At 62.7% G+C, this 55259-nt stretch carries 59 protein-coding genes (1 of these 59 running past the window's edge); 13 read left to right on the forward strand and 46 right to left on the reverse strand.

The features are described from left to right. Positions 1-305 (reverse strand): helix-turn-helix domain-containing protein (locus tag AB5Y89_RS14265; protein ID WP_368224014.1); only part of this gene is annotated, 305 nt, incomplete at its 3' end. 260 nt (positions 306-565) lie between these two features. On the opposite strand from AB5Y89_RS14265, the gene AB5Y89_RS14270 reads away from it, so the two are divergent. Further along, positions 566-1156 carry a site-specific integrase gene (locus AB5Y89_RS14270; RefSeq protein WP_368224015.1) on the forward strand — a complete coding sequence of 197 codons (591 nt, stop codon included), beginning with the start codon at positions 566-568 and terminating at the stop codon, positions 1154-1156. Positions 1157-1494: 338 nt separating this feature from the next. Here the strand turns inward: AB5Y89_RS14270 and exuR are convergent, their stop codons facing one another. The 4 genes from exuR to AB5Y89_RS14290 form a co-directional block, all read right to left on the reverse strand. Further along, positions 1495-2274: a transcriptional regulator ExuR gene (exuR, locus tag AB5Y89_RS14275; RefSeq protein WP_368224016.1), complete on the reverse strand. Its 780-nt coding sequence runs from the start codon at positions 2272-2274 to the stop codon at positions 1495-1497. A 130-nt stretch (positions 2275-2404) separates the two neighbouring features. Next, positions 2405-3706 (reverse strand): TRAP transporter large permease, encoded by a 1302-nt coding sequence (locus tag AB5Y89_RS14280; protein WP_043154537.1) that lies wholly within the window; start codon positions 3704-3706, stop codon positions 2405-2407. After that, a complete protein-coding gene (locus AB5Y89_RS14285; RefSeq protein WP_043154535.1) occupies positions 3706-4227 on the reverse strand; it encodes a TRAP transporter small permease in 522 nt (173 codons plus the stop codon). The genes AB5Y89_RS14280 and AB5Y89_RS14285 overlap by 1 nt, the downstream gene beginning before the upstream one ends. Before the next feature lie 44 nt (positions 4228-4271). After that, positions 4272-5261 (reverse strand): TRAP transporter substrate-binding protein, encoded by a 990-nt coding sequence (locus tag AB5Y89_RS14290; RefSeq protein ID WP_045525242.1) that lies wholly within the window; start codon positions 5259-5261, stop codon positions 4272-4274. Positions 5262-5697: 436 nt separating this feature from the next. On the opposite strand from AB5Y89_RS14290, the gene uxaC reads away from it, so the two are divergent. The 6 genes from uxaC to AB5Y89_RS14320 all read left to right on the forward strand — a co-directional run bounded on the left by uxaC (position 5698) and on the right by AB5Y89_RS14320 (position 12320). Beyond that, entirely contained in the window at positions 5698-7110 is a 1413-nt protein-coding gene (uxaC, locus tag AB5Y89_RS14295; RefSeq protein ID WP_319859383.1) for a glucuronate isomerase, read from the forward strand. Between the two features lie 122 nt (positions 7111-7232). Then, positions 7233-8696: a tagaturonate reductase gene (locus AB5Y89_RS14300; RefSeq protein ID WP_368224017.1), complete on the forward strand. Its 1464-nt coding sequence runs from the start codon at positions 7233-7235 to the stop codon at positions 8694-8696. A gap of 9 nt (positions 8697-8705) precedes the next feature. Further along, entirely contained in the window at positions 8706-10193 is a 1488-nt protein-coding gene (locus AB5Y89_RS14305; protein WP_202043999.1) for a UxaA family hydrolase, read from the forward strand. After that, the gene (locus AB5Y89_RS14310) at positions 10190-10738 is read left to right on the forward strand and encodes a YgjV family protein (protein WP_049637252.1); all 549 of its coding nucleotides are present in this window, start codon (positions 10190-10192) and stop codon (positions 10736-10738) included. The genes AB5Y89_RS14305 and AB5Y89_RS14310 overlap by 4 nt, the downstream gene beginning before the upstream one ends. A gap of 21 nt (positions 10739-10759) precedes the next feature. Beyond that, positions 10760-11707 carry a sugar kinase gene (locus tag AB5Y89_RS14315; protein ID WP_368224019.1) on the forward strand — a complete coding sequence of 316 codons (948 nt, stop codon included), beginning with the start codon at positions 10760-10762 and terminating at the stop codon, positions 11705-11707. Continuing rightward, entirely contained in the window at positions 11700-12320 is a 621-nt protein-coding gene (locus AB5Y89_RS14320) for a bifunctional 4-hydroxy-2-oxoglutarate aldolase/2-dehydro-3-deoxy-phosphogluconate aldolase (protein WP_128296023.1), read from the forward strand. Before AB5Y89_RS14315 ends, AB5Y89_RS14320 begins: the two co-directional genes overlap by 8 nt. A gap of 128 nt (positions 12321-12448) precedes the next feature. Here the strand turns inward: AB5Y89_RS14320 and AB5Y89_RS14325 are convergent, their stop codons facing one another. After that, on the reverse strand, positions 12449-12889 hold the full coding sequence (locus AB5Y89_RS14325) for a GNAT family N-acetyltransferase (protein ID WP_041212649.1): 441 nt from the start codon (positions 12887-12889) through the stop codon (positions 12449-12451). A gap of 182 nt (positions 12890-13071) precedes the next feature. Between AB5Y89_RS14325 and AB5Y89_RS14330 the strand changes: the two genes are divergently transcribed. Then, the gene (locus AB5Y89_RS14330) at positions 13072-13572 is read left to right on the forward strand and encodes an SRPBCC domain-containing protein (RefSeq protein ID WP_010673967.1); all 501 of its coding nucleotides are present in this window, start codon (positions 13072-13074) and stop codon (positions 13570-13572) included. A gap of 72 nt (positions 13573-13644) precedes the next feature. Here the strand turns inward: AB5Y89_RS14330 and AB5Y89_RS14335 are convergent, their stop codons facing one another. Together AB5Y89_RS14335 and AB5Y89_RS14340 are read right to left on the reverse strand one after the other, a co-directional pair. Then, positions 13645-14151 (reverse strand): GNAT family N-acetyltransferase, encoded by a 507-nt coding sequence (locus tag AB5Y89_RS14335; RefSeq protein ID WP_010673966.1) that lies wholly within the window; start codon positions 14149-14151, stop codon positions 13645-13647. A 152-nt stretch (positions 14152-14303) separates the two neighbouring features. Next, the gene (locus tag AB5Y89_RS14340) at positions 14304-15494 is read right to left on the reverse strand and encodes a GNAT family N-acetyltransferase (protein WP_368224020.1); all 1191 of its coding nucleotides are present in this window, start codon (positions 15492-15494) and stop codon (positions 14304-14306) included. A gap of 261 nt (positions 15495-15755) precedes the next feature. Here AB5Y89_RS14340 and AB5Y89_RS14345 point away from each other — a divergent pair, with 261 nt between their 5' ends. From AB5Y89_RS14345 to AB5Y89_RS14355, 3 genes are read left to right on the forward strand one after another with little or no spacing between them, the layout of a single operon-like run. Beyond that, complete coding sequence (locus AB5Y89_RS14345) at positions 15756-16574, forward strand: DUF3100 domain-containing protein (protein ID WP_010673963.1); 819 nt, start codon at positions 15756-15758, stop codon at positions 16572-16574. Further along, on the forward strand, positions 16571-17020 hold the full coding sequence (locus AB5Y89_RS14350; protein WP_010673962.1) for a hypothetical protein: 450 nt from the start codon (positions 16571-16573) through the stop codon (positions 17018-17020). The genes AB5Y89_RS14345 and AB5Y89_RS14350 overlap by 4 nt, the downstream gene beginning before the upstream one ends. Further along, on the forward strand, positions 17020-18201 hold the full coding sequence (locus AB5Y89_RS14355) for a M20 family metallopeptidase (protein ID WP_368224021.1): 1182 nt from the start codon (positions 17020-17022) through the stop codon (positions 18199-18201). Before AB5Y89_RS14350 ends, AB5Y89_RS14355 begins: the two co-directional genes overlap by 1 nt. Positions 18202-18529: 328 nt before the next feature. Here AB5Y89_RS14355 and AB5Y89_RS14360 read toward each other — a convergent pair whose 3' ends face one another. The 4 genes from AB5Y89_RS14360 to AB5Y89_RS14375 all read right to left on the reverse strand — a co-directional run bounded on the left by AB5Y89_RS14360 (position 18530) and on the right by AB5Y89_RS14375 (position 22572). Next, the gene (locus AB5Y89_RS14360) at positions 18530-19489 is read right to left on the reverse strand and encodes a LysR substrate-binding domain-containing protein (protein ID WP_319908191.1); all 960 of its coding nucleotides are present in this window, start codon (positions 19487-19489) and stop codon (positions 18530-18532) included. Next, complete coding sequence (pdxH, locus tag AB5Y89_RS14365) at positions 19489-20127, reverse strand: pyridoxamine 5'-phosphate oxidase (RefSeq protein ID WP_128313476.1); 639 nt, start codon at positions 20125-20127, stop codon at positions 19489-19491. Before pdxH ends, AB5Y89_RS14360 begins: the two co-directional genes overlap by 1 nt. Before the next feature lie 157 nt (positions 20128-20284). Next, positions 20285-20608, reverse strand: a complete 324-nt coding sequence (locus AB5Y89_RS14370) for a hypothetical protein (RefSeq protein WP_316286465.1) — start codon at positions 20606-20608, stop codon at positions 20285-20287. After that, positions 20605-22572: a reprolysin-like metallopeptidase gene (locus tag AB5Y89_RS14375; RefSeq protein WP_368224022.1), complete on the reverse strand. Its 1968-nt coding sequence runs from the start codon at positions 22570-22572 to the stop codon at positions 20605-20607. The genes AB5Y89_RS14370 and AB5Y89_RS14375 overlap by 4 nt, the downstream gene beginning before the upstream one ends. Before the next feature lie 211 nt (positions 22573-22783). Between AB5Y89_RS14375 and AB5Y89_RS14380 the strand changes: the two genes are divergently transcribed. Next, positions 22784-23995: an RsmB/NOP family class I SAM-dependent RNA methyltransferase gene (locus tag AB5Y89_RS14380; RefSeq protein ID WP_010673956.1), complete on the forward strand. Its 1212-nt coding sequence runs from the start codon at positions 22784-22786 to the stop codon at positions 23993-23995. Between the two features lie 67 nt (positions 23996-24062). On the opposite strand, the gene AB5Y89_RS14385 is transcribed toward AB5Y89_RS14380, so the two are convergent. Further along, complete coding sequence (locus AB5Y89_RS14385; RefSeq protein WP_010673955.1) at positions 24063-24407, reverse strand: Grx4 family monothiol glutaredoxin; 345 nt, start codon at positions 24405-24407, stop codon at positions 24063-24065. Positions 24408-24694: 287 nt separating this feature from the next. Between AB5Y89_RS14385 and sodB the strand changes: the two genes are divergently transcribed. Beyond that, the gene (gene sodB / locus AB5Y89_RS14390) at positions 24695-25279 is read left to right on the forward strand and encodes a superoxide dismutase [Fe] (protein WP_010673954.1); all 585 of its coding nucleotides are present in this window, start codon (positions 24695-24697) and stop codon (positions 25277-25279) included. A gap of 109 nt (positions 25280-25388) precedes the next feature. On the opposite strand, the gene AB5Y89_RS14395 is transcribed toward sodB, so the two are convergent. From AB5Y89_RS14395 to AB5Y89_RS14555, 33 genes are all read right to left on the reverse strand, one after another. Beyond that, positions 25389-26201, reverse strand: coding sequence for a VacJ family lipoprotein (locus AB5Y89_RS14395; RefSeq protein WP_029314176.1), 813 nt, complete (start codon positions 26199-26201; stop codon positions 25389-25391). A gap of 78 nt (positions 26202-26279) precedes the next feature. After that, positions 26280-27542 carry a c-type cytochrome biogenesis protein CcmI gene (gene ccmI, locus AB5Y89_RS14400; RefSeq protein ID WP_261999029.1) on the reverse strand — a complete coding sequence of 421 codons (1263 nt, stop codon included), beginning with the start codon at positions 27540-27542 and terminating at the stop codon, positions 26280-26282. Further along, positions 27539-28021, reverse strand: a complete 483-nt coding sequence (locus AB5Y89_RS14405; RefSeq protein WP_261999030.1) for a cytochrome c-type biogenesis protein — start codon at positions 28019-28021, stop codon at positions 27539-27541. Before AB5Y89_RS14405 ends, ccmI begins: the two co-directional genes overlap by 4 nt. Positions 28022-28031: 10 nt before the next feature. After that, entirely contained in the window at positions 28032-28562 is a 531-nt protein-coding gene (locus AB5Y89_RS14410; protein ID WP_041215578.1) for a DsbE family thiol:disulfide interchange protein, read from the reverse strand. Then, positions 28559-30514 (reverse strand): heme lyase CcmF/NrfE family subunit, encoded by a 1956-nt coding sequence (locus tag AB5Y89_RS14415; RefSeq protein WP_261999032.1) that lies wholly within the window; start codon positions 30512-30514, stop codon positions 28559-28561. Before AB5Y89_RS14415 ends, AB5Y89_RS14410 begins: the two co-directional genes overlap by 4 nt. Positions 30515-30593: 79 nt before the next feature. After that, positions 30594-31085 carry a cytochrome c maturation protein CcmE gene (gene ccmE, locus AB5Y89_RS14420; RefSeq protein ID WP_103243523.1) on the reverse strand — a complete coding sequence of 164 codons (492 nt, stop codon included), beginning with the start codon at positions 31083-31085 and terminating at the stop codon, positions 30594-30596. After that, a complete protein-coding gene (gene ccmD / locus AB5Y89_RS14425; RefSeq protein ID WP_039039901.1) occupies positions 31082-31288 on the reverse strand; it encodes a heme exporter protein CcmD in 207 nt (68 codons plus the stop codon). The genes ccmE and ccmD overlap by 4 nt, the downstream gene beginning before the upstream one ends. A gap of 2 nt (positions 31289-31290) precedes the next feature. Further along, positions 31291-32031, reverse strand: coding sequence for a heme ABC transporter permease (locus AB5Y89_RS14430; RefSeq protein WP_010673946.1), 741 nt, complete (start codon positions 32029-32031; stop codon positions 31291-31293). Between the two features lie 166 nt (positions 32032-32197). Then, the gene (gene ccmB / locus AB5Y89_RS14435) at positions 32198-32866 is read right to left on the reverse strand and encodes a heme exporter protein CcmB (protein ID WP_010673945.1); all 669 of its coding nucleotides are present in this window, start codon (positions 32864-32866) and stop codon (positions 32198-32200) included. A gap of 3 nt (positions 32867-32869) precedes the next feature. Then, a complete protein-coding gene (gene ccmA, locus AB5Y89_RS14440) occupies positions 32870-33505 on the reverse strand; it encodes a cytochrome c biogenesis heme-transporting ATPase CcmA (protein WP_010673944.1) in 636 nt (211 codons plus the stop codon). A 218-nt stretch (positions 33506-33723) separates the two neighbouring features. Beyond that, positions 33724-34110 (reverse strand): DUF2802 domain-containing protein, encoded by a 387-nt coding sequence (locus tag AB5Y89_RS14445; protein WP_010673943.1) that lies wholly within the window; start codon positions 34108-34110, stop codon positions 33724-33726. 71 nt (positions 34111-34181) lie between these two features. Next, positions 34182-34670, reverse strand: coding sequence for a chemotaxis protein CheW (locus tag AB5Y89_RS14450; protein WP_010673942.1), 489 nt, complete (start codon positions 34668-34670; stop codon positions 34182-34184). A 69-nt stretch (positions 34671-34739) separates the two neighbouring features. Beyond that, on the reverse strand, positions 34740-35603 hold the full coding sequence (locus tag AB5Y89_RS14455) for a chemotaxis protein CheW (protein ID WP_368224023.1): 864 nt from the start codon (positions 35601-35603) through the stop codon (positions 34740-34742). Next, entirely contained in the window at positions 35600-36394 is a 795-nt protein-coding gene (locus AB5Y89_RS14460) for a ParA family protein (RefSeq protein ID WP_010673940.1), read from the reverse strand. Before AB5Y89_RS14460 ends, AB5Y89_RS14455 begins: the two co-directional genes overlap by 4 nt. 4 nt (positions 36395-36398) lie before the next feature. Continuing rightward, positions 36399-37307, reverse strand: coding sequence for an OmpA family protein (locus AB5Y89_RS14465; RefSeq protein ID WP_216987585.1), 909 nt, complete (start codon positions 37305-37307; stop codon positions 36399-36401). A 2-nt stretch (positions 37308-37309) separates the two neighbouring features. Beyond that, positions 37310-38047 (reverse strand): flagellar motor protein, encoded by a 738-nt coding sequence (locus tag AB5Y89_RS14470; protein WP_042016381.1) that lies wholly within the window; start codon positions 38045-38047, stop codon positions 37310-37312. Positions 38048-38049: 2 nt separating this feature from the next. After that, complete coding sequence (locus tag AB5Y89_RS14475; protein ID WP_104452533.1) at positions 38050-39165, reverse strand: chemotaxis response regulator protein-glutamate methylesterase; 1116 nt, start codon at positions 39163-39165, stop codon at positions 38050-38052. A gap of 31 nt (positions 39166-39196) precedes the next feature. Then, entirely contained in the window at positions 39197-41347 is a 2151-nt protein-coding gene (locus AB5Y89_RS14480) for a chemotaxis protein CheA (RefSeq protein ID WP_368224024.1), read from the reverse strand. An 11-nt stretch (positions 41348-41358) separates the two neighbouring features. After that, complete coding sequence (locus AB5Y89_RS14485) at positions 41359-42099, reverse strand: protein phosphatase CheZ (protein ID WP_041212633.1); 741 nt, start codon at positions 42097-42099, stop codon at positions 41359-41361. A gap of 12 nt (positions 42100-42111) precedes the next feature. Continuing rightward, the gene (gene cheY / locus AB5Y89_RS14490; RefSeq protein ID WP_010673934.1) at positions 42112-42495 is read right to left on the reverse strand and encodes a chemotaxis response regulator CheY; all 384 of its coding nucleotides are present in this window, start codon (positions 42493-42495) and stop codon (positions 42112-42114) included. 110 nt (positions 42496-42605) lie between these two features. Continuing rightward, positions 42606-43325 carry an RNA polymerase sigma factor FliA gene (locus AB5Y89_RS14495; RefSeq protein ID WP_041212632.1) on the reverse strand — a complete coding sequence of 240 codons (720 nt, stop codon included), beginning with the start codon at positions 43323-43325 and terminating at the stop codon, positions 42606-42608. Then, positions 43318-44193: a MinD/ParA family protein gene (locus AB5Y89_RS14500; protein WP_041212631.1), complete on the reverse strand. Its 876-nt coding sequence runs from the start codon at positions 44191-44193 to the stop codon at positions 43318-43320. The genes AB5Y89_RS14495 and AB5Y89_RS14500 overlap by 8 nt, the downstream gene beginning before the upstream one ends. A gap of 1 nt (position 44194) precedes the next feature. Beyond that, a complete protein-coding gene (flhF, locus tag AB5Y89_RS14505) occupies positions 44195-45694 on the reverse strand; it encodes a flagellar biosynthesis protein FlhF (RefSeq protein ID WP_368224025.1) in 1500 nt (499 codons plus the stop codon). A gap of 16 nt (positions 45695-45710) precedes the next feature. Continuing rightward, positions 45711-47813: a flagellar biosynthesis protein FlhA gene (gene flhA, locus AB5Y89_RS14510; protein WP_010673930.1), complete on the reverse strand. Its 2103-nt coding sequence runs from the start codon at positions 47811-47813 to the stop codon at positions 45711-45713. Positions 47814-48082: 269 nt separating this feature from the next. Continuing rightward, a complete protein-coding gene (gene flhB / locus AB5Y89_RS14515) occupies positions 48083-49213 on the reverse strand; it encodes a flagellar biosynthesis protein FlhB (RefSeq protein WP_041212629.1) in 1131 nt (376 codons plus the stop codon). Positions 49214-49287: 74 nt separating this feature from the next. Beyond that, positions 49288-50085, reverse strand: coding sequence for a flagellar biosynthetic protein FliR (gene fliR / locus AB5Y89_RS14520; RefSeq protein WP_010673928.1), 798 nt, complete (start codon positions 50083-50085; stop codon positions 49288-49290). A 91-nt stretch (positions 50086-50176) separates the two neighbouring features. Next, positions 50177-50446 carry a flagellar biosynthesis protein FliQ gene (gene fliQ, locus AB5Y89_RS14525; protein WP_010673927.1) on the reverse strand — a complete coding sequence of 90 codons (270 nt, stop codon included), beginning with the start codon at positions 50444-50446 and terminating at the stop codon, positions 50177-50179. A gap of 123 nt (positions 50447-50569) precedes the next feature. After that, a complete protein-coding gene (gene fliP / locus AB5Y89_RS14530; protein WP_010673926.1) occupies positions 50570-51328 on the reverse strand; it encodes a flagellar type III secretion system pore protein FliP in 759 nt (252 codons plus the stop codon). Then, positions 51315-51698 carry a flagellar biosynthetic protein FliO gene (fliO, locus tag AB5Y89_RS14535; protein ID WP_010673925.1) on the reverse strand — a complete coding sequence of 128 codons (384 nt, stop codon included), beginning with the start codon at positions 51696-51698 and terminating at the stop codon, positions 51315-51317. The genes fliP and fliO overlap by 14 nt, the downstream gene beginning before the upstream one ends. Then, positions 51695-52090 (reverse strand): flagellar motor switch protein FliN, encoded by a 396-nt coding sequence (gene fliN / locus AB5Y89_RS14540; RefSeq protein ID WP_010673924.1) that lies wholly within the window; start codon positions 52088-52090, stop codon positions 51695-51697. Before fliN ends, fliO begins: the two co-directional genes overlap by 4 nt. 41 nt (positions 52091-52131) lie before the next feature. Then, positions 52132-53205: a flagellar motor switch protein FliM gene (gene fliM / locus AB5Y89_RS14545; RefSeq protein WP_010673923.1), complete on the reverse strand. Its 1074-nt coding sequence runs from the start codon at positions 53203-53205 to the stop codon at positions 52132-52134. A 10-nt stretch (positions 53206-53215) separates the two neighbouring features. Further along, positions 53216-53722: a flagellar basal body-associated protein FliL gene (fliL, locus tag AB5Y89_RS14550; protein WP_010673922.1), complete on the reverse strand. Its 507-nt coding sequence runs from the start codon at positions 53720-53722 to the stop codon at positions 53216-53218. A 57-nt stretch (positions 53723-53779) separates the two neighbouring features. Then, positions 53780-55259, reverse strand: the 3' portion of a protein-coding gene (locus tag AB5Y89_RS14555) for a flagellar hook-length control protein FliK (RefSeq protein WP_368224026.1). The gene runs 434 nt beyond the window's last position; 1480 of the gene's 1914 nt are visible here — the last part of the coding sequence; its start codon lies off the right edge, out of view; its stop codon occupies positions 53780-53782.

Below are 55259 nucleotides of genomic sequence, written 5' to 3' on the forward strand. Positions count from 1 at the left end.
ACATTGATGCCTTGCAGAGCCAGTTCTTGGGCGACCCGCAGCGGGCCATGAGTTGGTCTGGTGAGGGAGTAATCGAGGATGGCCTGTTCAATCTCGGGAGCGACCCGATTGGGATGAGCCCCTTTACACCCGGGCAATTTGTCGAGCAATCCCTCGGCGCCATAGGTCTGGTAGTTACGGCGAATTTCGTAGAACTGCTGACGGCTGTAGCCGATGAGCGTGCAGGCTTTGCTGACATTATTGAGCTCTTTGGCGAGCTCTAGCAGGCTGAGTTTGCGACGTGCTACTTTCTCGTTGGTGGTCATACGGTGACTCCGGATAACACGGTAGGGGTACCGTTTTGTTATCCGGTTTGAAGCCGTATGACCACTCCCTTTTGTGGGCAACTGTCAGGTGAATACCATCTCCATACACCGCCAAGACGGCCCGCAACCGGCTGTCGTTTCTGCGCAGCGCCATCGATGAGGCGGTCACGGATGGCCTGCTGACCTCCAACCCGGTATCTCTGGTCACCGTCTCCCGATATTTGGACGGGAGTTCAACTCCTGAACGGGGAGCCAAGGACGTGGATCCGTTCACCCCGGAGGAGGTGGCCGCCATCATATCGACAGCCAACGGTATCAACGAGCAATGGGCCAACCTGTTTGCCTTCGCTTTCGCTACCGGCATGCGGCCATCGGAGATCTGCGCACTGAGCTGGTCATCCATCGACTGGATTGGCGGCACTGTGCAGGTATCGAGCGCCAAGGTGGTCGGTATCATCAAGACAACTAAGACCAGAGCCGGCACTCGAGCCATTGAGCTGACCGGCGATGCGCTGGCAGCACTGGCCAGCCAGAAGCGGTTTACCTTCATGCGGGGAGACTATGTATTTGATGACCCCAAACTCGGCCAACCATGGGCCGGTGCGGATGCCATCAGAAAAAAAGCCTGGCTCTATACCCTCAAGCGATCCGGCGTCCGCTATCGCCACCTCTACCAAACCCGCCACACCTTCGCCACGGCCAACATCAGCCGCGGCTGCAACCTGTTTTGGCTCGCCAGCCAGATGGGACATAAAGGACCGGAGATGCTGTTTCGGCACTACGGATCCTACCTTTCCGAGTACGATGGCCAGACCTCAAAAGCGCCAATCCTGATCCAAAATCCAGCCTAGAAATAAAAAAGCCTTATAGTTCAATTGGTAAAGCTGCTCAGTCTGGGGGTTCAAATCCCCCCAGCCCAAACGTTTGGAAAGGGCCACTTCGCAAGAAGTGGCCCTTTTTGTATCCTTTTTCTGGCTTTCAGAGGATGTAACCGCCCCAAGAGCACAGACCTGAGGCCAAAGGCTCTGCGGGGGGGGCTGCATTTGACATGGGCCAGCTCCAGGTGGCGTCGCCAGCAAAAACCGGCGAGTGGAACGGCAATTTGCCCGGGAGCTCTGGGCTACGCCATCAGCCCAGCGCCTCCATGGGGTTGAAACAGCCTCGAGGATTCGCCCCCGAGAACCTTCCACTAGCCGTTGGCAGTGAAATGCTGGGTCAGATGAACGACGGGATTTTCGGAGAAGAGGTAGCGGTCATCCTCCATTTCGTCATCGAATATGGTGGCCTGGAAGAGCATCTGCTTGGTGTTCTCCAGGTGCTGCCACATGGCCAGCTTGGCCGCCTGCGGATCCTTGCGCATCAGGGCCTTGAGGATCTGGTCGTGATCGTCGCACCAGCTGGAGATAGCCTTGTCGTCGATATGCTCGTGGAGCTTGCGCCAGTAGGGGTTGCGCTCGCGATGCAGCCAGAGCTGCTCGGTCAGGATCACCAGCACGGAGTTCTGGGTCGCCTTGGCCACCTGGATATGGAACTGCTTGTCCCACTCCGAATCGCGGGCACGATCCTCCTTGCGGGCCAGGGCCTGGATCTTCAGCAGCTCCATGATGTCCTGCTTGGTCACCTGGGTCGCGGCAAACTCGGCGATATTGCTCTCCAGCAGTTGCCTGGCTTGCAGCAGCTCGAAGGGGCCCGCCGTCAACAGGGCGTCATCCAGGGTGGGAGTCGCTTCAGCATACTGGCTCTCCCGGGCGATCACGTGGATCCCGGACCCTTTCTGCACCGCCACCAGCCCTTCCACTTCCAGCATGATGATGGCTTCGCGCACCACGGTGCGACTCACGTCCATCTCCTCGGCAATCAGCCGCTCGGCCGGCAGACGCTCGCCAACTTGATAACGCTGGCTGGCAATGCGTTGTTTCAGCTCGGCGGCGACTTTCTGATAGAGACGCTTTGATTCAACCAAGTCCATATTCATCTCACTCACACCCCAGCCTCATACTATTCAAGTGCCGGGACTGTCACCCGGATACGGTAACTTGTTATACCAATTTACATGAAAATGAACAAGTGAGCCCTGGGCTCACTTGTTCTCTCATGACTCAGTGCATGCCAAACAGTCCCGGCAGGAAGAGACTGAGTGACGGTATGTAGGTCACCGCCATCAGGCTCAGCAGCAAGACGAAGAAGAAGGGCAGCATGGGCCGGATCAGGGCCTGCAGCTTGACCCCCGAGACCGAACACCCCACAAACAACGCACTGCCCACCGGCGGTGTACAGAGCCCGATGCAGAGGTTGAAGATCATCATGATGCCGAAGTGGACCGGATCCATGCCGAGCTCGGTGACGATGGGCAGGAAGATCGGGGTGAAGATCAGCACCGCCGGGGTCATGTCCATGAAGACGCCCACGATGAGCAGGATCACGTTGATGATGAGCAGGATGACCAGAGGGTTATCGGAGACATTCATCAAGGCGTCACTGATGGTGTAGGGGATATCCGCATTGGTCATGGCCCAGGACATGCCCACCGAGATGCCGATCAGCAGCAGCACGATGGCGGTGGTGATGACCGAGTCCAGCATGATGGCCGGCAGATCCTTGAACTTCACTTCGCGGTAGATGAGCACCGAGAGTACGAAGGTGTAGACCACGGCGATGGCGGAGGCTTCGGTGGCGGTGAAGATGCCCCCCAGGATCCCGCCCATGACCACCACCACCAGCAGCAGGCTGGGGATGGCATCCCAAAAGGCGCGCATCACCATGGCAAAGGAGGGTCGCTCCGCAACCGGGTAGCCACGGCGCTTGGCGATGATGGCTCCCACGGCCATGATGCTGAGCCCCATCAGGATGCCGGGGACGTAACCGGCCATGAACAGGGTGGCCACCGAGATGCCGCCGGCGGTCAGGGCATAGATGATGAGCACGTTGGAGGGCGGGATCAGCAGACCCGTGATGCAGGAGGTCACGTTGATGGCCGCCGAATAGGCCGGATCATAGCCGGACTTCTTCTGCATGGGGGCCATGGTGCCACCCACCGCGGCCGCGGCTGCCACCGCCGACCCCGAGATGGAGCCGAACAGCATGTTGGCCATGACATTCACGTGGCCGAGCGAGCCCGGCATGCGGCCCACCAGCACCTGGGAGAAGTTGATGAGCCGCTGGGCGATGCCGCCGCAGTTCATCAGGGTCCCCGCCAGGATGAAGAAGGGGATCGCCAGCAGGGAGAAGCTGTCGAGGCCGGTGGCCATCTTCTGGCCGACCACCGCAAGGATGGTTTCCATCGGCAGCATCATCATGCCGGAGGCCAGGGTCGCCAGGCCGATGGAGAAAGAGATGGGCACGCCCGCGAACACCAACACGAAGAAGGAGCCGAACATGACCAGGGCTATGGTCCAATCCATCAGATGTTCTCCTCTGAGGGGGCAAGATCGGGGGTGGGCGCCAGACTGTCGAGCAGGGTCTCCAGCATGAAGAGCACACAATAATAACTGATGATGAGGCCGCTCAGGGGCAGCACGGCGTAGACATAGGCCATCGGCAACTGCATGGCCGGGGAGACCTGGCCGGTGCTGTAGACCTTGGTCACCAGGGTCAGGCCGCCCCACACCATGGCGCCGCTGGAAAACAGCAGCACGCAGAGATCCACGAACAGCTGGTTGGCGAGCTTGCGCCCTCCCTTGAGGTCGGAAACGAACAGGTCGATGCTGAGGTGGCGACGCTTGCCGGTGGCGTAGGCCGCTCCCAGCAATCCCACCCAGATCATGCTGAAGCGGGCTATCTCGTCGGTCATGGTGCTCGGCTGTGCCAGCACGTAGCGACTGAACACCTGCCAGACCACGCAGACTACCAGCATGGCCATCACGGCGACGGTAAACCCGGCGAGCAACCTGTCGATGGGTTGCTTGAACTTTTCAAGACGCATTGCGGTTCTCCCGGGAGGGCGATCTCGTCGCCCTCCCCTCATGATTACTGACCGGCTTCATTCTCGATCTTGGTGAGCCACTCACCGCGTACCGGATCCTTGCGGAAATCGTCATACAGGGGGGCCAGCGCAGTGCGGAAAGCCTCCTTGTCGACCTGGATGAAGGTGGCCCCCGCGTCGGTCGCCTGCTTGCGAGATGCCGCGACCTCCTTGTCCCACAGCTCCTGTTCGTAGGTTTCCGAGTGCTTGGCGGCAGTGGTGAGGATGGCCTTCTGTTCGTCGGAAAGCTTGTCCAGCACCTTGCTCGAGATCACCAGGAAATCGGGCACAGAAGTGTGCTGATCTTCGGCGTAGAACTTGGCCACCTCGACATGACGAGTCTGCACGTAGGAGGGCTCGTTGTTCTCGGCGCCGTCGATGACCCCTTGCTGCAGTGCGGTGTAGACCTCACCGAAGGGGATCGGGGCCGGGGCCGCACCCAGCAGTTCGATCAGCTTGATGGTGGTGGGGGTGGCGACCACCCGGATCTTCATCCCCTTCATGTCGGCCGGGGTGTGAATAGGCTTGTTGGCGTAGAAGCTGCGGGTCCCCGCCACGTAGGCGGCGATGGAGACGAAGCCCTTGTCACGGGTCTGGGCCATCATGGATTCGCCCACGGGGCCGTAAATGACCTTGTTGAAGTGGGCCTGATCCTTGAACAGGTAAGGCAGGCTGAAGATGGAGAAGGCGGGCGAGAAGGGTTCCATCTCGCTGGCACTGGCCTTGGTCATGTCCAGGGCGCCGTTTTGCAGCAACTCCAGGGTCTCACGGGGACCGCCCATCTGGCCACCCGGGTAGATGCGCAGCTTCATCTTGCCGTCGGAGGCGGTGCTGATCTCCTTGGCCATCTGGGCCAACGCCTGGTGTACCACATGGTTGGTGTCCAGGTTATGGGCCAGCTTCAGCGTCACTCTCTCCATGGCATGGGAAGAGAAGGCTGTCAGGGCCAGGGGGGCGGCCATCAGGATGGCGGCGGCGATGGTTTTCATTTTCATTGGAGCGGGACCTCAAGTGTGTGCGTTTATCTGCTAGACCTCTTCCCTGAGGAGTCAGTCTTAATGTCCTACATCTTTGTGATGCACACTGTAATTGGTAGAATATCTATGAATGTTGAGAACCATCACAAAAACGGCATACCCCCACAAATGGGCTGTGATAAACCCAACGCAGGTCACATTTTCCCGATCCACAAGAGTAAAAAGGTGTCATACAAACCTCTCATCCAGCCTCTTCATCCTCTTTCCCGCTCTTTCTCACCCTGTTAGGCACCATTGAAGGCCCTCTTTGAGACTCAAAATGGTTTAATTCGACGATTTTGTGAGCCGACCGGTGTTTTTTCAATATGGTGACTGGACGAGATGTCTGGCAATGAGAATAATTGGTCCAACAACTATCTTCACTTCACCGAGCACTCTCGTAGGGAGCAAGCGAATGACCGCCTTCATGACCGATGACTTTCTGCTGGATACCGAATTCTCGCGCCAGCTTTATCACGGCTTCGCCGCCGGACAGCCCATCTTCGACTATCACTGCCACCTGCCGCCCCAGCTGATTGCCGAGGATCACCGCTTCGCCAACCTGTATGAGATCTGGCTCAAGGGGGATCACTACAAGTGGCGCGCCATGCGCTCAAACGGAGTGGATGAACGCTTCTGCACCGGGGATGCCGACGACTACGCCAAGTTCGAGGCCTGGGCCCGCACCGTGCCCCACACCATCGGCAACCCCCTCTATCACTGGACCCATCTCGAGCTCAAGCGGCCCTTTGGCATCACGGGCCAGCTGCTGGGGCCGCAGACCGCACAGGCCATCTGGCACCAGTGCAACGACAAGCTGGCCCAGCCCGACTTCTCGGCCCGCGGCATCATGAAACAGATGAACGTCAAGATGGTGGGCACCACGGACGATCCCGTCGACGATCTGCGCCACCACGCCGCCATCGCGGCCGACGGCGGCTTCGACATCAAGGTGCTGCCGAGCTGGCGCCCGGACAAGGCGTTCAACATCGACGCCCATGGCTTTGCGGACTATCTGGCCGAACTCGGCCGGGTCAGCGACATCCAGATCCGCACCTTTGCCGATCTCACCCGGGCCCTCGGCGTGCGGCTGGATCACTTCGCCGCACACGGCTGCAAGATTGCCGACCATGCCCTGGACGAAGTGCCCTTCGGCCAGGCCGGCGAACAGGCGCTCGACGCCATGCTGACTCGACGTCTGGGGGGCGCCGTACTGGAGAGCGCCGATGTGGCCGCCTTCAAGGCCGCCGTGCTGCTCTATCTGGCGGGCGAATACCACCGGCGCGGCTGGGTGCAGCAGTACCACATCGGGGCGCTGCGCAACAACAACAGCCGCCGCCTGCTGACCCTGGGGCCGGACACCGGCTTTGACTCCATCCACGACGCTCCCGTGGCCAAGGCGCTCTCCCGCCTGCTCGACGCCCAGGACGCGCAAGGGACGCTGCCCAAGACCATCCTCTACTGCCTGAACCCGAGGGACAACGAGGTGCTCGGCACCATGATCGGCAACTTCCAGGGGGACAACCTTCCCGGCAAGATGCAGTTCGGCTCTGGCTGGTGGTTCAACGATCAGAAGGATGGCATGGAGCGCCAGATGACCCAGCTCGCCCAGCTCGGCCTGCTCAGTCGCTTCGTCGGCATGCTGACCGACAGCCGCAGCTTCCTCTCCTACACCCGTCACGAATACTTCCGCCGCATCCTGTGCCGCATGATCGGGCACTGGGTCGCGGACGGTGAGGCCCCGGCCGATCTCGCGCTGCTGGGCCAGATGGTGGAGAACATCTGCTTCCACAACGCCCGCGACTACTTCGCCATCGAGCTGAACTGACCAGAAATAAAAAATGAGGCGGCGGGCATGTCCCGCCGCCGGAGCGGACCATTCCATGGGTCAAACCGCGCCCATCATCCATATCCGCCACAGGGGCACAGCCCCATGAGGACCACAACAAGATGCAACGCCTGAATCGTGATGCCTTCCCGGGGGCCCAATATCCGGACCGCGTGATCCAGTTTGGCGAGGGGAATTTCCTGCGCGCCTTCATCGACTGGCAGCTGGACCTGCTCAACGAGCACACCCGCCTCGATGCCGGCGTGGTCATAGTGCGCCCCATCGACAGCGACTTTCCCCCCAGCCTGAGCACTCAGGACGGCCTCTACACCACCGTCATCCGCGGGCTGGACGAGTCCGGCAAGGCCATCAGCACCCAGCGCCTGATCCGCAGCGTCAACCGCGAACTGAGCTGCTATCGCCAGTTCGACGAGGTGCTGGCACTGGCGCGCAACCCGGATATCCGCTTCCTCTTCTCCAACACCACGGAAGCCGGGATCAGCTATCACGCCGACGACCAGTTCGACGACGCTCCGCCCGCGAGCTTCCCGGCCAAGCTGACCCGCTTGCTGTTCGAGCGCTTCAGTCACTTTGACGGCGCCGCCGACAAGGGCTGGGTGCTGCTGCCGTGCGAGCTCATCGACTACAACGGCGACGCCCTGCGCGAGCTGGTGCTGCGCTACGCCGCCCAGTGGCAGTTGCCAGACGCCTTCCAGACCTGGCTGCACGAACACAACACCTTCTGCTCCACCCTGGTGGATCGCATCGTCACCGGCTTCCCCCGGGACGAGCACGCCGAGCTGCAGGCGCAATTTGGCTATCAGGATCAGTTCGTGGTCACCGCCGAGCACTTCTACCTGCTGGTGATCCAGGGGCCTGCATGGCTGGCGAGCGCCCTCTGCCTCGATCAGCTGCCCGCCGGGCAGGCGCTCAACATCCTCATCGTCGATGACATCAAGCCCTACAAGGAGCGCAAGGTCGCCATCCTCAACGGCGCCCACACCGCCCTGGTGCCGGTCGCCTTCCTGGCCGGGCTCGACACGGTGGGCGAGGCCATGGCCGACGAGGAGATTGGCGAGTTCGTCGAGCGCATCATGCGCGATGAGATAGTGCCGACCTTGAGCCTGCCGCAAGAAGAGCTGCTCTCCTTCGCCCGCGACGTGCAGGGGCGCTTTCGCAACCCCTTCATCAAGCACCAGTTGCTCTCCATCGCCCTGAACGGCATGACCAAGTTCCGCACCCGTTTGCTGCCGCAGTTGCTGACCTATCAACAGCAGCAGGGCACCCTGGCGCCGCACCTGAGCTTTGCCCTCGCCGCCCTGCTCGCCTTCTATCGCGGGGAGCGCAACGGACACGCCTATCCGCTGCAGGACGATCAACCCTGGCTCGACGCCTACGCCCGCCTCTGGCCTGCGGTGGAGCGCGGCGAGATCCCCCAGCGCGCCCTGGTGCAAGAGGTGCTCGGCCAGGAGGCCCACTGGGGCCAGTCCCTGTGCGAGGTGCCCGGCCTGGTAGAGCGGGTAGATCTCTGCCTGACCCGGATCCGCGAGCAGGGCCTGCGCGCGGCGCTGGCTGCCTGCTGCTAAGGAGTGACCATGCAAGCCGTGATTCGCATCCACCCCGCCGACAATGTGCTGGTGACCCTGAGAGAGCTCGCCGCTGGCGAGCAGATAGCGCACGAAGGTGTTTCCTTCACCCTGAGCGACCCCCTCCCCCGCGGCCACAAGCTGGCGCTGGTGGCCCTCTTTGAAGGTGATCAGATCATCAAGTACGGTCTGCCCATCGGCCACGCCACCCGCGCCATCGCGGCGGGAGAACATATCCATCACCACAACCTGGCCACCAACCTCAGCGATCTCGACGAGTACAGCTACCAGCCGGAGCTCATCGACGTCAGCACCGCGCTGCCGGACCGGGAGATCCAGGTCTACCGCCGCCACGACGGCCAGGTCGGCATTCGCAACGAGCTGTGGATCCTGCCCACCGTGGGCTGCGTCAACGCCCTCGCCAAACAGATGAAGCAACAGCTCGAGCGCGACACCGATCTCGGCGCCATCGACGGGGTGCACCTGTTCAGCCACCAGTACGGCTGCTCCCAACTCGGTCAGGATCACCTCAACACCCGCACCCTGCTGCAAAACCTGGTGCATCACCCCAACTCGGGGGGGGTTCTGGTGGTGGGGCTGGGCTGCGAGAACAACCAGATCGCCGCCTTCAGGGAGACCCTGGGCCCCGTCGATGCCGCCCGCGTGCGCTTCATGGTGTGCCAGCAGCACGATGACGAGGTGGAGCACGGGCTGGGGCTGCTGCGCGAGCTGCTCGCGCAGATGCAGCAAGACAGGCGCCAACCCGGTCGGCTCGGCGAGCTCAAATTCGGACTGGAATGCGGCGGCTCGGACGGCCTCTCCGGGATCACCGCCAACCCGCTGCTCGGCTGCTTCTCCGACTACGTGATCCAGCACGGGGGCAGCTCGGTGCTGACCGAGGTGCCGGAGATGTTTGGCGCCGAGCGCATCCTGATGTCCCGCTGCCAGGACGAGCAGACCTTCGACAAGACAGTGCAGATGGTCAACGACTTCAAGCAGTACTTCATCGACCACCAGCAGCCCATCTACGAGAACCCCTCCCCCGGCAACAAGGCGGGCGGCATCTCGACCCTGGAGGAGAAGTCCCTCGGCTGCACCCAGAAGGCGGGGCACAGCCAGGTGGTGGACGTGCTGCCCTACGGCGCCCGCTTGCAGCGCCCCGGGCTGAACCTGCTGAGCGCCCCGGGCAACGACGCCGTCGCCACCAGCGCCCTGGCCGGCGCAGGCTGCCACATGGTGCTGTTCAGTACCGGGCGCGGCACCCCTTACGGTGGCCCGGCCCCCACGGTCAAGCTTGCCACCAACAGCGATCTGGCCAGGCGCAAGCCGCACTGGATCGACTTCAATGCCGGCACCCTGATTGAGGGCACTCCCATGAGCAGCCTGCTCGCCCAGTTCATCGACCTCATCGTCGACATCGCCAACGGCAAGCCGACCTGCAACGAGCGCAACGACTTCCGGGAGCTGGCCATCTTCAAGAGTGGTGTCACCCTGTGAGTCTCGAGCTTGGCTGGCTGCAACCGGTCTGGACCCTGATTGAACAGCAGCCCCTGGCGCAAGGCATCGGCCTTGCCGCCATGCTGGTCGGGGTGAGCGCCTTCCTGCAACGGGACGACAGCCGCTTTCGCTGGCGGCTGTGTCTCTACCAGGGAGCCATCGCGGTCCACTTCCTGCTGATGGGTGCCAGCACGGCGGCTCTCAGCGCCGCCCTCAGCTGTGGTCGCACCATCGCCTCGGGGCGCACCCGCAGCCCCTGGGTGATGCTCTTCTTCCTCGTGCTGGTGTGGGTGCTGGGCATCCCCGGGATCACCAGTGCGGTGCAGTGGCTCCCCATCATCGGCACCACCATCGGCACCTGGGGCCTCTTCCGGGCCCGCGGGCTGGCGCTGCGGCTGTGCATGCTGGCGGGCGGCCTGTGCTGGACCAGCCACAACATACTGATCGGCTCCATCGGCGGCAGCCTGATTGAGACCACCTTCCTGTTCGTCAACTGCCACACCATGTATCGCATGTGGCGTCATCCCCTGGCGAACCCCCTGTAACGATTGCAAGGAGTCGAAACCATGACCCGACAGATAGCCGTCATCGGCGAATGCATGGTGGAGCTGCGCCGAGCCGGACAAGGCCTGCTGGCACAAGGTTTCGGGGGCGACACCCTCAACACCGCCCTCTATCTCGCCCGCCTGGGGAGCCAGGCGTTCGCGGTGCACTACGTCACGGCCCTCGGCCAGGACGGGTTCAGCAGCCAGATGCTGGCCGCCTGGCAGCAAGAGGGCATCCACACCGACTGGGTGCAGCGCCTGGCAGACAAGGCCCCTGGTCTCTATCTCATCGACACCGCGGCCGACGGCGAGCGCTCGTTCACCTACTGGCGCAGCGACGCCGCCGCACGCTACTGGCTGGCGCAACCCGAGGGCGAGGACATTCTCGCCGCCCTGGGCCAGTGCGATCTTGTCTACGTGAGCGGCATCAGCCTGGCCATACTGCCGCCCGCCTCGCGCCAGCGCCTGCTGGAAGGACTCGCCGCAGCGCGCGCCCGGGGGGCCAGAATTGCCTTTGACAACAACTACCGCCCCCGCCTCTGGCAAGACAAGGAGACCGCCAAAGAGGCCTACACCGCCATCCTGCGCCTGGCGGACATCGCCCTGCTGACCCTGGATGACGAGCAGGCACTCTGGGGCGACGCGGAGGTCGAAACCTGCCTCGCCCGCAGCCAGGGCTTCGGGGTGGGCGAGATCGTCGTCAAGCGCGGCTCTGAGCCTTGCCTGGTGGTCACGGCAGCGCAGCGGATCGAAATCGCCGCCCTGCGGTTGTCCGCCGAACAGGTGATCGACACCACGGCGGCGGGCGACTCCTTCAGCGCCGGTTATCTCGCCGCACGCCTGCAAGGGGCCGACGTCGCCGACGCCGCCCGGGCAGGCCACCGCCTGGCAGCGGCCGTCATCCAGTATCCGGGGGCCATCATTCCCCCCTCCCACATGCCATCACTCAAGGAAACGCACCATGTCTGATCTCATCGCCCGCCTCGAAGCCCTCAAGGTGATCCCCGTCATCGCGCTGAAAGATGCTGCCCAGGCCGTCCCCCTCGCCCGGGTGCTGGTGGAAAATGGCCTGCCCGCTGCCGAGGTGACCTTCCGCACCCCCGCCGCGGCCGAGGCCATCCGCCAGATGCGCGCGGCCTACCCGGATCTGCTGATCGGGGCCGGCACCGTGCTCAACCGCGAGCAGGTGGATGCGGCCGTTGCGGCGGGCGCCGACTTCATCGTCAGCCCCGGCTTCAACCCGACCACGGTGCAGTACTGCCTGGACAAGGACGTCACCATCATCCCCGGGGTCAACAACCCCAGCCTGGTGGAGCAGGCCATGGAGATGGGGCTGCGCCATCTCAAGTTCTTCCCGGCCGAGCAGTCTGGCGGCACCGCCATGCTCAAGGCCCTGGGCGCCGTCTATCCGGTGCGCTTCATGCCCACCGGCGGCGTGACGCCGGCCAATCTGAAGGAGTATCTGGGGCTGAATGCCGTGATCGCCTGCGGCGGCACCTGGATGGTGCCGGCCAAGCTCATCGACGAGGGCAGATGGGAAGAGCTGGCCGCCCTGGTAAGAGAGGCAGTGGCGGCCCTGTGATCATCGGTTGAGCGGGGGAAGGTCTGCCCTCCCCCGGATGTGTTGAAGAGCCACTTCCCGCGAAGTGGCTTTTTTATGCCCTGCAAGGGCTGGAGATCAATGTGCGGTTGCAGCAGTCTACCAGCGGCTTATTCCCCTGCGTCATCGGGCGTCAACACCAGCCTGCGCCAGGGCCCCGTGATGTCGCAATGACCCGTCTCTTCGGTGTTCTCCCAGCCCAGGCGATGATAGAAAGCCATCGCCGTGGTGTTGCGCATGGCCACCTTGAGGGAGGCCGGGGAGGGGTATCCGGCCAAGCCGGCGGCAAGCAAGGCCCGCCCCATGCCCTGCCCATGCCAGTCCGCCACCACGTAGAGATGATGCACGAAGCTCTCGGCCCCCCAGATGGAGACGAATCCGCACGGGCTGCCCCCTTTCTCCGCCACCCAGATCTCCTCGCCCCGGGTCTGCTCGGCAAAATCCTCGAGCCGGAACAGGGCGGGATCAACCCAATGGAAGGCCTGGCGCCTTCCCTTGAGGAAGAGCTGTGCCAGCATGGGCTCGTCAGCTTCCGTCATCATTCTGATCATGACACCATCCTTGCGTTGCGTGCTTGTCGCTTCCCACTCTCGATGGATCCCGCCGTGCTGTCAAATCGGCAATGTGGACCCTCTTGAATACGTAACCGTGTGACACAGGGCTGCCTATTTTATCGCCTCAGGGGCTATACTGCCGAGGTCCCGTCCATGACTGGTTTGAGGTTCACTGATTTATGGATAACAAGCAAATTGAAGGCAGTATTCTGGTACCCGCCCACATTGACGATGTCTGGCGGGCCTGGACCACGGAGAGCGGGCTGCGCAGTTTTCTGGCGCCGGAGTGCCTCATGGTCCCGGAACCCAACGGACCGTTCGAGATCTATTTCAGACCCGATGCTCCCCTCGGCGAGCGTGGCAGCGAAGGGTGCCGGGTGATGGCGGTCATGCCCCATGATCTGCTCAGCTTCAGCTGGAATTTCCCTCCCCAGTTTCCCCACATTCGTCAGCAGAAGACCCAGGTCAGCCTGCGCTTCGTGCCGGAGGGCCAGGGCACCCGACTCCACTTCCTGCAGACCGGCTGGGCGCAGGATCCAGACTGGGACCAGGGCTATGCCTACTTCCGGGAGGAGTGGCTGGAACTGAGTCTGCCGAGGCTTCAGTACCGTTTCACCCACGGCCCCATCGACTGGAACAACCCGCCGGGCAAGCAGCAGCTGAAATCCCTGGCCCAGTGACGTCCATTCAAGCGATGGGCATGGCACGAAAAAGGACCCGCTCAGGGTCCTTTTTCATGGATGGGCAGGCGGTCACTCCACCGGCTCTTCATCGAACAGGGGGTGATAGAGCACCTCGCCCCTTACCCCGTCGAGCCCGCCGGGTTGCAACTCCATCGCCATGAAACACTCCGTCGGCACCTCGTAGATGCAGTGCAGGCCGAAGTCGCTGGCAGGCCGAAAGCCGAAACGGGCGTAGTAGGCGGGATCCCCGAGTACCACCACCGCCTTCCAGTCCATCTCCAGTGCCGTGTCCAGCCCTTCCCGCACCAGATCCGAGCCAATGCCCTGTCCCTGCCAGTCGGGATGCACGGCCACGGGTGCCAGTCCCAACCAGGGCCCTTCCTGTCCCTCAATGGTGATCGGGCTCAGCATCAGGTGCCCCATGAACTCGTACTCTTCCTCCTCGACCATGGTGACCACGGCGGCCCCACATTCTCGCAGGCGGTTGACCAGTTCGGCCTCGTCGGGACGACCAAAGGCGGCACTCACCAGCTCATAGACTGGCAGCATGTCGCCGGGACGCTCGGTTCTCAACATACAGCGTTACTCCTCGTACAGCAGGGCGGCCATTATTCCACAGAAGTGGGGCGCCTCTTCACTGCCTTTGTCTGAAAATGGGAGGGCGGACTCAGGAAAACGCCTGACAGACCCCGCACCAGGCTTCGCGATGACCGCCCTTGCGCAAGCCATCAGCGTCCGTCGTCAGGCTGTCGTAATCGCCGCAGATAGGCGAGGCCCAGATCCCCGCACTCCTTGAGCAGGGCGCCACCACCATGGGCCTGCACCCCGAGTGCCTCTGGCGCCAGCATGGCCAGGGGATAGCGCCGCACCGTCAGCCCGCTGAGTGTCTGCTCGCCCTCTGTCGCCTCCCCCGCCATGAAGAGCGCCACCCCCTCATCGTGCAGTATGGCCACGACCACTTCCTCGTCATCCAGCCAGGGGGCCAGCGCCTCTTTGCGTGCATCCGTCAGGCGCGCCGGGCGATCCAGCCGCCAGTGATCGAGCTCGAGGGCGCCATCGGCCGGATCTGGCCGACGCCCGTCATGGTGCATGCCAGTCTTTTCCATCACCCGGCCTGAGGCGAGGTTGCCCGGCATGTGGCGGGCGGTGAGGGCAGGCAGGTGCCACTGTTCGAAGGCAAACGCCCTGACCAGGTTCGCGGCCCGGGTGGCCAGCCCCCTGTTCTGCCAGGGCACGCCGACCCACCATGCCAGCTCCCCGTGCCAGTGCAGGGAGAGGGTGCCGACCAGGGGAGCGGGCTCGTCTTCACGCCCCTGGGGCAGAGTCAGGGCCCAGGTGCATCCCAGCCCGAGAGCAGCCTTGCGCCCGCTCAGGGCAAGCCAGTCCCGCGCCGCCTCCGGCGAATAGGGGTGGGGGATGTTGAGGGTATAGCGGGCGAGCGCCGCATCCGAACAATAACGCAGGATGGCGCTCTCATCGCCGGGCAGCAGGGGGCGCAGCACCAGCGCGTCCTGCCCGCCAGGCTCGCGCAGCACCGGGGTCATCAGGCGGCGGGCAAGCAGGCGTTGCAGGGCAACCTCAAGGTCGTCATCGGCACCGAGGCGGTGATCCGCCCCCACGGGCCCCAGGGTGAGCAGGCCGCTCTCTCTGGCCAGGGTCAGCAGGGAGCCGGAGGCAGCGATCAGGATCTGCCGGTCCGGCTGTGTCACCATCAGCGGGGAGGCGGCCTCCCCCAGCCAGGCGGCAAGCAGGTCGCGGGCAAGGAGAATGCCATCTGGCGGGCTGACCGCCCAGGGTGCCATCTCCCTCGCCTCCCCTTTGCCAAGCAGCAGCCACCAGCGGTTTCCCTGGTGCTGCCAGGCCTGCAACGCCGCTTGCCAGGAGGGGCGCCAGAGCGCACCCTCGATCAACAGATCCATTCCTTCCCCCACATCCGCCCCCCGGATCAGGCACCGGGTGCCCGGGCGGCACCACACTCCTGTCTGAGGCAGCATAAGCAGCTGCCAATGAGTTGTTAAACCATATGTTTACCATGGTTAAACGGCATACCCCATGAAAAAATGCCATATGGCTGACTTGATGGCGGTCACATTCCTTCCCCTCCTCGCTTCCTATCATGCCCCCATCATGGCGTGACCAAAGACGCCCATGAAGGACAACGGATAACAAGAGAACACACTATGCAGCCAACCAGCCCACTCAAAACGGTAGTAGTCAGTACCCTGGCGACCGCCCTGCTGATCTTCGTGGCCCAATCCCTCATCGGGAAGCAGGAGATCAGACTCGGCATCGCCATCATCCCCATCCTGCCCATGCTCTTTGCCGTCATCATCGGCATGATCGTCTCCGCCAAGCCCGTCAAGGATCGCATTCCCGGCTGGAAGAGACTCTTCACCGAGCGAGAAGAGGGCTTCTGCGGCAAGATGGTGGGTTTCAGCCTGCTGATCCTCGGGACCCAGTATGCGGGGATGATCATCCCCAACCTCAAGATGATCCTGAGCGTCGGCGTACCGCTCTTCCTGCAGGAGATAGGCAACCTCCTGCCCATCCTCATCGCCATTCCGCTGGCGGTGAAGTTCGGCTTTGGCCGCCGCGCCATCGGGGCCTGCTCCTCCATCAGCCGTGAACCCTCGGTCGCGGTGATCCAGGGCAAGTTCGGCACCGGCTCCCAGGAGTACATCGGCGTGCTCGCCATCTACCTGTGCGGCTCCGTCATCGGCACCCTCTGGTTCAGCGTGCTTGGCAGCATCGCCCCCCTCACGGGGCTGCATCCCCTGGCCCTGGCCGCCGGTTCCGGCGTGGGATCCGGCTCCATGCTGAGCGCCGCCTCCGGTGCCCTCATCAACGGCCTGGACGAGGCGATGGCCCAGCAGGTGCTCAGCATCGCCGCCGCCTCGAATCTGCTCTCGTCGGCCCTGGGGGCGCTCTCCCTCACCTATCTGGGTCTGCCGCTCGCTGAAAAAATCTATGCCCTGACCGCCAAAGGAGAGAAAGCATGAAAAGCATCGTGATGGATATGCGCTTCGTCTTCCTGGCGATCCTGCTGGCCATGTTCACCCAGACCCTGACCTCGGGCCTGCCGCTGTGGCAGATGGGGGACAGCTTCATCGCCATGTCCCTGGTGGTGTTCGCCTCCCTGGTGACCAAGCGCTACCTGCCCTCCTCCCTGCCGGCCTTTGCCTATGCCACCATCATCGGCATTCTCATCTGCCTGCCCGAGACCCCGGTGCGCGGCCTCTTCATCGATGCCGTGGCCAAGATCTCCTTCCTCTCCTGCTGCGTGCCGCTGCTGGCCTTCGCCGGCCTCTCGGTGGGCGGTCAGCTGGAGGAGCTCAAGAAGATGTCGTGGAAGGTGATCCTCATCTTCATGATCGTCTCCACCTGCTGCTTCTTTGGCGCCTCCCTGGTTGCCCAGCTCGGTTTCTCCATTCAAGGGATCATCTGATGAACCACTACCATATCGAACCTGACCTGTTGGCCCTGCGCGACTTCAGCTACGAAGTGCGCCACCACCTGCACCGCATCCCGGAATACTCCGGGGCCGAGTTCAAGACCTCTGCCTACTGCCGTGGGTTGATGGAAGAGTTCGGCTACAGGATCACCCTGTATCCCGGCTTCACCGGTTTTCACGGGGATCTGGCGGTCGACCCCACCCTGCCCACCATTGCCTTTCGTGCCGACATGGATGGCCTGGAGATGCACGACATGAGCGAGGTGGCGTTCAAATCCACCCATGAGGGGATGGCCCACAACTGCGGCCACGACTCCCACATGGCAATCGCTCTGACCGCCGCCAGGTTTCTGGCCGCCAACCGCGAGCGCCTGCGGTACAACGTCCGCTTCATCTTCCAGATGGCGGAAGAGGACATGCGCGTCCCCGGTGCCGAAAAGATGGTGGAGCTTGGCTGCATGAAGGGGGTGGACGAGGTCTATGCCCTGCACAACGACGGCGCCATGGAGACGGGCACCATCAAGTTCAACCAGGGGGTCATGTCCTCCTGGGGGTCGGCCTGGACGCTCGATGTGCACGGCATCTCCGCCCACGGCTCCACCCCCCACAAGGGGCTGGATGCCATCCGGGAGGCGGTGCGGATCATCGAGGACATGGACTACATCGTCGCCAAGCGCACCAGCCCGTTCAGCCCGGCGGTCTTTGGTTGCGGCATGATCAACGGCGGCACCATTCCCAACGCCATCGCCGATCATGTGCAGGCCCGTGGCACCATCCGCGCCATGGACGCCGAAACCGACCAGATCCTGAAAAACAGCTTCAGGGACATCATCGCCCAGAGCGAGCTGCGCGGCTTCAAGACCACCATGGTCCATGCCGGCTACCCGGCGGTGGAGAACCACCCCCAGGCCTGCGAGCGCCTGCAACAAGCCGCCTCGAATGTGTTGTCCAGCGACGGGATCAACGCAAAGGGCCAGCCCATGACCGGCAGCGAGGACTTCAGCTACATGATCAACGCCACGCCAAGCCGCATGGGGGCCATGTTCTTCCTCGGCAGCGGTAATCAGGCCAAGGGGATCTGCAACTACCTGCACGCGAACCCCTATTACCTGGACGACGACTGCCTGCTGGTGGGAGCCCAGATCTTCGTCAATCTGGCGACCAGGGTCGACTGACGGGCCAGGGGGATCTGCCACTACCAGCACCACGTCAGTCCCCTACTACCCGGACGACGACTGCCTGCTGGTGGGTGCCCATATTTTCGTCAATCTGGCGACCCGTACCCCCTAAGCAGCAAGGGGGCTGCCGCCCCCCGAGGCCCTGCTGGATGATGGCGATCTGCTGCTCGGCACCCGGAGCGCCGTCAATCTGGTGACCACGACAGCCGGGAGAGAGGGATCACCGGGAAAAGGCAGCACAGGACACCACTTACCACAAAAAAGAGAGGCCACTGGCCTCTCTTTTTTGCATCTATGCAGCACCTCTGACTCCCCCTGACGGCCTTCAGAGCCAGGGCAGGGTCGCAGACGGGGCGGGCGTTCCCTGGTTGAGCAGCGCCAGCTGCACCGTCTCCCGGCTCACATGGGGGGCATAGAGGTGGATGAAGTCGTACATGTAGTCCCGCAGGTGGGCGTGCCTGCGCAGGCACACATGGGCCACGCTCGAGGCGATCAGATGATCGATGTTGAGGCAGACCAGGCTCTCCCTGTCCCCTTCGTCGAACGCCGAGGTGGCGATCACCCCGACCCCCATCCCCAGGCGCACATAGTGCTTGATGATGTCGCTGTCGGTGGCCGTCAGCACGATGCGGGGGCTGAGGCCATGGCGTCCGAACGCCTTGTCCATCTTGGATCGGCCGGTGAAACCGAACACATAGGTGATGAGGGGATACCGGGCCAGATCCGCCATGGCCAGCGGCTGGCAGTCCAGCAGCGGATGGCCGTGGGGCACCACCACGCTGCGCCCCCAGCGATAGCAGGGCACGGTCGCCAGCTCGTCGAACAGGTGCATGGACTCGGTGGCGATGGCCATCTCCACATCCCCGTTTTGCACCATCTGCGCCAGTTGGGCAGGGGCTCCCTGATGCAGCTGGATGCTCACCTCGGGGTAGCGGCGGGAGAATTCGGTAATGACCGCCGGCAGCTTGTAGCGGGCCATGGTGTGGGTGGTGGCGATGCGCAGCACCCCGCTGGTGGCCAGCTGATCCCCGAGGGAAAGCTGGCCAATCTGCTCCACCTGGGCCACCACTCCCCTGGCCAGCTCCATCACCTGCTCCCCCATGGGGGTCAGGCCCGACAGGTTCTTGCCCTTGCGGGTAAACAGCGCCAGCCCCAGCTCCTCTTCCAGCATCTTCATCTGCTTGCTGAGGGTCGGCTGGGAGGTATAGAGCTTCTCCGCCGTCGCCGAGATGTTGAAGTTGTTCTTCACTATCTCGGTGAAGTTCTTGAGCCGGGCGATGTTCATCAGGGTGCCAGGCGCTCGATGTGCCAGCCGTCCCCCTCGCGGGTGTAATAGAAGCGATCGTGCAGACGGTGCTCCCCGCCCTGCCAGAACTCGACGGTGTCGATGCGCACCCGGAAACCACCCCAGAAGCTCGGCAGCGGCACCTCGCCATTGGCAAACTTCTGTTTGAGTTCGAGGAACTTGGCCTCCAGCACGCCACGGGCCGAGATGCGGGTCGACTGTTTGGAGACCCAAGCGGCAATCTGGCTGTCCTTGGGACGGCTGTGGAAATACTTCATCACCTCGAAGGTGCTCATCTTCTCCACCCGGCCGGTCACGTGCACCTGTCTGTCCAGGGTATGCCAGGGGAAGAGCAGGCTGATGCGGGGGTTGCCCTCCAGCTGATGCGCCTTGCGGCTGCCCATGTTGGTGTAGAACACCATGCCGTCGGCATCGTAGTGCTTGAGCAGCACGGTGCGCTGCCAGGGCTGACCATCGGCATCCACGGTGCCCACCACCATGGCGGTGGGATCGGTCAGTTTGGCCTCGCACGCCTGGGCCAGCCACTTCTCGAACAGGGCGAGGGGCTCGGCCGGCAGATCGGCCCGGTGCAGTCCACCCCTGGTGTATTCGCGACGCAGATCAGCCACATCCATCATCTTGATTTTCCTTCTCTCTTTCTCTGCCGCCCGTGCGGCGATGGGTGCAGGCATTGTGCGACGAGCGCGCCATGGGTACAAGCCTCGGGGCGGCCAAATGGCGGAGCAAAAAGAGAGGGAGGCTCATGCCTCCCTCTTTATGCCGATGACCGTCAGCCTACTGCTTGCCGTCAACCGGCGGGCAATGGGCCAGCATGCGCCGGTTGTAGTCCGCCGCATAGGCGCTCAGCCTGGCGTGGGCCTCCTTCTGATCCGGCTTGATGACATCCCCGAATCCATCGAGATAGCGCACGCCGCAGCGCGCCTTGGCCGCCGCCTGCTGATCCGCCGCGATCCCGGGCGCCACCTCGCCGCGCCCGGCCCGCACGATCAGCCGGTAATCCTGCCTGGCAAGGCTGGCGCTGACCACCTGATCCAGGGTGTCTGCATCGGCCTGACAACCGCCGAGCAGGGTGAGCAGCAGCACCCCGGCCAGTCTCATGCCCGCCTCCGCTGCCAGCCCAGCAACGCCAGGGCCAGGGTCCAGAAGCCGAGGGCCCCGCCGCCACCGCTTCCCCCCTCTTCACCGCGCTGGGTGACCGAGAGCTTGAGGGGACTGATGGCGAAGAAGATGTTGTCGCTGCACGCCACCTTCAAGCGGGCAGTGCCGTCCTGGCCCGCCGGGATGGTGACGCTCGCCGAGCCCGAGTTGGGTTTGCCGCTGGCAAGGGAAGTCCAGTTTGCCCCCTCGTCCCGGGTCATGAAGAGATCCACCTTGCTGCAGTTGATGGGGGCGGCATTGGTGCCGGCCACTTCCCAACTGATGGTCTGCGTCTTGCCCGCCCCCAGGGGGGTCACCACCGGGCTGGTCAGGGCAAAGGCCTTGCCGGTGTTGACCACCTGGATCTTCATGTCATCGCTGGCGACACCGCCCTTGCCGTCCCGCGCCGTGAGGCGGAAGTTCAGGTCCCGGTTGGTGGCAGGCCAGGCCTCCCCTATCGCCAGGGTGTTGGTGAGCAGGGAGGTGAGACTCGGCAGGGTGCGCTCCGGCACGCTGGTCGGCGCCACGAAACGGAACAGCGGACGGCTGCCGTCGTCCACCATGGTGGCCGGGCTGCTCGACTCCGTCCCCAGATCGATCTGCTCCCAGGTGTAATTCAGCGGATCGCTGTCAAGATCGGCCCCCGCCCCCTTGAGCACGAAGGGGGTGTTGGCAGGGATGACGTAGTCATTGCCTGCCGCCACCTGGGGCGCATTGTTGACCAGCGCCAACGGGGTGCCGCAATTTGGCACCGTGGCCATGTGGGCCCGCATCTGCTCGATGGACTTGCTGTGGAAATAGGGCTCGCTGTGGGGCTGCAGATCTTCGTCTCCGCAGATCCCCGCATAGGCCATGATGGAGCTGCCGCTGCCCGGCTCCCAGGCTTGGCTTGCCTCCCGGTTGCCGCCGCCACAACTGCCTGTGGTGCCGTTGAAGGTGTGGTCTGCCCCGAACTGGTGACCAATCTCGTGGGCCACGTAGTCGATGAAGAAGGCATCCCCCACCGGCTCGGGGGAGCCCGTCATCCCCGCCGATTTGTCTGGGGTGCAGAGTACGCCCAGCCCCGCCAGGCCGCCGCCACCGGTGTTGACCACATGGCCGATGTCGAAGGCCCCCAGCCCCTTGGTCAGGGCATCGGCCTGCACCTGCATGTTGGCATCGACATCGCCGTCATCATTGTTGAAGGGATCGTTCGCCACGTCGGTGAAGATGATGGTGTCGTTGCCGCTGGCCAGTTGGAATTCGGCCGCCACGTCACGCTGGTAGACCTCGTTGACCCGGTTGAGCAGGGTGGTGATGGCGCCAAGACCCGCCTCCACGGTACCGCCGTGATACTGGGTATACTCCCCCGCCGCCGAGATGGCGATGACATAGCGCTTGCGCTCGTTGCCATCCACCAGCACCTGGCGGGCCAGCTTTTTGGCCTCGCCCCCGATCACCTTGTCCGCCTCTTCTTCCAGCCGGCTGTGGGCATCCTGCTGGTAATAGACGGCATAGCCTTCCCCATTGCGAAGGGGATCGACGAACACCATCTTCCCTTCATGGCTGAACATGGCGTGGAATCCCTGGGGACCGAGATCGAAGCGCCCGGTCTCGCCCGGCGCCGCTTCGTTGTACCCCTTGAAGGCAAGGATATCGGGATATTTGGCGGCCAGATCCGCCGGCAGCAGATCATAGGGTTGCAGGCTGAAGGTCACCTCCTTGCCATCCGGCAGGGGCAGGGTCAGGCGGCGCTCGCCCCCCTTCAGGGCAGCCAGGTAATCGGTGGAGACGGTGACGATGCGATACTGGCTGGCCCTCACCTCGTACCCATCGGCGGCGGTGGCCCGCGCCGTGACCGTATGCCACTCGCCGGCCATCAGGTTGCCGGACGTCATCAGACCCGCCACCAGCACCGCCAGCGGAGAATATTTCATCAACTGCATCTTTTTAATTCCTTTTTAAACGGATTCACCTGAACTGCCACGGCATCATTTGCCCGCTGGTCCGATTAGTCCAGCAACATCCTCTGTACATTCCCCGAATGGGGAAGGTTGCACCAATGCAGACTAGCCCCTATCATGGCGCGGATTTGTCCGTTCCAGAACCCCTCTTCGACGGGGCCGGTTCACTCTTTCTTTGGCCAAGGTTAATCTCATGCTCAAGTCCCCACTGTTGCCCCGTTTCGGGGATCTGGTCGTTGCCATCGTTGACGATGTGCTGGGTCAGGGTCTTACCCTCGACCGCGCCTATGCACGTCACTTCTCCGGCATCGAACTCAAACCGCAAGAACAGGCAAGGATTGCCCTGGTCACCGGCGATCTGCTGCGCCGCCTCAGCCTCTACTGCTTCCTCACCGGCATCCAGGTCCGTCAGGCGGAGAAGAATGTCTGGCCGCTGCTGCACAGCTGGCACGCCTTCCACAAGATAGATCAGCCCAACCACCCGACCCTGGATCGCTTCAACGAGGAGGCGTTCCGCCGCCGCCTGACCGAGGCCAAGAAGAACCCGGTGCTGATGGACGGCTGCCCTGCCTGGCTGGAAAAACTCGGCAGCGAGCAACTGGGCGACGCCTGGCCGGCCGAGCGTGCCGCCCTGGCCTGGATGCCCAAGCGTTACCTGCGGGTCAACACCCTCAAGTGCACCCGGGACGAGCTGCAAGCCATGCTGGCCAAAGAGCATGTCACCACAGTGCCCGTCGACGGAGTGGAGACCGCCCTGCAAGTGACCTCGGACGCCGCCCTGTTCCGTACCCAGGCCTTTGCCGACGGCTGCTTCGAGCAGCAGGATGCCGGCTCCCAGCTGGTGGCCGCGGCCCTCGACGTCAAGCCCGGCATGCGGGTCATCGACGCCTGTGCCGGTGCCGGCGGCAAGACCCTGCACCTGGCCGCCATGATGCAGGGCAAGGGCCGTCTGCTGGCCATGGACGTGGAAGAGTGGAAACTGGAGAACCTCAAGCAGCGCGCCCGCCGCGCCGGTGCCCACAACGTGGAGACCCGGGTCATCACCAGCAGCAAGACCGTCAAGCGCCTTAAAGAAAGCGCCGATCGCGTGCTGCTGGACGTCCCCTGCTCCGGCCTTGGCGTGCTCAAGCGCAACCCGGATGCCAAGTGGCGCGACACCGCCGAGCGCCTGCCGGTGCTGGTCGCCCTGCAAGAGGAGATCCTGCAGCGCTACAGCCAGATGGTGAAGGTGGGCGGCCTGCTGGTCTACGCCACCTGCTCCATCCTGCCCGAGGAGAACCGCCAGCAGGTGGACAAGTTCCTCGCCGCCAACGAGCACTTCCGCCTGATCGGCGATCACAACGTCAGCCCGGCCGAGACCGGCTTCGACGGCTTCTACATGGCGCGCCTCGAGCGCATCGCCTGATGTCTGTCGTGGGCACAAAGAAAAGGGGAGCCAGTGGCTCCCCTTTTTGCATGGTATGAATGCGGCCTTATTCGGCGGCAGCGTCATCCTGCTTGTGCTTGGCGGCAGTTTCCTTGATCAGGGTCTGCAGCTCGCCGGCCTGGAACATCTCGATCATGATGTCGCAACCACCGACCAGCTCGCCCTCGACCCACAGTTGCGGGAAGGTGGGCCAGTTGGCGAATTTCGGCAGCTCGGCGCGGATGTCCGGGTTCTGCAGGATGTCGACATAGGCGAAAGGCTCGCCGCAGGACATCAGGGCCTGGGAGGCCTGGGCAGAGAAACCGCAGCTGGGCAGCTTGGGGGATCCCTTCATGTAGAGGATGATGGGATTCTCAGCCAACTGCTGTTTGATCTTTTCAATAGTTTCCATAAATGCCTCACTGGAGCGATTTCGGCGGCCATTCTACTGCAATCCGGGCAGACCACAAACTGGCAAACCGTTGCGAATGAAAGAAGTCATGCATCAATACGCCGCAGCTTGATCCGGATCATGGCAAGAATCAAGGGTTGTTCGCCCATCTTTGATACTGCTACAATCGACGGGCTTTGGGCCGTCTGGCCCCCTCATTTCAAGAACAATTCTTTTCAAGATAGAAAAGAGTACGCAATGTCTTGCAACCGTCGCCTTCGCACGGACCAGCCAATGGAGAGTAGAAAATGGCTTTCGAACTTCCCGCTCTGCCCTATGCAATCAATGCTCTGGAACCGCACATCTCCCAGGAAACCCTGGAATACCACCATGGCAAGCACCACAACACCTACGTGGTCAACCTGAACAACCTGGTGCCGGGTACCGAGTTTGAAGGCAAGTCTCTGGAAGAGATCATCAAGACCTCCACTGGTGGCGTCTTCAACAACGCTGCCCAGATCTGGAACCACACCTTCTACTGGCACTGCCTCTCCCCGAACGGCGGTGGCGAGCCCACTGGCGCCCTGGCCGATGCCATCACCAAGGCCTTCGGCTCCTTCGCCGAGTTCAAGGATGCGTTCACCAAGTCTGCCATCGGCAACTTCGGCTCCAGCTGGACCTGGCTGGTGAAAAAGGCTGACGGCTCCCTGGCCATCGTCAACACCTCCAACGCCGGTTGCCCGCTGACCGAAGCCGGTACCACCCCGCTGCTGACCGTCGACCTGTGGGAACACGCCTACTACATCGATTTCCGCAACCTGCGTCCGAAGTACATGGAAACCTTCTGGGCCCTGGTCAACTGGGAATTCGTGGCCAAGAACCTGGCTGCCTGATAAGCCTTTCTTGCCAAAACGCCCCGCACTTGCGGGGCGTTTTTTATGGTCGAACACCTGCCATCGACAACAAAGGCGCCCGCAGGCGCCTTGTGGAAGATGACCGTGCTTACTGGTCTATCTCGTCCATGTAATCGTCGAGGTTGCCATCATCCGCCGCCTCTGGCTTCTGCTCCTGGAGCTCGGGTTTGCGGCCCGTCACCTTGCCATCGTTGTACTGCAAGTAGAAGTCCTTGGTCAGGGCGTAAGGATCCAGCGCGTTGTCGATGATGCGCTCCTGATCGATCAGCTTGGAGCGGGTACCGAGGCCATCCAGCGCCCAGTGCACCACCTTCAGCGGGAAGGTCAGCAGGGCATAGGGGAAGTAGATGGTATCGATGGTATCCCCCACCAGTTGCCGGGTGGTAGTGGGACCGTAGACCGGCACCATCAGATAGGCGCCATCCCCGATGTCGGCCTTGCCGAGCACGGTATCCATCTCCAGCGTGTTTCGAGCAAGGCCCGCATGCTTGGCCACGTCGAACAGACCGAGCAGGCCCACAGTGGTGTTGAGGGTGAAGCGGCCCAGGTTGGTACCGGCCCCTTTCAGATCACCCACCAGCAGGTGGTTTACCATGCTGCTCGGCTCGTCGAAGTTGTCCACGAAATTCTCGATGCTGTCCCTCACTCCTTGCGGGACATAGCGGGCATAGCCGTGTACCACGGGGCGCGCTACATAGGGCTCCAGCACGTCATAGTTGACGGCCCACATGGCACGGTTGGGCCCCTGGAAGGGGTCGCGAGGATCGCTGGCCGTGCTGGATGCCCCGGGGCGGCTCGGGGTCTCGCCGAGATCCAGGCTCTCCGGGCCCGGCTTGGGAGGGCCGCCCGCACAGCCCGCGAGCAGCAATGCCACCGCCAATGCTCCTGAACGCAGATACATATGAAAGTCCTAAGATTTTTTTGGGTATTGATATGAATTATACAGGGGGCCCACCCCAAGGGGTGGGCCAAAAGTGTATTAGAGGGCGTGATCGATGCGGATGTCAATCGGCGCTGTGGGGATGGTGTTGGTCGGCACGGTGACCGAAACCCCTTCAAAGGCGCCTTCCTTGTTCATGACGTTGCCACCTCGGGAGAGGCGCGCCTTGAACTGCAGCTCGGCATGGGCCGCCAGCTTGCTCCCCTCCATCATGGCATCCCCGTCCCCCAGGGAGAGGGTGAGCGGGAGATGCGGGCCAGCAATGCGCTTGACCGCGATGGGCATGGGCGGACCGTTGGGGATCACCGCAAAGACGAACAGATGGGCATCTTCCGGCATCTTTATTCCCGGCGCCAGGGTGATGTGCAGGGGGAACTCCCCCTCTTTCACCGCCAGCACCTCGGCTTGTGCCTGGCCTTCGGCAGACGGGGTGGTCACGGCGATGCCACGCTGGCCAAGCTGCTGCCTGGCGTACTCCATGGAGCGCTCCACCATGGTGTAGCGGGCCGAGCCCGGCTCCAGCAGCGGCAACATCCCCTGCCAGCGGTCGAGGGCGGTCTGGAAATCCTCTTTTTGCAGGGCCATGAAGGCGTGGACGGAGCGGGCCTCGATGTTGGCCGGGTCCTCGGCAATGACCGCCTGCAACAGCTGATCCGCACGGGCTTCCTCCCCCGTCATCATCAGAGCCTGGGCATAGGGTACCGCCACCATGGCCTTCTGGGGCGCGAGGGCGTAGGCACGCTCCAGCGCCTCGCGGGCCATCTCGGGATCATTGCCATCCAGGGTCAGGCGCCCCAGCAGCAGCCAGCCACGGTAGTCGTTCGGTTCTTCTTTCAGCCGGGTTCGCAGGGCCAGGGTGAAGTCCAGCAGATCCTGCTCGGTCACCCGGGCATCACGCTCCACCAGGATGCGATTGCTGAGCTCCCCCAACCGGCTGCTGGCATCCTGCCAGCGGCTCACCTCCTGCCAGGCGCCGAGCTTGGCGTAGAGACCGATGCTCACCACCGCCAGCACCAGCACACCGGGGATCCAGATCAGGCTCTTGCCGCCACGGGCGGTCTGCTCCACGTCGGGAATGTCGTCCAGGAGGCTGCGCTGCAGCTCCACCAGGGATTCCGGCTCCTCTGCCAGTATCCCCTGCTCCCGCTCTTCCCCTATCTCCAGCAGGCGCTGGCGATAGAGCTGCTTGTTGAGGGCCGAGCGACTGATGCTCTGCCGGCCCTCACCGCGCCACAGCGGCACGATCAGCGCCAGGCTCGCCAGCACCAGCAGGGCCGCACCCAGTATCCAGAATGGGGTCATGGTTTCTCTTCCTCTTTGAGCAGGGCGGACAGCCTGGCCTGCTCTTCTGCACTCAGGGTACCTTCAGGCTGTTGCAAGGGAGCAGGGGCATGGCGGCGGCTTCGCACCACCACGGTGACGACGCCAATCACGATGACCAGCAAGGGGCCAAGCCAGAGGATCAGGGTCGAGGCCATCAGGGGGGGATCATAGAGAATGAAGTTGCCGTAGCGGGCCACCATGTAGTCCACCACTTCCTGCTTCTCCTTGCCCTCGCGCACCATCTGGTAGGTCTTGTCCCGCAGATCCTTGGCGAGCCCGGCGTTGGAGTCCGCGATATCCTGGTTCTGGCACTTGGGGCAGCGCAACTCGCGGGTCAGCTCGCGAAAGGTCTGCTCCTGGGCGTCGCTCTCGAAGGTGTAGACATCAATGGCGGCGCAGGCCTGTCCGGCACAGACGAGACCGGCCAGCAGCAACAGGGATGCAATCAGTGTTTTCATCGGGGAGGCCTCACTTCATGGCATCGAAGATGGGTTTGAGGGTACTGGCCCAGACGTCTGGGTTGATGTCCCCCACGTGGCGATAGCGGATGATGCCCTGGCTGTCGATGAAGAAGGTCTCGGGCGCGCCATAGACACCGAGATCCAGCCCCAGCATGCCGTCCGGATCGTAGAGGTTGACCTGGTAGGGATTGCCAAGCTCCGCCAGCCACTTGATGGCCTTGTCACGCTCGTCCTTGTAGTTCATGCCGACGATGTAGATCCCCTGCCCCGCCAGCTCCTTGAGGTAGGTGTGTTCCCCGTAACAGGTCGGGCACCAGGTGGCCCAGACGTTGAGCAGCATGGGGCGCCCTTTGAGGATGCTCCTGTCGTGCTGCTTGCCCAGGTCATAGATGTCCTGCAGGGTAAACACGGGCACCTCCTTGTCCACCATCACAGATTCGAGCTTGGTGGGATCGGAGTAGAGCCCCTTGAACAGAAACACGGCCCCCATCAGGAAGATGATGAAGGGCAGCAGATAGAGCCAGGTCTTCTTGCTCATGCCTTGGCCTCCTCGTCACGACGTCCGAAGCGGTAGCGCTTGTCCAGCATGGCCAGCACGCCGCCGAGGGCCATGAAGACGCCGCCAAACCAGATCCAGCGCACGAAGGGCTTGTAGTAGATCCGCACCGCCCAGGCGCCGTTGTCGAGTTGCTCGCCGAGCGCCGCATAGAGATCCCGGGTAACCCCCGCATCGATAGCCGCCTCGGTCATCGGCATGCGGCTCACGGTGTACATCCGCTTCTCGGGCTTGAGCAGGGCTACCTGCTTGCCATCCCGGTGCACTTCCAGCACGCCCTTGAAACCGTCGTAGTTGGGGCCGTTCTTCTCCTTGATGCCGGTGAAGACGAACTCGTAATCGGCGAACTGGACGCGATCGCCGGCCTGCATCCGCAGGTCCTTCTCGATGCTGTAGTTCTGGGTGCAGGCGATGCCGATGATGCTGACCGCGAGCCCCACGTGCCCCAGGATCATGGCCCAGTGGCTGTTGCCAAGCTTGCGCACGCCGGTGGCAAAACCGTGTTTGTGGGTGGCCCGCGCCCAGGTCTCCTGCACGCTGGTGACGATGATCCAGACGCCAAGCCCGATACCGAGCGCAGCCCAGGGTTTGAACGCCTCGGCAAAGAGTTTGGGCAACAGCAGAGCCGCGGCCAGGCTCAGCACCAGGGCGAGCATCACCTTGCCCTTGAGCTCACCGAGATCCTGGCGGCGCCAGCGGAACAGGGGGCCCACCCCCAGCAGCAGGGCGAAGGGGATGATGAGCCAGCTGTAGATGTGGTTGAAGAAGGGGGTGCCGATGGAGATGCTGCCAAGCCCCAGCTCCTTGTGCACCAGGGGCAACAGGGTGCCGAGCAGCACGGTGAGCAGGCCCGCCACCAGCAGGATGTTGTTGCCAAGGAGCAGGGTCTCGCGGCTCCACAGCTCATGCTTGCCGTGGCTCTTCACCTGGGAGCCCTTGAAGGCGAACAGCAGCAGGGAGCTGCCTATCACCGCCAGCAGGAAGCCCAGGATGAACAGACCCCGGGTCGGGTCCGAGGCAAACGCATGGACCGATACCAGCACGCCGGAACGCACCAGGAAGGTGCCGAGCAGGCTCAGGGAGAAGGCCGAGAGCGCCAGCAGCACGGTCCAGGCCTTGAAGGTGGCGCGCTTCTCGCTCACCGCGAGGGAGTGGAGCAGGGCCGTGCCCGCCAGCCAGGGCATGAAGGAGGCGTTTTCCACCGGGTCCCAGAACCACCAGCCGCCCCAGCCAAGTTCATAATAGGCCCACCAGGAACCGAGCACGATGCCCAGCGTCAGGAAGACCCAGGCCGCCATGGTCCAGGGACGGGACCAGCGCGCCCAGGTGGCGTCCAGACGCCCCGTCATCAGGGAGGCGATGGCGAAGGCGAAGGCCACCGAGAAGCCCACATAGCCCATGTAGAGCATGGGGGGGTGGAAGATGAGACCCGGGTCCTGCAGCAGCGGATTGAGATCCCGCCCGTCCACCGGGAAATACGGCAGGGTGCGGGTGAAAGGATCCGAGGTGAACAGCACAAAGGCGGTGAAGCCCACCGAGATAAGGCCGAGCACCCCGAGTACCCGCGCCACCGCATCGAGCGGCAGGCGACGGCTGAAGAGGGCCACCGCCGCCGTCCAGCCCCCCAGGGTCAGCACCCAAAGCAGCAGCGAGCCTTCATGGGCTCCCCACACCGCCGAGATGCGGTATTGCAGGGGCAGCAGGCTGTTGGAGTTGGTGGCCACGTACTGCACGGTGAAGTCGTTGTCGACGAAGGCCCAGGTGAGGCAGAGAAACGACAGCAGCAGCAGCAGGAACTGGCTGTAGGCGAGCGGGCGGGCCGCCGACATCATGCCAAGACGACCGAGATGGGCCCCGATCAGCGGGTAACTGCCCAGCAGCAGGGCGGTGGCGAAGGCCAGGATCAGTGAGAACTGCCCTAATTCCGGGATCATTGACTATTCCCTCTCGATTGCACGGAGAAACCTGCCGATTTGGCGGTATAAAGAAGTGAATTCTTGGCGCATACCGGCATCATTGCTTGGCTCCCTGCAACTGCGCCTCTGTGTATTCGGGCTTGAAGTGCATGCCGTTGGTGGCGTCGGCCACTTCCGGCGGCATGTAGTTCTCGTCGTGCTTGGCCAGCACCTCGAAGGCGGCGACCGTGGTGGCATCCTTGAGGGTGCCCTGAGCGACAATGCCCTGCCCCTCGCGGAACAGGTCCGGCAGAATGCCGTCAAACTCCACCGTCACCAGATGGCCGCCGTTGTCCACCAGCTTGAAGGCTACCTTGAGGCTCTGGGGATCCCGCACCACAGATCCCGGCACCACCAGGCCACCGATGCGCAGGCGCTGCCCCTCCTCGGGCTTGACCTTCTCCGGCCCCTTCCCTTCCACCAGCTCGCTCGGGGTGTAGAAGAGGTCGATGTTCTGGCTCAGGGCATAGAGCACCAGGCCAGTCACGCTGGCAAGGCCCAGGCTGATGGCCAGGATGATGGTGAGGCGTTTCTTGCGGCGCGGGTTCATAGGGTGTTCTCCATCTGCTGGGCCGCCTTGCGGCGTGCCTCCCGAGCCTGCTTGTTGCGCAGTTCGCCAAGCAGGCTGCGGGTCTTCAACCGGGTGGAAATGACGATGCCGACCAGGCAGAGCAGGGTCAGACCGAAGGAGAGCCAGACGTAGAAGGCATAGCCTCCCATGGCCATGAAATCACTGAAAGAGGCAAAGTGCATGCTTACTTCTCCTGCCTGGCGATGTCGGCGACCCAGGGGCGGTGCCACTCCCGCATCAGCAGCTCATTGCGAAAACGCATCAGGGTCAGGGCACCGAGAAACGCGGCGAACGCCAGGATCATGATGAGCAGCGGCCACAGCATCTCGGGGGAGATGGAGGGTTTGTCAAACTTGGTGATGGTGGCCCCCTGGTGCAGGGTGTTCCACCACTCCACCGAGTAGTGGATGATGGGCAGGTTGATCACCCCGACCAGCGCCAGGATGCCGGCGGCGCGGCCCGCCACCACCTTGTCGCTGAAGGCGTTGTAGAGGGCGATGACACCCAGATAGAGGAACAGCAGGATGAGCTCGGAGGTGAGCCGGGCATCCCACACCCACCAGGTGCCCCACATGGGTTTGCCCCAGGCGGCGCCGGTAAAGAGGGCGATGAAGGTGAAGACGGCCCCCACCGGGGCGATGGCCGCCACCGTCATGTCTGCCATGCGCAGTTGCCACACCAGGCCAATGAAGGCGGCCACCGCCATGGTGGAGTAGGCGCCCATGGAGAGGATGGCGGAGGGCACATGGATATAGATGATCCTGAAAGAGTCGCCCTGCTGGTAATCGGCGGGTGCGAAAGCCAGCCCCCAGACGGTGCCGATGATGAAGGCGAGCAGGCTTGTCACGGCAAACCAGGGCAGCAGGGTGCCGGCCAGCCCATAGGCGCGCTCGGGTTTGGCATAAGGGTGCAACCATTTCCACATAGCTCACGAAACCTTTCAGTTATTAATTTTTAAGTGGCGAGGGCTACCATACCCATGGGGGAAAAACATCATATCCCCCGAAAGCAATAAGCAGCCATCCCCTTGATCTATCTCAACTATCTCGCCCCTAACAAGGCTTCAAACGAAAATCTTTTCGCCAAATCAATCAGTTGACACTCACCCGCAGCGCCGCCGAGATGGCCAGGGGGGTCAGGGTCAATGCCCCCACCAGCATGGCCCCCAGGATGGCGAGCTGACCGGCATAGGGCAGTCCCATGCTCGCCGCGTCGATGGCGGACGTGGCGAAGATAAGCACCGGAATATAGAGCGGCAGCAGCAGCAGGCTGAGCAGCACGCCCCCCTTGCGCAGCCCTGCGGTCAGCGCTACTCCGACCGCACCGAGCAGGCTCAGCACCGGTGTACCGAGCGCCAGGGTAGCCACCACGGCCAGATAGGTCTTCAGCTCCAGGGAGAGCAGGATGGCGAGCAAGGGGGAGACCAGCAACAGCGGCAGACCGGTCAGCAACCAGTGAGCGATCACTTTGGCCAGGGCCAGCAACCCCAGGGGATGGGGCATCAGCATCATCTGCTCCAGGGCGCCGTCGCTGAAGTCGTCACGAAACAGCCGCTCCAGGGAGAGCATAGCCGCCAGCAGGGCCGCCACCCAGATGATGCCGGGAGCGATGCGGGCCAGCAACTGGGGCTCGGGCCCGATCCCCAATGGAAACAGGGTGATGACGATGAGGAAGAACCAGAGCGGGTTGAAGATGTCGGCGCGCTGGCGCAGGGCCATCAGCAACTCGCGGTGAATAAGGTGTATGACGGCGCGCAGCATGGGCTACTCCTGCAACAGCGAGGTCAGGGAGAGGGTCTTGAGCCGCCCCTGCATCAGGGTCAGATCCTGGTGGGTCGTAAGGACCACCATCCCCCCCCTGTCCGCGTGGGCGAGGAACAACTGCTCCAGCACCCTGACCCCCTGCTTGTCGATGGCGGTGAAGGGCTCGTCCAGGATCCAGAGCGCCGGTCGCTCGCTCAGCCACAGCCTGGCCAGCGCCACCCGTCGCTGCTGCCCGGCGGAGAGCTGCCCCGCGGGATAGTCTTCGAAACCGGCGAGGCCGACCTGGGCCAGCACCCGCCAGAGATCCACGCCGTCCCCGACAGGACCATGGAGCTTCTGGTAGAAGGAGAGATTCTCAAGGGGGGTCAGGGTCGCCTTGACGCCTGGCTGATGGCCCAGGTAAAGCAGGCTGGCGTGGTATTCATCCCGGCAATGGCGGATATTCTCCCCATTCCAGCACACCTCGCCAGCAAAGGGCTGGGAGAGGCCGGTGAGCAGGCGCAACAGGCTGGTCTTGCCCACCCCGTTGGGACCCTCAATCTGCATCAAATCCCCGGCACGCACCGCGAAGGAGAGATGTTCAAACAGGGTGCGATCTTCACGCACGCAGCTCAGATTGTTCGCTTGAAGCAGCATGGGGATGTAATCGTTGAAAATGAGGCGGCCTGCATCTTAACACAGGATCCGGAGGCGTCTTTTCAAAGATGCCAATAATCAACAGGATTTGTGGGGAAGATCGCGCCCCCACCAAAGAGATTGATGCCAAAGGATTATCACCGTCCCGGCATCGAAAAAGAGGTGGCCACGGGCCGAACAGAAAGCGGGAAGGCACCGGCCTCCCCGCGACACATCCGTCAGCTGCGTCCCTTTCGCAGGGAAATAAGCAGCTCCGCTTCCGCCTGGGGCAACTCACACTCGCTCATCACCTCGTCCAGATCGGCACCAAGCTCCACCATCTTGGCGGCGCGGCTGTAGAGGCGGCGCTCCGGATCCTGCAACGTCAGCTCCTGCTGGCTGTCGTGGATCTTCTGCATGGCCCCTTCTGCGGCTTGCAGACGCTGACCCATGCCGATGGCACCCGTGTGCAACTCCATCATCTGCTTGCGCAGACTCTCGAGCTGCCCCTGCAGCGCTTCCACCCTGGCCTCGGACTCTCGCTGGCGACGACGGTGCCCCAGGATCCCGTAAAGGGCCAGCACCAGTGCGAGCAAGGACAACCCCAAGGCTGCAAATTCAATCATCAAACCATCACCTTACCGTCACAGGGAGGCGGACAGGTGCCATCGCCCCCGTCCGCACGTTCCCGTCCCTGTTACAGGGAACCAATGTCTTCCCACTCTTCGTCGGAGAGCAGCTTGTTGAGATCCACCAGGATCAGCAGTTGGCCGTCACGGTTGCTGACGCCCTGGATGAACTTGGCACTCTCCTCGGTGCCCACCGCCGGGGCGGCATCGATCTCGGAGGAGCGCAGATAGACCACCTCGGCCACGCTGTCCACCATGATGCCGATCACCTGCTTCTCCGCCTCGATGATGACGATGCGGGAGTTCTCGCTCACGTCCCCGGCCGGCAAGCCGAAACGGGAGCGGGTATCGATGACGGTCACCACGTTGCCACGCAGGTTGATGATGCCCAGCACGTAGTCAGGTGCCCCCGGGACCGGAGCGATCTCGGTGTAGCGCAACACTTCCTGAACCTGCATCACGTTGATGCCATAGGTCTCGTTTTCCAACTGGAAGGTCACCCACTGCAGCACTTCGTCTTCGGCCAGATTCTGTGCAATATTGCGCTTCTCTGTCATCTTCTTGATCCTTGTATGAACCCGTCAACGGGTAAAATTAGCAATAAAACCATGGCGATGCCGATGTTGTCAGCGGCCTTCGATGTTCACGCCCCGGCCAAGCAGCAACAAGAGCTCCCTGACGTGCAGCAGGGCACACATCTTCTCCTTGACCATGCCGGCCAGCCAGGGGCGCTTGCCCTCCTGATGGCGCCACTTCACCTGGTCCCGGTGCAGCAGTTCTGTGCCCTTCAACTGGTGACAGGCCAATCCCCAGGGTGATTCTCCCAGCATAATCAGATATTTGTAATCGTCCATCTCCAGATGCTGGCCCGGCATGACCCACTGGGCCGTGTCCACCACGTTCATCTTCTGCTCGCGGGAGGTCATGATCCCCTTGTACCAGCCCGGCTGGCCGAAGAGAGAGGTCACCTCCCCCAGTTGATGGATGCCCCCCAACTCGGTCAGAGGCACCGCAAACGTCACCCCGGCCACGTCGAAGAAGAGCGCCTGAAACTCGTTGCCGGTATCCAGGTTCTCCCAGGTCGACGGTGCGGGCGCCGCGAGGGCGGGTGCGGGTTCTGCCACTGCGAGGGCGACGGGCTCGACCTCCTCCACCTCGGCTTCCACCACCGGCTCTGCCAGGGCGACCAGAGGCTCACTGTCAACTACCTCCGCCTCGAGCTGGAATGGCTCGACATGCACCTCTTCGTGGCTCAGGGCATCCATCTCGAACTGGACCTGTCCCACCTGGGCAAGCAGCTCGCTCAGCTGGGCCAGTCGGGTATCGGCTTCAAGATAGGGGGTGGCAGCCACCTCCGGCACGGCGACGGTCTGACGTTGCAACGCTGGGGCCGGTGCTTCGTCTTCGGGATCTTCCCGCAGCAGGGCATCGTCCAGCAGCAGGGAGTGGAAATAGTCGTCCATGGCCCGAACCTGGGTGGTCTCTCTCACGGCATCACCTCCTGGGTCCGTTGACGCTCCAGCGCGTCGAGATGGTTGAGCAGGGTCTCATAGGCATAGGTGCCCCGGCTGCCCGGTGCATAGATGGAGGGAGGAATGTGCACCAGACTGGCATCCCTGAATTTGGTGTCGATGGGAATGACCGCATTCCACACCGCCTCCCCATACTGCTCCTTGATGGACTGCAATGTCATCAGGGAGGCGCGGGTACGCTTGTCAAACATGGTCGGAATGATGGTGTAGCGGAACTTCTCCCGCTTGGAGCGCTGCATGATCTCGAAGGTTTTCATCATCCGCTCCAGCCCCTTGAGGGCCAGGAATTCGGTCTGCACCGGCACCAGGATGCGATCGCAGGCCGCCAGCGCGTTCACCATCATGACCCCCAGCACCGGCGGACAGTCGATGAGCACGTAGTCGAACTGATCCTGCACCCGCAGCAGAGCGCGCTTGAGCACCAGCCCCATCCCTTCCCGGTTGCCCATCACCCGATCCAGCGTGGCCAGGGTAATCGAGGCGGGCAGCAGGCTGATGTTCTCGAATCGGGTCTTGAGGGTCATCCGGTTGACCAGCTCGGCGCTGGGTTTGGCCGCCTGGAACAACTCGTACAGGGTGCCTTCCAACCTGTCCGAGTCGAAATCGAGATAGGAGGTCAGGGAGGCGTGGGGGTCGGTGTCGATCAGCAGTACCCGCTGGCCACGCTGGGCCAGAATGCCCGCCAGGGAGACGACCGTGGTGGTTTTACCGACTCCACCTTTCTGATTGGCAACCGTCCAAACAATCACTGTATCAATCCTGCCTTGTTGTTATGCGTATGCCCCCACCGGGCAGCGCGATCACCCTGATCTTTTCACTGTCGACACTCTGCGGTGCGTCCTGCACCGGTGCCACCGTCAGCGGTTTGACGGGGGCTGGCGGCACCCAGGCGAACCTGGATATGGCGACCACCACCTTGCGATTCTGTAATCGTCCCTGCTCGGTGCCATTGTCGACGAAGGGGGAAAACTCTCCGTACGCCTCGTAGGCGAGCCGACCGGGAGCCACCCCCTTGCCCACCAGGGCATTGAGCACTGCCTCGGCGCGGGCTGCTGACAATGTCCAGTTGGAGCGGAAAATTTCGTTGTTTATCGGTTGGTTATCCGTGTAGCCCCGCACCCTGACATAGTTATCGACCGGTTTGAGAATACCTGAAAGCGTATCGAGCACAGGGGCGGCATTGTTACCCAGAAAAGCGCTGCCACTGTTGAACAGGAGACCTGAACTCAGCTCCACCGTCAGCCAGTTTTCATCCTGCGCAAGCTTCACCACCCCCGCATCGACCAGGGCGCCCATGGACTCCTGGATCTGCATGTCGATCTGCGCAAGAGCCGTGCCATCTTGCGAGACGGGCGTGCCCGTGATGGGTGCCCGCGAGGGGGACGCAGAGGCCTGGCTCTCCAGCAGGCTGGGTGCGGCCGAGATCGGGTTGTCCAGCAAGGAATTGCCCCGCCCTTCCAGCAGGCCATCGCTGCGCGGCGCCTGGTTGAAGGCCTGGGTCATGCCCTCGATGACGGCGCGGTACTCCTCCTTGTTGACGATGGCAACGGAGTAGAGCACCACGAAAAGGGCGAAGATGAGCGTCATGTAATCGGCATAGGAGACCAGCCAGCGATCGAGATGCTCTCGCCCTTGCAGGTGCAAACGATAGCGCTTGCGCATGGCTACTCCCCTTTCAGATAAGCCCGTAACCGCCTTTCAACCTGCGGGCCGTTCTCCCCGTGGGCGATGGCCAGAAGCCCCTCCAGGGTCATCTCCTGATAGAGGCCGTAATGGTAGTGGAAGGCGCGCAGCCGATTCGCAATCGGCAGATAGAGCAAGTTGGCAAAGCCCACCCCGTAGATGGTGGCGACGAAGGCCACGGCAATGCCCGCCCCCAGGGTGCCTGGCTCCTCCAGATGAAACATGGCCTGGATGAGGCCAATCACGGCCCCGATGATGCCGATGGTGGGGCTGTACCCGCCCATGGACTCGAACACCCTGGCCGAGTGCTCGTTGCGCTCCTGCTCGATGTCGATGTCCGCCTCCAGCAGGCTGCGGATATCCTCGATGGAGACGCCATCCACAATCATGGAAAGCCCCTGGCGGGTGAAGGGATCGGGCTCGGCCTCGGCCTGGTTTTCCAGCGCCAGCAAGCCTTGCTGGCGGGCGAACTGGGCCCACGCCTTCAGGCGCTCGGCCTGCTCCGCAAGATCCAGCTGCGGCGGAAACAGCATCCAGGTTGCCTGCCTCAGGGCACTGAGCAGGTACCTGCGGGGAGTCTGCAAGATCACCGCCCCCCAGGTTCCCCCGACGACGATGACAAAGGCCGGGCCATCCAGCAGGGTCAGCAGGCTCCCGCCATGCCACCACTGGGCGATGGCGACGGCCCCCAGCGCCAGCACCAGGCCGAGCATGCCCATGGTCAGCGGCCCAACTCGACCAGAATGCGCTGGGCCACCCGATCCAGCGGCAGGGATTCGCTTGCTATGCCCGCCTTGGCAACGGCCTGGGGCATGCCATAGACCACGCAGGAGGCTTCATCCTGCGCCCAGATGGTCGCCCCCTGCTCCTTGAGCAGACGGGCACCGTCGCGGCCATCCGCGCCCATGCCGGTCAGGACGATGGCCAGCACCTTGTCGCCATAGGTCTTGGCGGCGGAGGCGAAGGTGATGTCCACGCAGGGTTTGTAGTTGACCTTGTCATTGCCATCGATGATGCGAAGACGGGCACCGGGCCCGCGCCCTTCCAGCAACATCTGCTTGCCACCGGGGGCAAGATAGGCCTGACCCGGCTTGAGCACGTCGCCATCCTGCGCCTCCTTGACCCCTATCTGGCACAGCCCGTTGAGGCGGGCGGCAAAGGCAGCGGTGAAGGTGGCCGGCATGTGCTGGATCAGCAGGATGGGATGAGGGAAATCTCCCGGCAGCTTGGTCAGCACGTTCTGCAGTGCCACCGGCCCGCCGGTGGAGGTACCGATGGCAACCAGCTGGTAACTCTTGCCACTGCGCTTGAACGCGGCGGGAGCCGCCGCTGCTCGCGCAGGCTCGTGCTGGCGTTCGGCCAAGGGGCGATTCATGGTCCCCGTGACGGCGGGCCGGACGGCAGGCTCGGGGGCGCGGGGCCGGGTCGCCATCAGGAAGCGCTTGCGGGCGATCTCCTTGACCCGCTGCTGCAGCAAGTTGACTGCTTCGTCCTTGTCCCGGGCGATGTCTTCAAACTTCTTGGGCAGAAAATCGAGGGCGCCCGCATCCAGCGCATCCAGTGTTGCCTTGGCTCCCTCGTGGGTCAGGGAAGAGAACATCAGGATGGGGGTCGGACACTTGGCCATGATCTCGCGCACGGCGCTGATGCCGTCGAGCACCGGCATTTCAATGTCCATGGTAATGACGTCGGGCCGCAACTGCTGCGCCTTGTCTACCGCCTCCCGCCCGTTCTGGGCCGTGTCGATCACCGTCATCAGGGGATCCTGATTGATGATTTCGCTGACCCGACGGCGGAAGAAACTCGAATCGTCGACCACTAATACCTTGACTGCCATTGTTATTCTTTTAACTCCTTGAGCCTGGCGCTCAGTGGCGACGGGCATAGGCCTTGAGCAGGCTGGGCACATCCAGAATGAGGGCGATGCCGCCGTCGCTGGTAATGGTGGCGCCGGCCATGCCGGGGGTACCTTGCAGCAGGTTGTCCAGGGGCTTTATCACCACCTCTTCCTGACCGATGAGGTTGTCTACCACGAAGCCCACCTGCTGGGTCCCTATCTGGACGATGACCACGTGGCCCTGGTCCTGGCGGGCCGTCTTGCCGGCACCGCGTACCAGCCACTTGTGCAGGTAGAACAGCGGAATCGCCTTGTCACGGACGATGATGGTGAGCTGGCCATCCACCACGTTGGCCTTTTTCAGATCCAGGTGGAAAATTTCATTCACGCAACCGAGGGGCAGGGCGAAGGTCTGCTGACCCACCTCCACCATCAGGGTCGGCAGAATGGCCAGGGTCAGGGGAACCTTGATCTCGAGACGGGTGCCCTTGCCCCAGGTGGAATCGATGTGTACCGAGCCATTGAGGCTGACGATGCTGGTCTTCACCACGTCCATGCCCACTCCACGGCCGGAGATGTCGGAGATCTCCGACTTGGTGGAGAAGCCGGGGGCGAAGATCAGGTTGTAGGCATCGTTGTCGCTCATGCGCGCCGCGCTGTCAGCATCGAGCACGCCACGGCTGATGGCGATGGACTTGAGCTTCTCCGGGTCCATCCCTGCGCCGTCATCCTCGATGCAGAGCAGAATGTGGTCCCCTTGCTGGGAGGCGCTCAGGGTGATGGTGCCCTGGCGGGGCTTGCCCGCCTTCTCGCGCACGTCCGGCATCTCGACGCCATGGTCGCAGGAGTTGCGCACCAGGTGAACCAGGGGGTCGGCCAGGGCCTCCACCAGGTTCTTGTCCAGATCCGTGTCCTCACCCACCATCACCAGCTCGATCTCCTTCTTGAGGGTACGAGCCAGATCGCGCACCACGCGCGGGAAGCGGCCGAATACTTTCTTGATAGGCTGCATGCGGGTCTTCATGACCGCGCCCTGCAGATCGGCGGTCACGACGTCGAGGTTCGCGACAGCCTTGGACATCTCTTCGTCATTGCTGGCGATGCCGAGGCTCACCAGGCGGTTTCTCACCAGCACCAGTTCGCCCACCATGTTCATGATGACGTCCAGGGTCTTGGTATCCACCCGCACCGTGGTATCGCTCTGTACCGCGCTGCTCTCGGCGGGAGCGGCCTGCTTGGCAGGGGCGGCCCTGGCTGGCGCTGGGGGCTCTACCGGCGCGGGTTTGGCGGCCACTGGCGCCTTGGGCGGCGTCACCGGGGCTGCGGGGGCAGCGGGTGCCGGGGCCTTGGGTTCGGGCGCAGGAGCAGGTGCCAGACTGTGCTGGGGCGCCTGGCCACGGCCGTGCAGTTCATCCAGCAGGCGCTCGAACTCATCGTCGTCGATGAGCTCGTCCACCTCTTTCTGGACCGACTGCAGGGGGGCCAGATCGGGGGCACCACCGTGCTGGCCCTGACCATGGAGCTGGTCGAGCAGAGCCTCGAATTCGTCGTCTGTGATGTCACCTGACCCGCTCAGCACGGGGGCGGCAGAGACCGTCGGCGCTTTGCCGACACCGTGCAGCTCATCGAGCAGGCGTTCAAATTCGTCGGCGGAGATCTCGTCGATGGAGCCACCGCCATTGACGGCGACAGGCGCCACCTCGGCGATGACCTCGGGTTCTGGTGCGGGTTCGGGCTCAGGCTCGGGTTCTGGCTGGGCCGCTACGCTGGCGGTACGCAGCTGCTCCTGCCCTTCCGGCTTGCACAGCTCGTGCAGATCGTGCAGCAGATCGGGAGAAGCGGGGCTTATCTCTTCGCGGTTCTGGACCTGGGCAAACATGACGTTGATGGCATCCAGCGCCTGCAAGATGACATCCATCAGCTCGGCACTGAGGGTCCGCTTGCCGTTGCGCAGCATGTCGAACAGGTTCTCGGCACCGTGACAGACATCCACCAGTTCGGTGAGGGAGAGGAAGCCCGCTCCCCCCTTGACGGTGTGGAAGCCGCGGAAGATGGCGTTCAACAGGTTCTTGTCATCGGGCCGCTTTTCCAAGTCGACCAGTTGTTCAGACAACTGTTCCAATATTTCTGATGCTTCGACCAAAAAGTCTTGCAGTATGTCTTCATCAACTTCGAAGGCCATGCGTCACTCCATTAGAATCCCAGGCTAGACAGCAGATCGTCCACATCATCTTGACCATTGACCACATCTGAGCGGGTCTGCGGGTTCATGATGGGGCCTTCCGCTTCGATGCCGCTCACTGGCAGGCTACGTGCCGAATTGTCGCTAACGCCCTCACCGAACATGGTCAGCATCTCTATCAACTTCGTTTCAACTTCCTGCACCAGTTTGATCACCTTGCGGATCATCTGACCGGTCAGGTCCTGGAAATCCTGAGCCATCAGAATTTCCGTCAGCAGTTGTCGTAACTTATCGGCATCCGTCTCAGAAGCCTTAATAAAATCATTCAGTTGATGGCACAGCGCCTTGAATTGACCCAGCTCGAGATCCCGGCTCATCAGGGCATTCCAGTTGGGCATGACCAGCTGAATGTTGTCGTTGAGTCGATCGGCGATGGGAAGGCTTGCCTCGACCGCATCCATGGTGCGATTGGCCGCCTTGTCCGTCATGTCGATGACATAGCTCAGACGCTCCCGGGCATCCGGGATCTCATGGGTGGCCAGGTCGGGGATCCTGGGATCCAGGCGAAAATCCTGCAATGAGTTGTGCAATTGGCGGGTCAGCTGCCCCACCTTGTCAAACAGGGCCGCCGCATTGGGGGCGCACACATCGGCGAGGATGGTATCGGCCTGTTCAAACTCTTCCCGCTCCAGGTGGGCAACCAGCATCCTTGCCTGGTCAAGCGAGATCATGGCACTCGTTTTGGCCTTCATCCCTGCCGCTCCTTAGCCGATACGTTCAAAGATTTTGTCGAGCTTCTCTTTGAGGGTGGCAGCGGTGAACGGCTTGACGATATAGCCATTGACCCCGGCCTGGGCGGCTTCGATGATCTGCTCGCGTTTGGCTTCGGCAGTGACCATCAGAACCGGCAGGTGCTTGAGCTTGTCGTCGAGGCGAATCGCCTTGAGCAGGTCGATGCCCTGCATGCCGGGCATGTTCCAGTCGGTGACCACGAACTGGAAGTCGCCATTTTTCAGCATCGGCAACGCCGTGTTGCCATCGTCTGCTTCATGGGTATTGTTGTATCCCAGGTCACGCAGCAAGTTCTTGATAATCCGGCGCATCGTTGAAAAGTCATCGACGATGAGGATTTTCATGTTCTTGTCCAAAGTTCCTCCTAAATAGCCGCCAAGACGGCTCACTTACATGATGCAGATCGCAGGTTTTATGGTGCGGATTATGCCTTAGAGTTGTGCTCCAGTGTAGCCAGTACAACCACTTATAAATTCCAATCTCGCAAACGGGCGCGCAGCCTGTGCATGGCCTGACTATGAATCTGGCTCACCCGAGACTCACTCACACTCAATACTTCACCGATCTCGCGCAGATTCAGCTCTTCATCGTAATAAAGGGACAGCACCAGCGCCTCCCGCTCCGGCAGGCGGGCGATGTGCTCCGCCAGGGCCCCCTGGAAGCGCTCGGCCGCCAGATCGTCGAATCCTCCCTGACCGTTGCCGTCATCGGGATGACCGATGACATCCTCGCTGACGCCCAGATCCTCGATGCCGATGATCTTGCCGCAGGAAACATCCTGCAGCATGGCATGGTACTCCCCGAGGGACACCCCCATATTGGCGGCCACCTCGGTGTCTCTGGCATCCCGGCCATGGGCCTGCTCCACGTTCTCGATCGCTTCTGCGATGGCACGGCTGTTGCGGTGCACCGAGCGGGGCACCCAGTCTCCGCGGCGGATCTCGTCGAGCATGGCACCACGGATGCGGATGCCGGCATAGGTTTCAAAGCTGGCGCCCTTGCTGCCGTCAAAGTTGCGGGAAGCTTCGAGCAGCCCAATCATACCTGCCTGGATCAGGTCATCCAGCAAGACACTGCTTGGCAGGCGAGCCAATAAATGCTGGGCAATCCGCTTGACCAGCGGAGCGTGTCGCTCGACCAGCACGTAGGAATCCTGATGACGCAAGTATGCTTGGGCTTTATTCACGGGAGTCTTCCTGTGTTATGACCGGCTTTTGCAACAAGTTTTCCAGGAAAAATTCGAGGTGGCCGCCCGGCTGATTCGGGATGGGCCAGCTCGCCGCCTTGTTCGCCAGGGCACGAAATGCCAGGGCGGCAGGGGATTTTGGAAACGCCTCAACTATCAGTTTCTGCTTGCGCACCGCGGCCCGCAGGTTGGTGTCGTAAGGCACGCAGGCCACCAGCTCCAGGGAGGTATCCAGGAAGCGGTCGGTGACCCGGGTCAGCTTGGCGAACAGCTCCTGTCCCTCGCGCAGGGAGCGGACCATGTTGGCCACCACCTTGAAGCGAAACACACCGTGATCCTTGGAGAGGATCTTGATGAGCGCGTAGGCATCCGTGATGGAGGTGGGTTCATCGCACACCACCACCATGATGTCCTGGGCGGCACGGGTGAAACTCAGCACCATGTCGGAAATCCCCGCCGCCGTGTCCACCAGCAACACGTCCACCTGGGTCTTCATCTCGCTGAAGGCGCGGATGAGCTCGGCATGTTGTACCGGAGAGAGCTCGACCATGGACTGAGTGCCCGAGGTGGCCGGCACTATCATCATGCCGTAGGGCCCCTCGACGATGATGTCGTCTATGGTGCACTCCCCGGCCAGCACATGGGAGAGGTTGCGATGCACCCTCAGCCCCAGCATGACGTCGACGTTGGCCAGACCAAGGTCGGCGTCCAGCACCAACACCCGCTTGCCCTGGGCGGCCATGGCTCCCGCCACGTTCAGGGTCACGTTGGTCTTGCCGACGCCCCCCTTGCCTCCGGACACGGCGATCACTTTCACTCGATTGTTTTGACGCATTTTGCGCAGACCACTCGCCTGATCCATATACATGTTACTCATAAAACTCCGAATCTTCGGATTCGCCAAAACCCGATCCCCAGAAATAGGGATCTTCTGCTTCCCGTTCCAGCGACCCCATGGCGGCACCGACCAGCAGCGCCGCATTGGCAACTTGAATATCTTCCGGCACCCGTTGCCCGTCGGTGATGTAACTGATGGGCAGGGCGTTTTGAATGCACACGTTGATCACTTCACCCAGATTCAGGCTCTCGTCGAGCTTGGTCAGAATGCAGCCGGAGAGCGGAATGCGCCGGAAGTGATCCACCGCCTCCTGCATCACACGTCGCTGGGAGGTGGCCGACATGACCAGATAACTGCGGATACGCACCTTGGCATTCTTCACCAGGGTGTCGAGCTGTTCGGTCAGGCGGATATCCCGCTGACCCACCCCGGCGGTGTCGATGAGCACCAGCCGGCGATGGCGGAACTGATAGAGGGCACTGGCCAACTCTTCGGCGTCCCGCACCTGGCGCACCGGGCAACCCATGATGCGACCATAGGTCTGCAACTGTTCGTGGGCCCCGATCCGGTAGTTGTCCGTGGTAATGAGCGCCACCTGCTCGGCGCCATACTTCATGGCAAAGCGGGCCGCCAGCTTGGCGATGGTGGTAGTCTTGCCCACCCCGGTCGGTCCGAGCAGGGCCACCGCCCCCCCCTGACGCAGGATCTCGTCCTCGCTGATCTTGAGCTGGGCCGTCAGCACCTCGGCCAGCTGGGCCATGGCCTGATGGATCGGCATGTCTTCGGGGATGAGGCCCGCCAGCTGATCGGCGAAGGCATCGTCGAACCCCATCTTCTTGAGTTCCTTGATGAGCAGGGCGCGCATGGGTTCGCGGCGCTCCACCTCCTGCCACATCAGGCCGGAGATCTGGTGCTCCAGCAACTTGCGGATGCTGGCCATCTCCTTGCGCATCCCCTCCATCTCCTGATCCCGCTGGGCGGACTGGGTCTGGCGCGGGGCGGCGGCAGGACGGGCCTTGGGCTTGGCGGGCTCGGGAGCGGCTCCCCACTGGCCCTGTTCGGCCAGGGTTCTGGGAGCACTGGCCGCGCCCGCCAGTCCGGCGGACTGGGTGCCGGCAGCGCCATTGGCGGGCCAGGAGGCCGAGGCTGGCTGACCGTTGCCCGCTCCGCTGCCAGACCATGATCCCGGGGCGGCATTGCCACCCGCCGGGTTGGCCGGATTGAGCTTCTGCTGGCGTGCCAGCAGGGCCGCCAGGGTATCGGCGTAGTATTCGTTCTGTTCCTTGGGTGGCGCCGACCTCGTCATCTGTTTGCCCGCAGACGAGATATTGACGCTCTCTTCATTCAACTGACGGCGAACCGGCGCGTCTTTGGGCCCCGGTACCTGGGATTGATAATCGACGGCCGCGACTATCTCCACCCCACCGGTGACCTTTTTGTTGGACATGATGACGGCATCGGGTCCGAGAGTCTCCTTGACCTCGGCCAGCGCCGTGCGCATGTCTTTGGCAAAAAACCGCTTAATCTTCACCCGTCATCTCCGCTAACTAGCCCTGTCCCACCGCACTGACGATGCGGATCTGCTTGTCGTCAGGCACTTCCTGATAGGACAGCACGCGTAATCCAGGAATGGCATTCTTGACAAATTTCGCCAGGGTATTGCGCAATATCCCCGATGTCAGAAGCACGGCCGGCTGGCCTTCCAGTTCTTGTCGTTGAGTGGCTTCCACCAGGGAGCGTTGCATCCGCTCCGCCAGTCCCGGTTCGATACCGGCGCCATCTCCCCCACCTGCTTGCAGGGATTGATGCAATATACGTTCCAGTTCTGGTGACAAGGTGATCACCGGCAGCTCGGGCTCGGGGCCGGCAATCTCCTGCACAATCAATCTGCGCAGGGCTATCCGGCAGGCTGCGGTCAGCACTTCCGGGTCCGGGCTGCGGGGCGCATATTCCACGAGGGTCTGCAGGATAGTGCGCATATCGCGAATTGGCACGCCTTCATTGAGCAAATTCTGCAATACCTTCACCAGGTTGCCCATGCTGATCACCTCGGGAACCAGTCCTTCCACCAGCTTGCTCTGATGCTTCCCTATCATGTCGAGCAGTTGTTGCACCTCGTCATGACCCAGCAGCAGCGCCGCATGGTTGGAGAGGATCTGGCTCAGGTGGGTAGCCACCACGGTGGCCGCATCGACCACGGTGTAGCCAAGGGTCTGGGCCTGGGAGACCTGCTCCTTGGCGACCCAGACCGCCTCCAGCCCGAACGCTGGGTCCTGGGTAGCGATACCGTGGATCTGGCCGAACACCTGCCCCGGGTTGATGGCCATCTCCTTGTCGTGATAGACGGTGGCTTCCCCCGTGCTCACGCCCATCAGGGTGATGCGGTACTGGTTGGGGGCAAGATCCAGGTTGTCGCGAATGTGGACGGCAGGCACCAGAAAGCCCAGCTCCTGGGAGAGCTTCTTGCGCACCCCCTTGATCCGGTTGAGCAGCTCGCCCCCCTGGTTCTTGTCCACCAGCGGGATCAGCTGATAACCCACCTCCAGGCCGATGATGTCCACCGGCATGACGTCGTCCCAGCTGAGATCCTTCTGCTCCACCGGGGCATCCCCCTGGGCCGGCATGAGTTCGCCGCTCGCCGCCTTCGCCTTGTTCTGCTTCTCGCGGCGCAGCAGCCACCAGGCGCCCGCCGCCGCCACCGCCCCCAGGCTCAGGAAAGCCAGGTGCGGCATGCCGGGTACGCTGCCCATCATCAGCAGGATGCCGGCGGAGATCACCAGCGCCTTGGGATTTTCGAACAGTTGGCCGAGTACCGCTGTCCCCATGTCCTGGTCGGTATTCTGACGGGTAACGATGATGGCCGCGGCAATGGAGAGCAGGAGCGAGGGGATCTGGGCCACCAGACCGTCACCGATGGCGAGCAGGGTATAGACCTGGGCCGCTTCGCCGAAGGTGAGCTGGTGCTGCATCATGCCGATGATGAAGCCGCCGATGATGTTGATGAAGAGGATCATGATGCCGGCGATGGCATCCCCCTTCACGAATTTGGAGGCACCGTCCATGGAGCCGTAGAAGTCCGCTTCCTGAGTCACGTCCTGACGGCGCTTCTTGGCCTCTTCCTGATTGATGAGACCGGCGTTCAGGTCCGCATCGATGGCCATCTGCTTGCCGGGCATGGCGTCAAGGGTGAAGCGGGCGCTCACCTCGGAGATCCGGCCCGCACCCTTGGTGACCACCACAAAGTTGATGATCACCAGGATCATGAAGACGATGATGCCCACGGCATAGTTGCCGCCGATCACCACGTTGCCGAACGCCTCGATCACATGGCCTGCCGCCGCGCTGCCATTGTGGCCTTCCAGCAACACCACCCGGGTGGAGGCAACGTTGAGGGCGAGCCGCAGCAGGGTGGCGATCAGCAAGACGGTGGGGAAGGCGGCAAATTCCAGGGGGCGGCGGGTATAGACCGCCACCAGCAGCACCACGATGGAGAGGGCGATGTTGAAGGAGAAGAGGATATCCAGCATCAGGGGCGGAATGGGGAGTACCACCATCCCCAGAGAGGCCAATACCAGCAGCGGCGTCCCTACCCCTCTGCTGAGCAGCCACTTGTACTCTTTGAAACGGCCCAGTCCCGCTTTGAATCCCATCGTGCTTCTCAATGATAAACTGCCAATGACGGATTAAAGCAAATATCAAGCCAAGGATTCAATGTATTGATCTATATGGTTTTTATTTTAACACTGTCAGAAGTCCGTCGTTGGCGTCACGGGAAATGGTGACAGGGGGAAGCTGCCTTCACCAAGCAGGCCAAAGGCCAGCCCAGGCCATGGGGCGAGGCGACGCGCCTCGACAAGGAGATAGCGGCCTTGTTTGCGACACAAGGGAGAGAACCCGGGATAAGGCTGCCACCACTGCGTTATTTGCGAAACTCGGGGGGAATGGGCAGATCCTTGGCGATGGGGGTCGGGCGCCGGCCGCGGCCACGGCGGAACTTCTTGAGCTGATAGACATAGGCCAGCACCTGGGCGACGGCGGCGAAGAGCCCCTCCGGGATCTCCTGGCCAATCTCGGTGGCGTGGTAAAGGGCCCGGGTGAGCGGCGGGGAGGACATGACGGGGATGTCGTATTCGCGCCCGATCTCCCGGATCTTCATCGCCACCTCGTCGACCCCCTTGGCCAGTACCTTGGGCGCCGCCCCCGGCTTGCCCGCATCGTATTTGAGCGCCACCGAGTAGTGGGTCGGGTTGGTGATGATCACATCGGCCTTGGGGACATCCCCCATCATGCGGCGCATGGCCATCTGCATCTGCAACTGGCGTATCCGCCCCTTGACCTCGGGCTTGCCTTCGCTGTCCTTGAACTCGTCCTTGATCTCCTGCTTGGTCATCTTGAGCTGGCGATTGTGGTTCCAGCTCTGGAACGGCACATCGATGGCGACAATGGGGATCAGGGCGCAGCAGAGGATGATCAGCATCCAGAGCAGCAGGTCCAGGGCATCGACGATGCCGCCGGGAAAGCCCTCAAGAGAGAGATTCAGCAGATGGTTGAACTGGCTCGACAGCATCCACCAGGCGAACAGACTAATAAACACCACTTTTGCGATGGATTTGACAAGTTCCACCAGTGATTGCACCCCGAACATCCTTTTGATGCCGCTCAGGGGGCTCAGCTTGCTCCACTTGGGCAACATGGCCTCGGAGGAGAAGTTCATCCCGCCGAGCAGGGTGTTGCCGACGAAGGCGGCGATGATCACCAGCATGAACAGCAGCCCCAGAGGCTGGATCAGCTCCCCCAGCAGGGCAGGCACCATGGCCCCCATGGCATTGGGGTCGAACGCCTGATCCCGGTCCAGGGTAAAGCCCATGGTGAGTACCTTGATCATGGCCCCTGCCAGACTCTCCTTGATCATCAGGAGGCCGAACACGGTCGCCAGCAGGACGCTGGCGGTACCCAGCTCCTTGGAACGTGCAATCTGCCCTTTTTCCCGGGCCTGTTGCAGTCGTTTGCCCGTGGGTTGTTCTGTGCGTTCCTGATCGGTATCAGCCATGCTGGCCTCCTGCCGGCATCAGCCGGCTGGCAGCCCGCCAGACTGGCGGCAAAAGGGTCGCAACCGGGAGGGCCTCAGTCATGCTGGCCCCCGAAGCACTGGACGTTGATGAGCTCGCAGCTGGTCTCCTGCACCCGCTCCCAGAGCGCGTCGAAGTGCCCCATGAAGCCACCGATGGTGAGCCAGAGGATGAACAGGCCCGACATCATGCTGACCGCAAAGCCGATGCTGAAGATGTTGAGCTGGGGGGCCGCACGGGTCATCACCCCGAACGCGAAGTTGATCAGCAGCAGGGCGATGATGGCCGAGAGCGCCATCACCAGAGAAGCCTGATACATAACCCCGAGAAAGCTCACCAGGCTGCGGATGGCAGGCAGGGTGAGCCCGCTGTCAGATACCGGCAGGGTTTCGAAACTCAGCACCACCATGCGCAGCATCAGCAGGTGGCCGTCCACCGCGAGAAACACCAGGGTCGCCAGCATCAGGTAGAACTGGCCCACCACGGGAGCCGACTGGCCGTTCATGGGATCCACCAGGGTGGCAAAGCCCAGGCTGGTCTGCATGGCGATGACCTGACCCGCCATCACGAAGGTCTCCAGCAGGAACTGGGTCATGAGGCCGAGCGCGATGCCGATGAGCAGTTGCTGCCCCAGCACCAGGAAGCTGCCGAGGGAGAAGAGCTCGATCTTCGGCATCGGGGGCAGCAGGGGGGCGATGATGAGGGTGATCGCCAGCGCCAGGCCGATACGGATATGGGCGGGGGCGAGCCGGCTGCCGAAGACCGCCATCACCATCAGGAGACTGCTCACCCGGGCCAGGGGCCAGAGGATGGAGGAGAGCCACTCCATAATGAGCGCCGTGGTGTAGGTCATGACAGCGGCACTCCCGGCAGGAACAGGCCAACGGGAGGACGCAGGCCCCGGTCTGCCTCGGCCAGAGCAAAAGAGTGGCCCTTGGCTGGCATCAGCCCACCACCTCGGGGATCTGGCTCACCATCAGCTGGAAGAAGTCCATCAGACTCTGCAATCCCCAGTGAGCCCCCGCTCCCAGGGCCAGCAGGGTGACCACCAGGCGGGGCAGGAAGCTCAAGGTCTGTTCGTTGATGGAGGTGGCGGCCTGGAAGATGGCGACCACCAACCCCACCATCAGGCTCGGCAGGATCACGGCGCACACCATGATGGTCACCAGCCAAAGCGCCTCGCGAAAGACGTCGACGAAGGTTTCAGGACTCATTGCTCGCTCCTTTTGATGGATTTGCCCAGGGTCGCATCCTCCCGGCCTCCTCCTTCGAGAGGAAGAGAGGCCTCGCGCCCTCCCCGAGTGAAGGGGAGAGCCGGGGGGAAGGTCTGCCCTCCCCTAACCACCCGAGCCCAGCCCGAAGCTGGTGGCCAGGGAGCCCAGAATGAGGTTCCAGCCATCCACCATGACGAACAGCATCAGCTTGAACGGCAGGGAGACCAGCATGGGGGAGAGCATCATCATCCCCATGGCCATCAGGATACTGGCGACCACCAGATCGATGACCAGGAAGGGCAGAAACAGCATGAAGCCTATCTGGAAGGCGGTCTTGAGCTCGCTGGTGACGAAGGCCGGGATCAGCACCCGCAGCGGCACGTCAGCAGGCTCGGCTACCTGCACGTTCGCTATCTCCATGAAAGTATTGAGATCCTTGACCCGGGTCTGGGCCAGCATGAACTGGTGAATGGGCAGCTCCGCCTTCTCCAGGGCCTCCTTGGCCCCGATGGTCTCGGCCAGATAGGGCTGCAACGCCTCGTTGTTGATGCGATCCAGCACCGGCGACATGATGAAAAACGACATGAAGAGGGCGATGCCGATCAGCACCTGGTTGGAGGGGCTCTGCTGCAGACCGATGGCCTGGCGCAGGATGCCGAGCACCACGATGATCCGGGTGAAGGAGGTCATCATGATCACCATGGCCGGCAGGAAGGAGAGCGCGGTCATCAACGCCAGCACCTGCAGGGTCAGGCTGTACTCCTGACTGCCATCCGCCATGGTCTTGACGGTGAGTGCCGACATGCCGTCCTGGGCCATCGCCAGGGGCGAGAGCACCAGGGAGAGCAGTGCCAGCCACCGGGTCCAGTTAACGTTTTTCATGCTTGCCCATCAGTTTGCCCAATTGCTCGGAGAACGCCTGGGGTTGGCTCTCGTCCAGCGGCTCCTCCAGGCGATAGAGGAAGTTGACCTGCTGCGGCGTCACCCCGACCAGCAGCTGCTGGCCGCCCACCTTGACCACCATCAGCTTCTCCTTGTAGCCAAGGGGCAGGGTGGCGATGACCTTCATCTGGCCCCCTCCCATCACCTGGGAAAGCTTGCTCTTCTTGAGCAGAAAGCCGAGCACCAGGATGAGGCCGATCACCATCAGGCTGGAGAGCAGCCAGGAGGTGAGGCTGGGGGGATTGGCCCCTACCCCCGGGTTGGCCAGGGCAGGCAGGGAAAACAGCCACAACGGGAGCACACGGATCATTTGAGCTTCTTGATCCTTTCAATCTGGCTGATGACGTCGGTAAGGCGGATACCGAACTTGTCGTTCACCACCACCACCTCGCCGTGGGCGATCAGGGTGCCGTTGACCAGCACGTCCAGGGGTTCACCCGCCACCCGATCCAGCTCCACCACCGAGCCCTGGTTCAGTTGCAGCAGGTTGCGAATGCTGATCTGGCTGCGGCCCACTTCCATGGCGATGGTCACCGGGATGTCCAGAATGGTGTCCAGCTTGCGCCGCTCTTCGGCGCTGATGGGGGCTTCGTCCTTCAACTCCTCCAGGGGGGCAGGCTTGGCTTCGGCCGTGACCTGCTCCTCCAGTGCGGCCGCCCAGGCGTCAGCCATCAAATCCTGCTCGTCATCGGTTCCGCTCATCTTCAATTCCTCAGTGTTGCAGCACCTCCCCGGGGGGAGGATCAATCAGGGTGTTTGTCAGAGATGCTTCGCTCGAGCTCTTCCAGCTCGGCTTCGCCATCAATGCGCACGCCCCCGCGGGTCACCAGATGCATCTCTGTCTTGACCCCGTCAGGGCGCTTGATTTTGTCGGTGATCTTGAGCGCCACGTTCTCCTTGGTGCGCCCCATCTTGGCGTGGAAGGTGGGCAAGTCCTCCACAAAGACCAGCAGGTTCTCCGGCATCTCCACCGGGATGATGTCCCCGGGTCTGAGCTCCATCAGCTCACGCAAGGAGAGCTCGGTCTCCAGCAGCTTGGCCTTGAGCTCCACCTTGACGTCCATGATCTCGTCGCGCAGGGCCTTGCTCCAGCGCACGTCGGTATCCCCCTTGTCGCTCTGCACCCCCGCATCCAGCAGTTCGCGGATGGGTTCCAGCATGGAGTAGGGCATGGCCACGTGGAAGTCGCCGCCACCGCCGTCCAGCTCGATGTGGAAGGAGCTCACCACGATCACCTCGGTGGGGCTGACGATGTTCGCCATGGCCGGGTTCACTTCGGAGTCGAGGTATTCAAAGCCCACGTCCATCACCGGCGCCCAGGCATCCTTGTAGTCCTCGAACACCAGCTTGAGCAGCATCTGGATGATGCGCCGCTCGGTGGGGGTGAATTCCCGCCCCTCGATCTTGGCGTGGTAGCGGCCATCACCGCCAAAGAAGTTCTCCACCAGGATGAAGACGAGCCGCGCCTCCATGGTGATGAGCGCCGTCCCCTTGAGGGGGCGGAAACGCACCATGTTCAGGCTGGTGGGCACGAACAGGGTGTGGACATATTCGCCGAACTTGAGCATCTGCACGCCGTTGATGGAGACCTCGGCGGTGCGCCGCATCATGTTGAACAGGCTGATGCGCATGTGGCGGGCAAACCGTTCGTTCACCAGCTCCAGGGTCGGCATGCGGCCGCGGACGATGCGGTCCTGGGAGGAGAAGTCGAACTGGGCGATACCGGGATCCCCGGCAGCTCCCAGCTCCTCCTCCTCGACATCGTCGACGCCGTGCAGCAGGGCATCAATCTCGTCCTGACTTAACAGATCGCTCACGCTTCACCTTTCATTGCATGACAAAGCCGGTAAACAGCACTTGTTCGATTACGGGAGAAGAGACCAGGTCGTTCAGCACCCGGCGGCACTCTTCCAGCGAATCCTGACGCAGCTTCTCCTTGCCCTCGAAGGTCATCAGCTGTTCGGCGGTCGCCGAGCTGAAGACCCGCAGCAAGGTGCCTTCGATCAGGGGAATGTTCTGTTTGGCCAGGGTTTCGTCGGCGGTGCCGCGCACCATCAGCTGGATCTTGATCTGCACCAGCCGATCCCGCTGGCCTCCCGCCACGTTGAACACAAAGGGACGGGGCATGCCCACATAGAGCGAGGGCTGGGGCGTGTTCGCCTCCGGCTTGGCCTCGCTCTTTTCGGCCGCGGGCTCATCCCCACCGGCGAGCATGAACCAGGCGCCGGCGCCACCCCCACCAAGGAGCACGACGGCCAGGGCGACTATCATGATCAGCTTCTTTTTCTTGCCTGCCGCCGGATCCTTCAGCGTCAGTTCATTATCGTCTGCCATCCCTTGTCCACCCTAGTCTCAAACTTGTTCGGTATCATAAACTTACTTAAGAATGCATCAAGCATAGAAATCGATTCCGGCATCGTTTGCCGATTCCACCAGCAGCGTGAGGTTGCGAGCGCTCCCCTCGGCCTCTCTGCCATCGCTGCCGCCGCCATTTCCCCCCTGTCGCCCCTGGTCACCGAAACCGGACTGACCCTGGGAGGATGAGTGCCCCTGCTGCTGGAAGGCTTGCTGCTGCGCCTGTTGTTGCACCACGGTCTGGCCGAGCTGGATCCCCTGCCCTGCCAGCATGTCGCGCAGGCGCGGCATGGCCTGCTCCAGCATCTCACGGGTCTGGCCATGCTGCACCACGAAGTGCACGCTGGCCTGGCTGGAGGCATCCATCTGGATTTGGATCTTCATCTTGCCAAGCCCCAGGGGGTCTAGCTGGATCTCCGCCTGTTGCAGCTTGTCCGCCAGCATCAGGTTCACCTTGTGGTGCAGCTGCTCGGGGGCCTCAGGGGTCGCCAGCTTGAGGTGGGGCAGGCTCTGGGGCTCCCGTCTGACGGTCGACTCGGCCAGCGGTCTGTTCTCGCCGACCTGGCTCTGTGCCTGATGCAAAGGCTGGCTCCCCTCGGCGGGTTCACTGCCCTTGACCTCCATCCCCGACTGTTTGCCCAGCTCATCGAGCCGGGACTTGTCCACCGCGGGCTTCACCGACACGGCAGCGCCGGCGGCCACCACGGGGGCGCTCTCCATCTGGTCCAGGCCCGCCGAGAGGGCCGTCAGGGGGGCCTGTGCCCCCTGGGATTCATGACGAGCCAGGATCTGCGGCGCCGCCTGGACTGGGGCCGGGTCCTCCGTCGTCACGGGCTGGCTGCTCCCTGCATTCACCGCAGGCTCGGCCCCTGCACGGGCTCCCTGCCCGCTCGCGGCCTCAGCCTGTCTGGCCTCACCGGCGACAGGGGCGTCCTTCTCTGCCCCGGCCGCCGTCGCGGGCGGAGCGGACTCCGGTGTGGCCGCAGGGGCAGGCCCCTGCGCCACCGTCCGGATCACGCCATCGCCATAGGCGCTGGCGGCACGGGAAGTGGTTGTCCTCTGTCCGGCCGACGCCAGGGGATCGGCCACCTGTGCCTCTTGCAATGAGTCAGCCCGGGTGACAGTGGGAGCCTGGGCGTTTTCTCCTGCCACCAGTTTGGCGAGCAGGGCGGCACGCTCCTGACCCGAGAGAGGGGGCTCACCCCCCTTGGCATCCGGCTCCGCTCCCTTGCCTGCCATGGGCTGGCGGGTCGCTCCGCCCTGGTCGGCCACGGCAATGTCATCGGCCAAGGGGGGCTCTTCGGCCCCCAGCGGCAGAGCACCCTGACCGCTCGGCACGGCGCTGGCGCCTTGGGCCGCACCGTGGATGGCTTTCGTTTTGTTCTCTTCATGCTGACGCTCTGGCGTCATCTGCGGCAGGGAGGCGCTCCCCTCTGCCGCCTCCACGCTCTCTGCCATCCCCACGTCCTTCGCCATTCCCTCTGCCATCCCAGGCGCTGCGGCGCCAGGCGGCAAG

This window comes from Aeromonas sp. s4, assembly GCF_040907855.1.
GTDB classification, from domain to species: domain Bacteria; phylum Pseudomonadota; class Gammaproteobacteria; order Enterobacterales; family Aeromonadaceae; genus Aeromonas; species Aeromonas caviae.

What these genes read in the sequence shown, in the direction of transcription:
- fliL (WP_010673922.1), bottom strand. Translation starts at nt 53,722, where the DNA reads ATGGCAGACGATAATGAACTGACGCTGAAGGATCCGGCGGCAGGCAAG.
- AB5Y89_RS14450 (WP_010673942.1), bottom strand. Translation starts at nt 34,670, where the DNA reads ATGACAGAGAAGCGCAATATTGCACAGAATCTGGCCGAAGACGAAGTG.
- AB5Y89_RS14340 (WP_368224020.1), bottom strand. Translation starts at nt 15,494, where the DNA reads ATGGATCTGTTGATCGAGGGTGCGCTCTGGCGCCCCTCCTGGCAAGCG.
- AB5Y89_RS14345 (WP_010673963.1), top strand. Translation starts at nt 15,756, where the DNA reads ATGCAGCCAACCAGCCCACTCAAAACGGTAGTAGTCAGTACCCTGGCG.
- uxaC (WP_319859383.1), top strand. Translation starts at nt 5,698, where the DNA reads ATGACCGCCTTCATGACCGATGACTTTCTGCTGGATACCGAATTCTCG.
- AB5Y89_RS14335 (WP_010673966.1), bottom strand. Translation starts at nt 14,151, where the DNA reads ATGTTGAGAACCGAGCGTCCCGGCGACATGCTGCCAGTCTATGAGCTG.
- ccmI (WP_261999029.1), bottom strand. Translation starts at nt 27,542, where the DNA reads ATGACCCCATTCTGGATACTGGGTGCGGCCCTGCTGGTGCTGGCGAGC.
- AB5Y89_RS14280 (WP_043154537.1), bottom strand. Translation starts at nt 3,706, where the DNA reads ATGGATTGGACCATAGCCCTGGTCATGTTCGGCTCCTTCTTCGTGTTG.
- fliR (WP_010673928.1), bottom strand. Translation starts at nt 50,085, where the DNA reads ATGACCTACACCACGGCGCTCATTATGGAGTGGCTCTCCTCCATCCTC.
- ccmB (WP_010673945.1), bottom strand. Translation starts at nt 32,866, where the DNA reads ATGCTGCGCGCCGTCATACACCTTATTCACCGCGAGTTGCTGATGGCC.
- ccmD (WP_039039901.1), bottom strand. Translation starts at nt 31,288, where the DNA reads ATGCACTTTGCCTCTTTCAGTGATTTCATGGCCATGGGAGGCTATGCC.
- AB5Y89_RS14320 (WP_128296023.1), top strand. Translation starts at nt 11,700, where the DNA reads ATGTCTGATCTCATCGCCCGCCTCGAAGCCCTCAAGGTGATCCCCGTC.
- pdxH (WP_128313476.1), bottom strand. Translation starts at nt 20,127, where the DNA reads ATGATGGATGTGGCTGATCTGCGTCGCGAATACACCAGGGGTGGACTG.
- flhB (WP_041212629.1), bottom strand. Translation starts at nt 49,213, where the DNA reads ATGGCTGATACCGATCAGGAACGCACAGAACAACCCACGGGCAAACGA.
- AB5Y89_RS14330 (WP_010673967.1), top strand. Translation starts at nt 13,072, where the DNA reads ATGGATAACAAGCAAATTGAAGGCAGTATTCTGGTACCCGCCCACATT.
- fliO (WP_010673925.1), bottom strand. Translation starts at nt 51,698, where the DNA reads ATGATCCGTGTGCTCCCGTTGTGGCTGTTTTCCCTGCCTGCCCTGGCC.
- AB5Y89_RS14285 (WP_043154535.1), bottom strand. Translation starts at nt 4,227, where the DNA reads ATGCGTCTTGAAAAGTTCAAGCAACCCATCGACAGGTTGCTCGCCGGG.
- AB5Y89_RS14475 (WP_104452533.1), bottom strand. Translation starts at nt 39,165, where the DNA reads ATGGCAGTCAAGGTATTAGTGGTCGACGATTCGAGTTTCTTCCGCCGT.
- AB5Y89_RS14370 (WP_316286465.1), bottom strand. Translation starts at nt 20,608, where the DNA reads ATGAGACTGGCCGGGGTGCTGCTGCTCACCCTGCTCGGCGGTTGTCAG.
- ccmE (WP_103243523.1), bottom strand. Translation starts at nt 31,085, where the DNA reads ATGAACCCGCGCCGCAAGAAACGCCTCACCATCATCCTGGCCATCAGC.
- AB5Y89_RS14485 (WP_041212633.1), bottom strand. Translation starts at nt 42,099, where the DNA reads ATGAAGGCCAAAACGAGTGCCATGATCTCGCTTGACCAGGCAAGGATG.
- fliP (WP_010673926.1), bottom strand. Translation starts at nt 51,328, where the DNA reads ATGAAAAACGTTAACTGGACCCGGTGGCTGGCACTGCTCTCCCTGGTG.
- ccmA (WP_010673944.1), bottom strand. Translation starts at nt 33,505, where the DNA reads ATGCTGCTTCAAGCGAACAATCTGAGCTGCGTGCGTGAAGATCGCACC.
- AB5Y89_RS14470 (WP_042016381.1), bottom strand. Translation starts at nt 38,047, where the DNA reads ATGGGCATGCTCGGCCTGGTGCTGGCGCTGGGGGCCGTCGCCATCGCC.
- AB5Y89_RS14480 (WP_368224024.1), bottom strand. Translation starts at nt 41,347, where the DNA reads ATGGCCTTCGAAGTTGATGAAGACATACTGCAAGACTTTTTGGTCGAA.
- sodB (WP_010673954.1), top strand. Translation starts at nt 24,695, where the DNA reads ATGGCTTTCGAACTTCCCGCTCTGCCCTATGCAATCAATGCTCTGGAA.
- AB5Y89_RS14380 (WP_010673956.1), top strand. Translation starts at nt 22,784, where the DNA reads ATGCTCAAGTCCCCACTGTTGCCCCGTTTCGGGGATCTGGTCGTTGCC.
- AB5Y89_RS14305 (WP_202043999.1), top strand. Translation starts at nt 8,706, where the DNA reads ATGCAAGCCGTGATTCGCATCCACCCCGCCGACAATGTGCTGGTGACC.
- AB5Y89_RS14395 (WP_029314176.1), bottom strand. Translation starts at nt 26,201, where the DNA reads ATGTATCTGCGTTCAGGAGCATTGGCGGTGGCATTGCTGCTCGCGGGC.
- AB5Y89_RS14315 (WP_368224019.1), top strand. Translation starts at nt 10,760, where the DNA reads ATGACCCGACAGATAGCCGTCATCGGCGAATGCATGGTGGAGCTGCGC.
- AB5Y89_RS14385 (WP_010673955.1), bottom strand. Translation starts at nt 24,407, where the DNA reads ATGGAAACTATTGAAAAGATCAAACAGCAGTTGGCTGAGAATCCCATC.
- flhA (WP_010673930.1), bottom strand. Translation starts at nt 47,813, where the DNA reads ATGGGATTCAAAGCGGGACTGGGCCGTTTCAAAGAGTACAAGTGGCTG.
- AB5Y89_RS14405 (WP_261999030.1), bottom strand. Translation starts at nt 28,021, where the DNA reads ATGAAAACACTGATTGCATCCCTGTTGCTGCTGGCCGGTCTCGTCTGT.
- AB5Y89_RS14375 (WP_368224022.1), bottom strand. Translation starts at nt 22,572, where the DNA reads ATGCAGTTGATGAAATATTCTCCGCTGGCGGTGCTGGTGGCGGGTCTG.
- AB5Y89_RS14350 (WP_010673962.1), top strand. Translation starts at nt 16,571, where the DNA reads ATGAAAAGCATCGTGATGGATATGCGCTTCGTCTTCCTGGCGATCCTG.
- AB5Y89_RS14430 (WP_010673946.1), bottom strand. Translation starts at nt 32,031, where the DNA reads ATGTGGAAATGGTTGCACCCTTATGCCAAACCCGAGCGCGCCTATGGG.
- AB5Y89_RS14360 (WP_319908191.1), bottom strand. Translation starts at nt 19,489, where the DNA reads ATGAACATCGCCCGGCTCAAGAACTTCACCGAGATAGTGAAGAACAAC.
- AB5Y89_RS14410 (WP_041215578.1), bottom strand. Translation starts at nt 28,562, where the DNA reads ATGAGCAAGAAGACCTGGCTCTATCTGCTGCCCTTCATCATCTTCCTG.
- AB5Y89_RS14465 (WP_216987585.1), bottom strand. Translation starts at nt 37,307, where the DNA reads ATGCGCAAGCGCTATCGTTTGCACCTGCAAGGGCGAGAGCATCTCGAT.
- fliN (WP_010673924.1), bottom strand. Translation starts at nt 52,090, where the DNA reads ATGAGCGGAACCGATGACGAGCAGGATTTGATGGCTGACGCCTGGGCG.
- AB5Y89_RS14300 (WP_368224017.1), top strand. Translation starts at nt 7,233, where the DNA reads ATGCAACGCCTGAATCGTGATGCCTTCCCGGGGGCCCAATATCCGGAC.
- AB5Y89_RS14325 (WP_041212649.1), bottom strand. Translation starts at nt 12,889, where the DNA reads ATGATCAGAATGATGACGGAAGCTGACGAGCCCATGCTGGCACAGCTC.
- AB5Y89_RS14355 (WP_368224021.1), top strand. Translation starts at nt 17,020, where the DNA reads ATGAACCACTACCATATCGAACCTGACCTGTTGGCCCTGCGCGACTTC.
- AB5Y89_RS14500 (WP_041212631.1), bottom strand. Translation starts at nt 44,193, where the DNA reads ATGTATATGGATCAGGCGAGTGGTCTGCGCAAAATGCGTCAAAACAAT.
- AB5Y89_RS14415 (WP_261999032.1), bottom strand. Translation starts at nt 30,514, where the DNA reads ATGATCCCGGAATTAGGGCAGTTCTCACTGATCCTGGCCTTCGCCACC.
- fliQ (WP_010673927.1), bottom strand. Translation starts at nt 50,446, where the DNA reads ATGAGTCCTGAAACCTTCGTCGACGTCTTTCGCGAGGCGCTTTGGCTG.
- AB5Y89_RS14290 (WP_045525242.1), bottom strand. Translation starts at nt 5,261, where the DNA reads ATGAAAATGAAAACCATCGCCGCCGCCATCCTGATGGCCGCCCCCCTG.
- exuR (WP_368224016.1), bottom strand. Translation starts at nt 2,274, where the DNA reads ATGGACTTGGTTGAATCAAAGCGTCTCTATCAGAAAGTCGCCGCCGAG.
- AB5Y89_RS14445 (WP_010673943.1), bottom strand. Translation starts at nt 34,110, where the DNA reads ATGATTGAATTTGCAGCCTTGGGGTTGTCCTTGCTCGCACTGGTGCTG.